Source organism: Pararhodobacter marinus (genome assembly GCF_003122215.1).
Lineage (GTDB): Bacteria > Pseudomonadota > Alphaproteobacteria > Rhodobacterales > Rhodobacteraceae > Pararhodobacter > Pararhodobacter marinus.
The window spans coordinates 282,235-339,408 of sequence record NZ_QEYD01000004.1 but is presented as its reverse complement, the minus strand read 5'-3'; the positions used below and the strand labels follow the sequence as shown (position 1 = coordinate 339,408).

Genomic DNA, 57,174 nt, shown 5'->3' with positions numbered 1-57,174 from the left:
AATCGCGCGGCAGCGTGGTAAAGCGCCGATGGCCCTCGGTTGTGATCACGAAACATTCCTCCACCTGAAACCCGCCAAGCCCGCGCATGTAGAGCGGGGTCTCCAGCGCGATCACCATGCCCGGTTCAAGCGGCCGTGTCTCGACCGGCGACAGATAGGGCCCCTGTTCCCCCATCCCCAGACCCATCGTGTGACCGATATGCCCGCGCGTGTACCAGGGAAGGCCCGCGGCGCGCACCGCATCCTGCCCGGCGCGAAACACGTCGCACATCGGCGTGCCGGGCACCAGCAGCGGAATCGCCGCATCCATCCCCGCGCAGACGGCGTCCATGATACGCCGCGCTTCGGGACCGGGCGGGCCGAAGGTCAGCGTGCGCCCGGTATCCGAGCCATAGCCATGGATCGACACCGCGCAATCGAAGAAGACCAGTTCTTCGCCCGTGACGCGCGGCCCGCCCGAGATGACGGGTGACACCGCGCCGCCGATCGAGGCCGTGACGCGCGTGCCGTTGAAGCCGCTGTCGGGATCGCCCGCCAGCGCATCGGTGACGGCGGCGTCATAGATCTGCTTCAGCCCGACGGTATCGAGCCCCTGTAGCGGCGCGTCGGCCACCGCCAGCAGCCCGGTCTCGGCCAGTTGCGTGGCCTTGACCATGCAGGCGATTTCCCAGTCGGTCTTGCATAGGCGCAGGTCGGTGAAAACGCCCGCCGCCTCGGCGAACCGGGCCCGGGGCAGGGCTTCGGTCAGAAGCTGGAACGCCTGTGCGCTGACGCTGTTCATCTCGATCCCGATGCGCCCGGCCTCGAGTCCTCGTTCGGCCAGCGCCTGCGCGAGGCTGCGCATGTTCGCGCCCAGATCGAAACGCGGGCTGGGTTTGGGCGTTTCCTTGGCCGTACCCGCGCGAACCTGTTCCACGTCCCCGATCTCGATCCAGAGCGGATAGGTCCGGATGGTGCCCAGCCGGTTATCGGCGCGCGCCGCGTCCTCGACCCAGCTTGCCACCAGGATCACAGGCTCCAGCGCCGGGTCGGCCGGGATCAGCGCGACCGAGCCGCCGGGATTGTCGAAGTAATTCGCGAAACCCGTGACATAGCGAAAGTTCGCCCCGCCCCAGGCCAGGATCGCATCCATCCCGGCGGCCTGCATCAGTGCGCGCAGACGGTCCATGTCGCAGGGGTATTGGGCGGGGGAAACCTTGGTCATGGCGGGCCTCAGAACAGCGTGTCGATCAGCGCGTCGATGCGCGCGCGGTCGGGCGGATTGCCCGCGCGGGTCTCGGTCAGGATCGCCGCTTCCAGCGGGCCGCGCAGCATGTCGCGCTGGGGTGCGGGCCGGTCCAGAAGCGCCGCGATCATGGCCGCCTGCACCTCTTCGGGCCAGTCCCGCTCGAACGCGGCGCGCTTGGCGCCCCTGTCCGTGCCGGTGGCGGGTTCGTGGCCGCGGCGAAGCTTTTCGGTCGCGGCCTCGTCCACGGCTGCGCCGTCGATCACGACGCCATAAAGCGCCTGCGCCGCCCCGGGCGAGACATAGCCATGCACGACATCCGCCAGCACCTGAGCGGGCGGGCGCTGGAACGGATCGCCGTAGCCGCCGCCGGTGGGCGAGACAAACTCGACCCGGTCGCCGCGCTTGAGTTCCACAAGATCGATCTGGCCCAGATCGCGCGCGCTGTCGGTGCCGGGGTTCAGCACCACCTGCGTGTTCGCGCCCGCCTTGCCGCCATGACTGCCCCAAGCATTGAACTGGAACCGCTCGAGCCCGCGCGCGGTCAGGGCGGTGCCGTCCTGCAGGTTGCGCATCCGGAACCGGATCCCGGCCCCGCCCCGCAGCCGCCCGGCGGCGGCGCTGTCGGTGGCGTATCCGTATTCTTCGACGATGAGCGGCATCTCGGCTTCGAGCACCTCGTTGGGCACGTTGCGCAGCCAGCCGCCGGTAAAGGATGTGCCATCGACGCCGTCCTGCGCCGGGCGCCCGCCCGATCCGCCGGTCAAAGGCTGGGCCACGGTGATCCGCCGCTTGCCGGTTTCCATGTCCATGTTCGACACCAGAACGATGGCGATCGCCCCCGCCGAGGCTGCAGGCGTCGCGTCGGGCAAAGCCTGTGCAAGACAGGCCATGATGCAATCCATCACCCGGATGAAGGTCGCCGCGCGCACGCCATAGGCGCGCCCCGGATCGGGGTTCAGGATCGTGCCCTGCGGGATGGTCATTTTCATCGGGCGGGTCAGGCCCGAATTATAGGGGATCTCGGGGTCGAGCGTGCGGAAATAGTTCAGCATCGCCAACGACATCATGTAATGCCCCGGCTGCCCATAGGTGGGCAGGTTGAAGGCCGCGCGCACCTGCAGGTCCGAGCCGGTGAAGTCGAGCAGGATCTCGTCGCCGCGGACCTCCATCGTCAGGGCGATGCGGATCGGACGGTCGACGCCGACTTCGATCTCCATGTAATCGGAGGCCGAATAGCGCCCGTCGGGGATCGTCGCGATGATCTTGCGCGCGCGTTCCTCGGCGCTGGACAGAAGGTCGGCGATACCGTCGCGCACCGCGTCGCGGCCATAGCGGACGGCCAATTCCTTGACCCGCCGTTCGGCAGTGGTGAGCGAGGCCAGCTCGGCCTTGATGTCGCCCCAGTTCTGATCCGGGATGCGGCAGTTCAGCAAGATCAGCCTGACCACATCGTCATTCATCACACCCGCCTTGATCAGCTTCAAGGGCGGGATGCGCAGCCCCTCTTCCCAGACATCGCGCGCGACGGGCGTGATCGACCCCAGAACGCGCCCGCCTACGTCCGAGGAATGGATGAAGTTGAAGGCAAAGGCGATGATCTCGCCCTCGACGAAGATCGGTCGCCAGACCCAGATATCGGGCAGGTGCGTGGACAGGCCGCGCGTGGTGTCGGGATCGTTGGCGATGCAGACATCGCCTTCCTCGTAGTGCTCGAAGGCGCCGATCGCTTCCCAGCCGGGCAGGCCCACCATCAGGCTGACGGCGGCCTCGGTCGGTGCGGCCAGAACCTCGCCCGTGGGCGCGACGAGGCAGGCGCCGAAATCGCCGGTCTCCTTGACGAAGACGGTGAAGCCGGTGCGCAGGGTGACGCTGGCCATTTCCTCGACAATTGCCTGAAAGCGGTTGCGGAAGATTTCCAGCTGGACGGGGCTGGTCTTGATCGGGCTCATGCGCTGGCCTCCGCGATGCTGTGTTCTGCCGCGCCGGTAACGCCACGCAAGCGCCCGACGAGATTGCCGAACGCGTCCACCTCGGCGGTGAAATCGCCGGGCAGGTAGATCGTGGTATCGGGCGCCTCGATCACGGCGGGACCGTCGATGACATGGCCGGCCTTCAACGTGGCGCGGTCGTAGAACGCGGCATCGACCTCAGCGCCATCCTCGATCAGCGGGGCTGTCAGGCGCGGTTGCGGGCGCTCGCCGGGCGTCGCTTCGGCGATCTTCGGCACCGCATCGACGCGCGGGATCAGGCCCAGCACGGTGACGCGGGCATTGGTGATCTCGACCAGCGCCTCGGGATCGGAAAAACCGTAGATCCGCTCGTAAGCGGTATGGAAGGCGGTGAGTAGCGTGTCGATGGACACCGCCTCGCCCTCGGGCAGCGGCACGGTCAGGTCGAAGCTCTGGCCGTGATAGCGCATATCCGCTGAGCGCTGCCGCTCGATGCCGGTGATCCGCTCGGGCTGGCCATCGAGCCAGGCATCGCCCTCGGCCATCAGCGCGTCCCAGGCTTCGGTCAGCGAGGCGGCGCCGGCATGGGCGGGCAAAGTGCGGATGAAGTCCTGCCGCAGATCGGCGCCCAGACTGCCCTGCGCGCAGAGTGTCCCCGGCGAGGCAGGCACCAGCACCGCGTCGACACCCACTTCGCGCGCCAGAAGAAACGCATGCTGCGCCCCGGCGCCGCCATAGGCCAGCAGCTTGAAGTCGCGCGGGTCAAGCCCCTTGCGCGCCATGAGCGGCATGAACTGCGCGAACATGTTGGCAGTCGTCACGTCGAGGATCCCCTGCGCGACCTCGGCGGTGCTGAGCCCCATCGGGGCGGCGATGGTCTGCAACGCGGCTTCGGCCTTGGCGCGATCCAGCCGCAGCCCGCCGCCCAGCACGCGGTCGGGGGCATAGAGACCGATGCGGACATAGGCGTCGGTCACGGTGGGCTGCTCGCCCCCATGGCCATAGGCGGCGGGGCCGGGCATCGCGCCCGCGCTGTGAGGGCCGACCTTCAGAATGCCCGAGGCATCGAGCCACGCGATCGACCCGCCACCCGCGCCGATGGACGAGATATCGACGGCGGGCATGATCAGCGGGAAATCCCCGATCCGGCTTTCGGTGGAATAGAGCACGTCGCCGTCGATGATCGCCACATCGACCGAGGTGCCGCCCATGTCGAAGCCGATGAGCTTGTCGTAACCGCCCGAGCGCCCGACCATCAGCGCGCCCATCGCCCCCGAGGCGGGCCCCGACAGCAGCGTTTCGACAGGCGCCTCGGCGGCGCTGGCGGCGGCCATGATGCCGCCATTCGACTTGGTGGTCATCAGCCGCGCGGTCAGCCCGGCCTCGGCCATGTCGTCGTGCAAACGGGCGTAATAGTGCTTCATGCGATCGCCGATATGGGCGTTGATCGCCGTCACCAGCCCGCGTTCGTATTCGCGCTGCTGGGGCCAGACCTCGTGGCTGGCGCAGACATAGGTGCCGGGGAAGACGCGGCGCAGATGGGCCGCAAGTGCGGCCTCATGCACGGAATTGCGATAGGAATGCAGGAAAACGATGGCCAGCGTCTTTGCGCCCGCCTCCAGCAGGTCGCGCGCAGCGGCCTCGGCCGCGTCCAGATCGAGCGGGGTGATGACCCGGCCATCGACGCCCAGCCGCTCGTCGATCTCGCGCACATCGTCGCGGGCGATCAAGGGCTTGATACGCTCGACATAGTAATTTGTCGGATCGGGCAGCCGCAGGCGGCCGATCTCCAGCACGTCGCGAAAACCCTTGGTGACCAGAAGCCCCGCGCGGTCGCCGTTGCGCTGCAACAGCGTATTCAGGCCCAGCGTGGTGCCATGCACGAAGTAGCCGATCTGCGCGGCGGGAATGCCGTGTTCTTCCTCAAGGATCCGCACGCCATTGCGCACCGCCTGCGCCGGGTCCGACGGGACCGAGGGCGTCTTGAAGGACAGCGTTGCACCTGAAACCTCGTCGACCACGAACAGGTCGGTGAAGGTGCCGCCGATATCGATGCCCAGGCGGTAGCGTTTGTCGCTCATCAGATTATCTCCCCGACCCCATCATTTTCAGCAGCGCATTGCCCCGGACCACGAAGGGCACGATCAGGATCACCGCGAAGGTGAAGACGATCAGCAGCGTGGACAGGGCGGCCAGCGTGGGGTCCTGGTATTGTTCAAGGAACAGGTACATCTCGACCGGCAGCGTGTTCACATCGGGCCGGACGATGAAGATCGTGGTTTCCACCTCGTCGAACGAGGTGATGAAAGCGAAGATCCCCGAGACCAGCAGCGCGCCCTTGATCTGCGGCAGAACCGCAAGGCGGAAGGCCTGAAGGGGACTTGCGCCCAGATCGCGGGCGGCTTCCTCGACGATGGGATCGACCTCGCCGAAACTGGCGGTCAGGATCGCCACGACGAAGGGCAGCATCAGGATGGAATGCGCCAGCACGACGCCCGCGAAACTGCCGTAGAGCGGCCGCGCCAGCACGATGAACAGCACGAACAGCGCGAAACCGATGGCCACGCGCGGCACGACCAGCGGCGCGAACAGCACCGCGCGGAAAGCGGCAAGACCGCGCATCCGGATACGGGCCAGCGCATAGGCGATGGGGGTGCCAAGGATCAGCACCAGCAGCGTCGACAGCACGCCCACCTGCAACGAATTCCACGCGCCGCGCCGGAAAGCGGGGTTATCCAGCACCCGGCGATACCAGTCCAGCGTGAAGCCCTCGGGCGGCCAGGCGCTGAATTGCGAGGCGTTGAAGCTGTTGATCACGACGATCAGGATCGGCGACAGCATGAAGACGATGACAAGGATCAGCACCGCCCGCAGCGTCCAGAATTTCAACCGGGATTCGGGCATCTCAGCTCTCCCTCGCGGCATGGGTGGCGCGGTTGACACGTTCAAGCACGAACAGCACCGCCAGAGCCGTGACCAGCAGCACGATGGCCTGAACGGCGGCCATGCCCCATTCGATCATGCCGATATTCTCGTAGACCAGCTGCGACAGCGTCAGCACGCGTCCGCCGCCCAGCAGGCTGGGCGTGACGAAGGCCGACGCGGACAGCGCGAAGATGATCTCGGCGGCGACGATGACGCCGGGCAGCGTGAGCGGCAGGGTCACGCGGCGGAACACCGTCCAGCCCGAGGCGCCCAGATCCAGCGCGGCCTCGCGGTAGACGGGCGGCACCTGCGTCATGGTGTTCAGGATCGGCAGCACCGCATAGGGCAGCACGACATGGACGATGGCGATGATCACGCCGGTTTCGTTGAACACCAGCCGGATCGGGTCGATGCCGAACAGCAAGCCCAGCGTCTGATTGACGAAGCCGTTATCGGACAGCAACAGCAGCCAGCCATAGGCGCGGCTGACCATGCTCATCAACAAGGGCGAGAACAGCGCGATATAGGCAAAGGCCAGAAAGGCGCGGCTTCTGACCCGCAACAGCGCTGCGGCTACCGGATAGGCCAGCGCCACCGACAGGATCGTGGAAATGCCCGCGATGCGCACGCTGTTCCACAGAACCGACCAGTTGAAACCGTCGGAGGCGAAATCCATCCACAGCGACAAGCCCATCCCCATCCCGTTGGCGTCGCGCAGGTTCAGCGAATAGGTGCCCAGCATCACCATCGCGCCGAAAAAGGGCAGCACGATCAGGAAGAAGCCGGGCCCGATCAGCAGCGCCAGACGCACCCAGCGCGGCAGGACGCGACCGGGCGCGGCAAGCGGCGCGGCAAGCGGCGTGGCAGTGGCCCCGCTCATTCGATATCCTCCGCGACCGAGGTCTGACGGATCTGCACGGCGGCGTCCGGAGCCCAGCCGATCCGGGCGCTCTCTCCATCGCGCAGCGGCGCCCGGTCGGCCAGCGTCTGCACGATCAGCGTCCGGTCCGAGGCGGTCTTCATGCGGTAGAGCACGGTCGAGCCCATGAACTCGGCTTCGGTCACGGTGGCGTCGATGCCCTCGGCGCCGGGCGCACGGATCTCGATCCGTTCGGGACGCAGCGACAGCATCACTGTCTCGCCCGCGCCCAGTTCCTCGGCCGGAACGGAAAGCGGCAGGCCCTCATGGCTCAGATGCGCCGCGCCCGAGGTGACGTTGTCAATCCGCGCCTCGATCAGGTTGGTGCGGCCGATGAAGGATGCCACGAAACTGGTCGCGGGTCTGAGATACATCTCGGCAGGCGTGCCGATCTGCTCGATCTTGCCGCCATTCATCACCGCCAGCCGGTCGGACATCGACAGAGCCTCGGCCTGGTTATGGGTAACGTAGATGAAGGTCGTCCCGGTGGCCTTCTGGATGCGCCGCAATTCGCGCTGCAGGTGAAGCTGCAGCTTCAGGTCCAAGGCGCCGAGCGGTTCGTCCAGCAGCAGCACGGCGGGTTCGTTCACCAGCGCGCGGGCAATCGCCACCCGCTGTTGCTGGCCGCCCGAAAGCTGCGACACCGCGCGTTTCTCGAACCCGGTCAGGCTGACCACGTCAAGGATATCGCCCACCTTGCGCTTGATCTCGGCCCCCGGCAACCGTTTCAGGCGCAGGCCGAAGGCCACGTTCTCGAACACGTCGAGATGCGGGAACAGCGCCATTTTCTGAAACACGAGATTCGTCGGCCGCTTGTTGATCGGCACGTCGTTCATGCGCTGGCCGCGGATCGTCACATCGCCCGATGTCGGCGTCTCAAGCCCCGCGATCATCCGCAGGGTGGTGGTCTTGCCGCAACCCGACGGGCCCAGAAGCGAGAAGAACTCGCCATTCTCGACGGTGAGATCGACATTGCTGACGACGCGGTCGGATCCGAAGATCTTGTCGACGGCGGAAAGGACGATATCGGCCATGAGCCATCCCGTGTTTGGGGCCCGCTTCCGGGGCGGCGGCGAAACAGTGCGCCCCGGAAAACGGGACACGCGACCCGGATCTGGTACAGGGAGAGGGTGAAGACCAGCCCGGGCCGCGTATCGGTTGCGGTCAGATCAGAGATTCGCCTTCACGCGGCGGTTCCACATCCGGGACCATTCCGGGCCATTGGCGGCGATCTTCGCGTAATCCAGCTTCTGCGCATTGGCGATGGCCTCGGGCGAGATCGCCGGGTCGGCAGCCATGTCCTCGGGCAGGTCGACATTGTCCATCAGCGGCACGACATAGGCGGTCTGGCAGTAATCCAGCACGTTCTGCGGCTCAAGCGATTTGCTGACGAGATCGTAGCACACATCGAGCTGCGCCTCGGTCGAGCCGTTGACGACCTGGAAGCCTTCGGGGAAGGCGACCTGCCCCTCTTTCGGCACCGCGTAATCGACGGGCGCGCCGCCATTGCGCCACGGCAGCGCGACACCGCGGAAATGCGGCATCACCACGACTTCGCCCGAAACCAGAAGCTGCTGCGCCTGGCTGTTCGAGGTGAAGAGCGAATGGATCTGCCCGTCGCGCGCAGCCTGTTCATAGATCGCCATCGCCGGCTCGATATCGTCTTCCGACCCGCCATTGATCAGCGCGGTCGAGACCAGCCCGTTGCCCGGCCAGAAACCGTCGAACATCGCTACCTTGCCGCGCAAGGCCGGGTCGAACAGGATTTCCCAGCTATCGGGGGCCTCGTCGAAATAGTCGGTGTTATAGACCAGCCCGCAGACATCCATGCAGAAGAACGCGCCAAGATCATTTTCCTGCCGGTAATCGGGCAGGATATTCGCCACCGCCGGCACGTTGTCGGGCGTGATCGGCAGCCACATGTCCACGAGCTTGCCGCGCTCGGTCGCGTCCATGTTGAAGAAGCCCAGATTCAGCAGCGGGTCTTCGGGGTCGATATCGCGGCTGGCCTGAAGCTGCGGGAAGGTCGCGCCGTTCGTCCCGGCAATCATGTCGATGGTGACATGCGGATTGGCGGCGACGTATTCCTCGGCGATCCGGCGCGGGACGGGTTCCTGCGCGCCGGTCCAGATGAACTGGGTGACCGAAACGTTTTCCTGCGCGCGGGCCAGGCCCGGCAGGGTGCTGGCCAGGCCCAGCCCGGCGGTTCCGGCCAGGAAATGCCGGCGGTTCAGGTGAAACTTCGATTGGGACATCCCTGTCACTCCTTGATCGGGGGCCTTGATCGGGGGCGAGGCCCAAGGGTTGGATCGGACCGGGGTTGGTCCCGGCCAGCGTGTTCAGGCCCCGGATTCTGTGTCCGGGTGCCACCGCCCCGGCGCGCGGCTTGCTACGCGCGCCGGGGCGGGTCGTCCCTCAGCCCATCCACTGGCTCACGGGGGCGGCCGTGTCCTGCAGCGGCTGGCTGATCACATCGATCAGCGCCGGGCCATCATGCGCCAGGGCGGCGCGGATCGTCTCGTCAAGCTTGGCCGGGTCATCGACCGTCCAGGCCTCGACGCCATAGGCCCGCGCGACGGCGGCGTGATCGGTGCGGTTGAAATCGACCGAGAAATAGCGCTCTTCGTAGCCGGCCTTCTGGCTGGCCTTGATCCAGCCGAAGACCGAGTTCGAGAAGACGATCATCTTCAGCGGCACGTTGAAGCGGCGGATGGTTTCCAGCTCGCCCACCGTGAAGCCGAAGCTCCCATCGCCCATCAGCGACAGCACCGTCGCGTCGGGGCGCCCGAACCACGCGCCGACAGCGGCCGACATCGAATAGCCCAGCGCACCCTGCGCGCGGTTGGTGATGACCTGACGGCCTGCCCGCTTCTGGCGGTAATGGGCCGAGACATAGGGGCATGGCGTCCCGGGATCGGCGACCAGGACGGCATTGTCGGGCAAAAGCCGGTTGAGCGCGTCGATCACCGCCTCGGGCTTGACCGGGCTATCGGTCGACGCGGCCAGCGCGGCGAAATCGGCGCGTTTGCCGTCGCGCGCGGTTTTCGCCAGCGCCGCGCCGTCGCCGGCGCCGTCGAAGCGGCCGTCCAGCCCCGCGCCAACCGCTTCGCCCAGCGCTTCGAGCGCAAGGCGGGCATCGGCGACGATGCCGACCTCGGTCTGGTAGTTGCAGGAAATCACCATCGGGTCGATATCGATATGCACGATCGGCACGCCCGGGCCGGGCACCGTGCGGTGCTCGGTCGAGGTCGAGCCCGCGCGGCAACCGATGAAGACCACCAGATCGGCCTTCGACAGCACCTCGCGCGTCTGCACCACGCCGCCATTCGCGCCGACCACGCCGACCATCAGCGGATGGTCATCCGACAGCGAACCCTGCCCGCTGATCGTGGTGCAGACCGGGGCATTCAGGCTTTCGGCCAGCGCGGCCAGCGCGCTCTCGGCGCCCGAAATCACCACGCCGCCGCCGCAGACGAAGACGGGCAGCTTCGCCGACAGGATCGCCTGCGCCGCGCGCCCGATCTCGGCGGGGTTCGCCCCCGGGCGCCAGGCGGGATAGCGGCCATGCTCGGGCTGGGCCCAGATCTTCGCGTCGGGCGCGGGCTGTTTCTGCACGTCATAGGGCAGACCGATATGCGCCGTGCCAGGCTTGCCCGTCGTCATCGCGCGAAAGGCGGTGCGCATCGTCTGCGGGATCTCGCCCACCGTGTCGATCACCTTGTTCCACTTGGTCAGCGGGCGATAGAGCGTCGTCTGGTCCAGTTCGGTCAGCGGAAAATGGCCCCGCGCGCTGACCGGCACATCGGTGGTGATTGCCAGAACCGGGACCGAGCTTTCGTTGCTTTCCACCAGCCCCGGCAGGATATAGGTCGCACCCCCGCCCGACGGCCCCTCGCACACGCCGACCTTCCCGGTCACGCGGGCATAGCCATCGGCCATGTAAGCGGCGCTGCGCTCGTCGCGGGTCAGGACATGGGTAATGCCGTGATCGAGCCGCGCCAGCGCGTCGTAGAGCGGCAGCGAGGTATCACCGCACAGCCCGAAGACATGCGTCACGCCGTGCGCTTCAAGCATGCGCACCACCGCTTCCGCGCCATTGAGCTGGTTATGAGTCCTGTCCATGCTGCCCTCATACAGTGCTGTATACAGATAGTAATACAGAAATCGCGGGATGACGGAAGAGCGAAAAAATCGTTTATTTAACTGGAGATTGGCAAATCCGGTCGAAACACGCGCACTCTGGCGGTCCCTGTCGCCCCCTTTTCCACGTTGCAGACCGGCAAGGGTTTTGCGCCTGCCGTGGCTGCGCTATCGTGCCGGTGATCGAAGGGCGCGGCAGTCGGGCAGGCAAGTCATGGGCATCGAACGGGATCTGATGGGCGGGCTTGCCAAGGGTCTGCGGGTGATCGAGACCTTCACCGCCGACCGCCCCCGCCAGTCGATCAGCGAGGCTGCGGCGGCCTGCGGGCTGGACCGCGCGACCACCCGGCGCTGCCTGCTGACGCTCGCGCATGAGGGCTATGCCGATTACGACGGCAAGTTCTTCACCCTGAAGCCCCGCGTGCTGAGGCTGGGCACCGCCTGCCTTGCGACCATGCCCTTGCCGCAGATCGTGCAGCCGCATCTGGACGCCTTGTCGGACCGGATCGGCGAAAGCACCTCGGTCTCGATCCTCGACGGGGACGAGATCGTCTATGTCGCCCGCGCCGCGCAGCGCAAGGTGATGTCCATCGCGCTGATGCCCGGCTCGCGACTGCCCGCCTATTGCACCAGCATGGGCCGCGTGCTGCTGGCCGCGCTGGCACGGGATACGGCGGCGGAGATCCTGGGCACCGCCCCCCTGCCCGCCCGGACACCGCATACCATGACGGATCCCCGGCAGATCCTTGAAGAGCTGGGCCGGATCCGCGCGCAGGGCTTCGCGGTGATCGACGAAGAGGTCGAAATCGGCCTGCGGTCGCTCGCCGTGCCGCTTTTCGACAGCCACGGGCGGGTGACGGCGGCGTTGAATGTCGGGCTTGCGGCCTCGACCCATGCCGCCGCTGCGCTCACCGACACGTTCCTGCCTGCGCTTGTGGACATGCAAGACAACCTGCGCGGCCTTCTGCGCTGAGACCCATCGCCCCGACGGGGCCCCAAAGAACGGAGACATCATGACCGCCATCACCCTTACCGCCAGCGACGGGCACGACCTGGGGGGCTATCTGGCCCTGCCGCAGGGAACGCCGCGCGGCGGCATCGTCGTCATCCAGGAAATCTTCGGTGTGAACGTCCATATCCGCGACATGTGCGACCGGTTCGCCGCAGCAGGATATGCGGCGCTGGCACCCGCGATTTTCGACCGGATCGAGCGGGACTTCGAATGCGGCTACGAGCCCGACGACATCGCCATGGCCCGCGCCTTCATCCCCAAGCTGGACTGGAACGGCGTGATGCTGGACACCGAGGCCGCGCGCGCCGAGTTGGCGCAATACGGCAAGGTCGGGATCGTGGGTTATTGCCTGGGCGGTTCGGTCGCCTTCCTTGCCGCTGCCGAGATGGACGGGATCGCCGCTGCCTCGTGCTATTACGGCGGCAAGATCAAGGACTTCGCCGACAAGAAACCGCGCTGCCCGGTGCAGTTGCATTACGGCGCGCTGGACAAGGGCATTCCGCCCGAGAACTACGAGGCGGTGCGCGCGGCGCGGCCCGATTGCGAGTTCTATTTGTACGAAGAGGCCGATCACGGCTTCAATTGCGACCGCCGCGCCAGCTTCCATCCCGAAGCCGCCGCGATGGCCCAGAAACGCACCGAAAAACTGTTTGCCGAACACGTCGGCTGACCGCGTCGCCCCGCGCGCAGACATCCCCGTCTGCGTCGCGGGGGCGTTCGTCGGGGCGGGGCGTCAGGTGTCGAGCTTCATCAGCGTCATGCCCGCAACGATCAGCACGGCGGCGGCGATGCGCGTGGCATTCAGCGCCTCGCCGTGCAGGATCACGCCGGCGATGAAGGTGCCGACCGCGCCGATCCCGGTCCAGACCATATAGGACGGCCCGGCGGGCAGCTCCTTCATCGCCACGGCCAGCAGGCTGAGCGAGGCGACGATGCCCACCACGGTGACGATGCTGGGCACCAGCACGGTGAAGCCGTTCGAGGCCTTCATCGTCGTCGCCCAGACGATTTCTAGCAGTCCGGCGATTGCCAGCAGGATCCAGGACATGGTCGGGGCCTTTCGTGTCGTGACGCGGCGGATGCGCGGCGTGCGGGGGCAAAAAACCGACGGCGCCGGGGCGCCGCCGGAAGGGCCGGGCCTATTGCCCGGCCGGACCGAGGTTGTCAGACGTTACTTCTTCAGCGCCTTGTAGGCGTGGTGCTCGTGGCGCCAGCCGAAGATGATGGCGACGACGACCAGCGCGAGGCTGGCGGCGACCCACATCCCCTCGACCGAGCCGTGGCCCGCATAGATCGCGCCGGTGATGCCATCCCAGGAGGTCGCGGTGAACGGAGCTTCCATGATGTTTTCCTTCCCTGTGTTGATTATTCAGCCGGGCTGACCGAGATGTTGAGCCCTTCGGGATAGGCCGAGGCCGGAACCTTGACCGCGTCGAGACCCCGGATCTCGGCCTCTTCGGGAACCCGCAGCTGGCCCGTGGCCTTCAGGATGAAGGACACGACGTAACCCGGCACGAAGCCCAGAAGCCCCATCACCACGGCGCCGATGAGCTGGCCGGTGAACGAGATCTGGATCACGTCCTCGCCGAACAGCGCGGGATAGCCTTGCGCGGCGATGCCGACCGCGATCACGCCCCACATGCCGAGGAACCCGTGCACCGCGAAGGCGCCGACCGCGTCGTCGATCTTGCGGCGCTCGATGAACGACGCGACGAAGGGCATCATCGCGGCACCGAGGAAGCCGATCACGAAAGCCATCGGCGGGTACCACAGATCAAGCCCCGCCGCGCACGAGATGATCCCGCCCAGCGCGCCCGACATCATCCAGAACGGATCGCGGGTCACCATCCAGGCGCCGATGATGCCGCCGGCAAAGCCCATGAGCGTGTTGAAGGTCATGCCCGAGATCGTCATCGGCGTGCCATAGATCGTGGCCTCGATCGCGTTGCCCCACGACCAGGCCTCGCCCGGGACGATGACGCAGCCCATCAGGAAGCCCCAGAACCCGGCGATGATCAGCATCAGCCCGATCAGCGTCATCGGCATGGAGTGACCGGCGATGTGGTTGGCGCTGCCATCGGCGTTGAACTTGCCGATTCGCGGCCCGAGATTGATCAGCACGCCCAGCGTGAAGAAGCCCGCGATCATGTGCACGACACCCGCCGCGCCGAAATCGTGATAGCCGAATTGCGTGACCAGCCAGCCATCCGCGTGCCAGCCCCAGGCGCCGCCAAGGATCCACACGAAAGAGCCCAGCACGATCGCCAGCACGACGAAGCCCGTCAGCTTGATACGCTCGATCACGCCGCCCGACATGATCGACGCGGTGGTCGCCGCGAAGAGCACGAAGGCGCCCCAGAACACGCCCGACGAGCGATCGTCAAGGTTGGGGCCCATATAGTCGCTCCAGGGCAGGGCGATGTCATTGGCATAGGCCAGCCCCGAAATGCCCATCGCGCCCTCGGACAGCGTCAGCCCTGTGGGGAAGGCCCAGTAGATCCACCAGCCGATGAAATAGAAGAACGGCACGATCATCGCGAAGGCGAGGATGTTCTTGATGCCCGAGGCCAGCGCGTTCTTCGACCGCGAGGCGCCCATCTCGTAGGCGAGGAACCCGGCATGGATCAGCACCATGAGGGGGATCGTCAGATAATAGAAGGTCTCCGAAAACGTGCCGTTGGTGGCGGCAAGGTTCGCCTGTATCTCGGCGATCGAGGCCGTCAGGGATGCGAGTTCCTGTTCCACGTCAGTCTCCCGTTATGCGTTGTCGTTTGTCCCGAGCCGGTTTGGCCTGAACCAATTTCTTGCTGTGGCTCACTCAGTGACGACAATCAGAGCGGAATGAATCACTTTCAGTCAAAATTTTTTCTTCTTAAGAATTTTATAGCGCATGAATTTGGGTCAGGAAAGCGACTGGCAGGCCCGGAAAGATGAAAATATGCGCGCAACGTGCACGTCTTCCGGTCTTGAAAAAAAGGCGTCCCGCGTTCGATCCGCTGCAGGAAGAATGAGGTCGGGCGCCAAAGATTCGCCCAATTGGTCAGGTCGTGCGACCGGACTGGCGGCACTGGTTGTCCCGACCCGCCTGCCCGGCCTGAACAGGATCCGTTTTCCGTCCGGGGCCGGGCCGGTTGCTTTCCTTTTCCGGTCATCCTATTGCGAAATCCGGACTGACCGGAAAAGCTGCCATGAGACGCATCGCCTTTCTGCTGATCGACGGACACGCGCTGTTGTCGACCGCCTCGGCGCTGGAACCGTTGCGGGCGGCAAACCTGTTTTCGGACGGTCAGGCGTTCGAGGTGACGCTGCTGTCACGCAACGGCGGCGCGGCCCTGTCGTCGGTGGGCGCCAGCTTTCCGACCCGCCCCTATCGCGAGGTGGCGCTCGATTTCGACCTGATCTTCGTGGCGGCGGGCGGCGATCCCGCGCGGGTCTCCGACCCCGCGCTGTTCGCGTGGCTCAGGCAGGCGGACCGTCAGGGCATCGCTCTGGGCGGCATTTCCGGCGGGGCGGTGATCCTGGCCAAGGCCGGGCTTCTGGACCAGCGCCGCTTCACCGTCCACTGGCACCATTACGAAGATTTCGAGGCGCTGGGCGGCGCCTGGCTGCTGGAGCGCCGGCTCTTCGTCATCGACCGCGACCGCTATACCTGCGCGGGCGGCGCGGCGCCCCTGGACATGATGCACGCGATCATCGCCCGCACGCATGGCACGGCTTTCGCCCAGCGCATTTCCGACTGGTTCATCCAGACCGAGATCCGCAGCCCCGAGGCGCCGCAGACCGCCTCGATCGCGGCGCGTTACGGCGCCCTGCCCGGGCCGGTGACAGCGGCTCTGGAGCTGATGGAATCGCATATCGCCGACCCGTTGTCGCACGACCAGCTTGCCGCGCTGGCCGGGCTTTCGGCGCGGCAATTGCAGCGGCAGTTCAATGCCAGCCTCGGCCGTTCGGTGATGGCCGAGTATCGCCGCATCAGGCTGGAAACCGCGCGCGACCTGATCGTCTCGACCCGTCTGCCGTTGTCCGAAATCGCGCTGATGACGGGCTTTGCGCGTCAGGCCAACTTCACGGAAGCCTTTCGCGCGCAGTTCGGCGCGCCGCCGTCGTCGCTGCGCGCCCGGAAGGAAGCGGATTGAGGCGCCGACCACACGAGGACGGTCGCCCTTTGCGCCGCCCTGCGCTATGGAGCGCCCACACTGGGGCACGGATCCGGGCTTGCGGCAGCAGGGCCGGCTTGCGGAAGAGAGACACACGGCATGACCAAGGGCGCGGCGACCGAAACGGGGTCCAGGCTGACACAGGATCCGCACAGCCTGCGCGACGCGCGCGAAAAGATCCTCGAAGTCGCCATCGGTCGCGAGGTCCGCGCGTATCGCAAGCAGCAGAACATCACCGTGGCCGAGCTGTCCCGGCTGACCGACCTGTCGATCGGCATGCTGTCAAAGATCGAGAACGGCAACACCTCGCCCTCGCTGACCACCTTGCAAACACTGGCCGATGCCCTGTCGGTGCCCCTGACCGCGTTTTTCAAGGGATACGAGGAGCGGCGGCAGGCAGTGCATACGAAATCGGGGCGCGGGGTCGAGATCGAGCGGGCGGGCACCCGCGCGGGGCATCAATACAAGCTTCTGGGCCATATCGGCTCGAATGCCAGCGGGGTCATCGTCGAGCCTTACCTGATCCAGCTCGATTCCGAATCGGACGTGTTCAAGACGTTTCAGCACGACGGGATTGAGATGATCTACATGCTGGAGGGCAAGGTCGATTACCGCCACGGGGCCGAAATGTATCCGCTGGAACCCGGTGACACGCTGTTCTTCGATGCCGACGCGCCGCACGGGCCCGAACGGCTGGTGCAACTCCCCGCGCGCTACCTGTCGATCATCAGCTACCCGCGCGAAAAGTGAAAAGCCCCCCGGATTGCGGGGGGCCGGATCTCATTTCTGCAGCGGCGGCTCGGTGTCCAGATCGGGCCAGACGCCGGGCGAGGTGGGCAACCCGTCATCGTATCGGCTCAGGTAATCCAGCATGAGGGGCCGGTTGGCGATGAAACCCTTGTAGGTCGCCAGTTCGTCCGGCAGATCGCGGATCACCCGGTGCAGGCGGCGGCCCCATTTGGGCACCGTGACCAGATCCTGAAACGCGATCAGGTAGCAGCGGATCGGAAACACCAGCGCGTTCGAGCGCGGCAGCCGGTAGAAGGTCTGCAGCTCGACCCGCAGATGCTGCTTGGCGCCGATATTCTCTGGCGTGAGTTCTGTCTTCTGGATGCCCCATTTGTGGTAATTCTCGGGGCTGGTATCCAGCAGCGGGTTGACCGTCATCGTCCAGTTCAGCCGCCGCGCCGGCGCGCCTTGCTGCACGTTCATCAGGAATTTCAGCGCGCGCTTGAAGATCCCCATCTCATGCGCCAGCGGCACCGGAGCGTGCCATTCGAAGAAATTCATGCCGATATCGAAATCCAGCGACCAGTCCGCCTGCGTCGTCACCATCCCGGCATCCATCCACAGATTGTCGTCGCGCTGATCCAGCACGGCGAAATCGCCCTGCGTCTGGCGGGTGATGTATTCCATCGGGCCGTAAGGCAGCGTGGTTTCGTCCATGAAGGTGAAGGTATCGTCGATTCCCATAGGCCTGTTCACCCAGCGCCAGCGTTCGCCGTCGCGGTGCAGCTCGAACAGGTCCGGATAATCCTCGGATTTCGAGACCATGATGAGCTCCAGCAGGTCCCAGCCCGCCAGCGTCATATGCGGCAGCGACTGGCAGCGCAGCGGATCCTCGGCCAGCACGATCGCGCGGTCGCGCATCTCGGAGACGTAATGCTCGTCGACATCGAAGCGCTTTTCATAGACCGATCCCGCCGGACCGCCGCGATGCTGCTCCATGTTCACGGAGTACATGTAACTGTCTTCGTGGAACGGAAACGGGAAGCGCCTGATGGCCCAGGGCGAGTTGCGGAAGGAGTAATCGCCGCGAAAGGTCTCGTCGTTGAACTGGATGGTCATTCGATGCTCCCTATCGGTCCAGAACCAGCGTCGGGCCGACAAAGCGGCTGACGCAGGGCATGATCTTGGTGCCGCTCGCCTGCTGATCGTCTTCCAGCCAGTGGTCGCGGTGGATGAACTCGCCGTCATGCTCGACGACATCGGTTTCGCATTGTCCGCAGGCGCCGCCCCGGCACAGGAAGGGCGCGTCGACACCGCAACGCTCCATGGCTTCCAGCAGGCTTTCATTCTCGCCCACGGTGATCGTCATGTCGGATTTGCACAGCCGCACCTCGAAGGGCTGGCCGGGCTGCGGGGCGAGAAATTCCTCGGAATGCACGTTGTCGTCGGGCCAGCCATGTTCGGTGGCGGTGCGGTGCACCCATTCGATCATGCCCTTGGGGCCACAGACATAGACATGCGTGCCCAGCGGCTGTCCGTCGAGCAGATCGCCCAGCGGAATCGCCTGTTTGCGGTCGTCGTAATAGATCCGGACCTTGCCGGGATGGCGGGCGGTCAGAACGTCGGCATAGGAGGCGAGCGCCTCGTTGCGGCAGGCGTAATGCAGCTCCCACCGCGCGCCGAGCTTCTCAAGCTGCGCGATCATGGCAAGAAAGGGCGTGATGCCGATCCCGCCGGCCAGAAACACATGCTTGCGCCCGCGCAGATCGATCGGGAACAGGTTGACCGGATAGGACAGCGTCATCCGGTCGCCGGGCTTCACGTTGCGATGCAGGAACAGCGACCCGCCCCGCCCCTGATCGTCGCGGCGGACCGAGATGGCGTAGGTGCCGGAATCGGCGGGGTCCGACATCAGCGAATAGGGGTTCAGGCGCGTACGGCCCGCGTCGTTCATCTCGACGACCGTATGCGCCCCGGCCGAGAACGGCGGGAAGGGCGCGCCGTCGGGGCGCCGGAACTCGAAGCGGGTGACCAGGTCGTTGACCGGGACGACGGCGCTGACGATCACCTCGATCTTCTCGGCGCCGGCCTTGGCTTTCTGGGGGGCGGCGCTCATTTGTACAGCTCCACGGGTTCGGGGACGTTGCCGGGATCCTCGGCATCGATGCACACGCCCTGAAAGGCGGCAAGGCGGCGCGAGTAATGGTCGCGCACGAACAGGTTCAGCCCGCAATGCGAACAGGTGAAGGGGTCGGTGGTGACGTCCTCGGTGATGCCCTTGCAATGGACGCATTGCATCCGCCGCGCGACCGAGCCGCGATGCTCTGTCTGCACCGCGCCAAGGGGGATGCCCGCGGCCGTGACCTCGGCCGCCGCGCGCCCCATCAGGCCCTCGGTTCCCGCCAGATAGACCTGCAGGCCCATATGCGCGTCCGACAGCACCCGGCGCAGGCGCGGCAAAGCCGCGTCAAAGCTGGGGCCCACATAAAGTTGCGCGGGCTCCAGCGCGCGCAGCCGGTCGGTATAGGTCTGGCCGGTATCGCGCGGGATATAAAGGATATGCGCCTTGCCCATCAGGCCCGCATCCTGCGCGGCCAGATCGAGCAGCGCCTCGGCGCCCTCGGCATCGGCCATCATCAGATGCGCCTTGCCCGGTCGCGGCGCGAGGGTGCCATAGACCGGGCGGCTCGCAATGCTCTTGGGGAACTGGAATTTCGACATCGCGGCGGTCACTCCCGTTGTCCTGTTGCCTGTTGCGACACAGGCGCCCCCGTTCCCGGCGGCGCCTGTCAAAGGGGTCAGCCCTTGGCGGTGCGGATCGACTTGTCCTTGTCGTAGAAGGGCATCTCTTCGGTCACGCAGGGGATCTCGGTGCCGTCCGCGTTCACCACCACCATCTTCACCCCCGGCACGGCGCAATCGACGGGCATCCGGGCGATGCCGACATTGTGGTTGTTCAGCCCCGAATGCATCCCGAAGGTCACAAGGCCCACTTCCTTGCCGTCCTTGACCAGCTTGGCGCCGATATCGGCCTTGGTGGTGCCCTCAAGCTTCACGCCGTAGATCTTGAACCGCTCCTTGCCCTTGAGCGCATAGTGGTTCTCGGCCCCGCGGAAACCGGTCTTGCCCGGCGAGACGGTGAAATCGAGGCCCAGCTCCCACAGCGTGTCGCCGGCAGGCTCATCGGCGAAGGGGAAGGTTTCGGAATTGTCGCCGGGGAAGAACAGCAGATAGCTTTCCGTGCGCAGCAGATCGAGGGTCGAGAACTGCACGGGCCGGATGCCCATATCCTTGCCCTCGGACAGGATCGTGTCCCACAGCTCGATCGCGTGGCGGCCTTCGCAGAAGATCTCGTAGCCGCGCTCGCCCGTATAGCCGGTGCGCGAGATCATCACCGGCTTGCCGAACAGCTTGGTCTGCATGATGCCGAAATACGCGAGATCGCGGATGCCGGGCACATGCCTGGCCAGGAAATCGACGGCCACCGGCCCCTGCAGCGACATGTCGTGCAGCGCGTCGTCGAAGATCATCGCGACATTCTTGCCGAAAGCGGCCATGGCCATGGATTCGTGGCCCGTGCCTGCGCCGTGGACGACCATCCAGTGATTGACCGACAGCCGGTAGATCACGCAATCGTCGATGAACTTGCCGTCGTCGTTGAGCATCGAGGCATAGATCGCGCGGCCCGGCATGATCTTGTCGACATTGCGGGTGGTCACGCGGTCGATGACGGCAGCGGCATGAGGTCCAACCAGATGAACCTTTTTCAGACCAGAGACATCCATCAGGCCCGCTTTGGTCCGCACGGCAAGGTAATCCGCCTCGGCACGCTCGTCGCTGTGGTCGTAGAACCAGGCGGTGCCCATGCCGTTCCAATCTTCCAGCTCGCCGCCGATTTCGGCATGGCGCTGCGCAAGCGCCGAGGTTCTGTAGATAATCGCCATGAACTGACCTCCCAAGGCATGTGGTTTCACCGCATTCAGCCGCAGTGACCGGTGAAAATCAACACTTTAGTTCACATTTATTTCCTGCCGGGAAATTTCCGGGCAGCAAGCATCCAAGCGCCGAAACGCTGTGCAAAACATTGACCCGGCTTTGAAAACTGAGGCTCGACGAAATTTGTCCCGCTGGCCCCGGCGCTCTCCCTGCGGAAAGCATAGCGGTCAAAAAATGCATTGGTCCATACCAATGTTTAAAATCCGGGCAGATTGGACCCCTGGGAACACGGCATTTCCGGTCGCCGGAACCAGAGGTCCGAGAATCACCCTGCCCCATCCCGCCAGTCGGGCACGTCGTTGACCAGCTTGTGCGCCGCACGCCGCAAGGTGGCGCGCAGGCGCTCGACCACCGGCCCGGTCATCGCGCAATCCTGCAGCGCCGCATCGAAGGTCCGCAGCCACAGATCGGCATCGACGCTGCGGATCGGCACATGGGCGTGAATCTCGCGCAGGTTCATGTGGCCATGCCGCTCGCGGTAATGGGCGCGCCCGCCCAGAAACCCGCACAGGAACTCGAACTGGGCCTGCCGGGTATGCGACAGGCCATGCCCGCGAAAATGCAGCCGGTGCAGGGCATGCACCGCCGGATCGGTTTCCATCCGGTCGTAGAACCGGGTGACAAGCCGGAGCAGAGCCGCCTCGCCGCCCAGCGCGTCGAGCGGGGTCGTACTCACGAGCGCGGGCGCGTCTTCTGTGGGTCGTAATGCGCGAAGGGCACGATTCGCGCGGGCAGGCGCTTCTGGTGACCGTCCAGCTTGCCGATCTCGACCTCGGTGCCCTCGGCGTGATGGGCCACGTCGACGCGGGCCAGCGCGATGTTCTTGCCCAGAAGCGGCGAGCGCATGGAGGACGTCACCTCGCCGATCTGTGCCCGCCCGATATGGACGCAATCGCCGTGATGCACCGCGACATTGCTGTCGATATCCAGCCCCACCAGCTTGCGCGCGGGATGCTCCTTGCGCCGGATCAGCGCGTCGCGACCGATGAAATCGTCGGGCTTAGACTTAAGCGGCACGGTGAAGCCGATACCGGCCTCGAACGGGTCGGTCTGATCGCTGAAATCGTAACCGGCAAAGATGAGCCCGGCCTCGATCCGCAGCATGTCCAGCGCTTCCAGCCCCATCGGCGTCAGCCCGTGCGGCTGCCCCGCCTCCCACACCGCGTCGAAAACCGCGCCGGCGTGTTTGGGATGGCAGAAGATCTCGTAGCCCAGCTCGCCGGTATAGCCGGTGCGCGAGACGACCACCGGGATCCCCTCGGCATCGCCGATCCGCGCGGGCGTGAAGCGGAACCAGTCCAGCGCGTCGAAGCGAGGCTGGTGCGGTGCGGTCCAGATCACCTTTTTCAGGATCTCGCGGCTTTCGGGCCCCTGCACCGCGATGTTGTGCTGCATGTCGGTCGAGGCGCGCACCAGCACCTTCAGCCCCAGCTCGGCCGCCTTCTCGCGCAGCCATTCGCCGCCGTAATCCGACCCGCCGATCCAGCGGAAATTGTCGCGGCCCAGACGGAACGCGGTGCCGTCGTCGATCATGCCGCCATGCGGATAGCACATCGCGGTATAGACCACGCCGCCCACCGGCAGGGTCTTCATGTTGCGGGTAAAGACATACTGGCACAGAGCCTCGCTGTCCGGCCCCGTAATCTCGAATTTCCTCAGCGCGCTGAGGTCCATCACCACCGCCTTCTGGCGGCAGGCGTGGTATTCCTCGATCGGCCCGGCCGTCGCGATGCTGCTGGCCAGCCAATAGCCGTTATACTCGACGAAATTCTGGGTGAAGCGGGCGAAACTGTCGTGAAAGCCAGTCTGTTTGGTCATTTTCGGCTCCGAGTCGGGCGTCGGGCGATAGGCAATGGCCCGCTGAAAGGTTTCCTTGCCGCTATAGGTGCGGACATGGATGTCGGTCGGGTTCCAGCCATTCGCGGCCGAGGTATCGTCGGGGCAGGCAGAGCTTACGCAGACCAGATCGGTCAGCGCGCGCAACAGGACATAATCGCCGGGGCGTGACCACGGCTCGTCGGAATACATCACGCCGTGCTCGTCGAGCCCTGTATTGAAGAAGAAGTTGATCGCCATCCAGCCGCGCCGCGCGGTCACGCCATGGGGCGCGAGGGCTGCGTTGAAGTTGTCCGAGCAATTGACGTGGCCCGGATAGCCGATGTCGTCGTAATATTTGGCCGAACAGGCCAGTGCGAAGGCGTCATGGCGCCCGCAGGTATCCTGCACCACTTCGACCAGCGGCAGCATGTCGTGGTCGTAGTATTTCGCGTGCAGCCCCGGCATCGGATAGGCGTGTTCCATCAGCGTCCGCGTGGTCGTCACGTCCAGCGCGTGGATCACGCCCTTGTCCAGCTTGCGCGCGGCGAAGCATTGGAAATCCGTGCATTGCCGCCCGTCGACATCGAGGATCTGGATGTAATCCCCCGCCTTGACGAAATAGGCCTCGGCGGTGGCGGAATGGACGCGGATGTCGCTGACCGGATCGGCCAGCGGGTCGGGCAGCTCGAAACGCGGGGCGTGTTTGATGACCGCGCGGCGCACCATCACCGTCAGCGGCGTGGCCGTGTCCTGCGCGTCGAAATCCATGATGCCGCCCGGCGCGGCGATGATCGCCACGCCCTCGCGGCTGGCGGTGAAGCTTTCCGAGGTGCCGGCAGGGGTCCGGCTGTCGAAGAGCGTGATGGCGCGCGCCGTCGAAAGGTCGATGCCGCGCGCCTCGAGTCCCAGCCGCAGGCTGCGCAGCGAGGCATCGCCGCTTGTGACAAGCGCTCTCAACCCTTTGGGCTCATCCGTCGCGGGAACGCCCAGGATGCCGGGATCGGTGGCGCCTTTGGGATCGGCGCAGACGATTTCGCAGGGCTGGCCGCCCTCGGTATTCTGCACCTCGATCCGGTCGCCCGGTTCGACCCGGATCAGGATCGCGCCCGCGCCCTCGACGACGTAGCGCTCGGTTCCCGGCGGCATCGAGAAGACGCGCGGCTGGATAAGGCCGCTGGGACGCGGCGGGCCGGCTTTGACCGGGGGGTACTTGTCGTCCAGCATGGGATCACCCTTTCGCTAATCCGGGGGGCGGTTCAGGCGGGCGCCCGGGGCCTCACCGGGAACCGCCCGCGCCGGTTTCAGAACAGGCCTTCGATCTGGCCGTCGTCATTCAGCCGGATGCTCAGCGCGCTGGGTTGGCGCGGCAGGCCCGGCATGGTCATGATCTCGCCGCAGACCACGACGACGAAGCCCGCCCCGGCGCTGAGCCGCACCTCGCGCACCGGCACCGAATGCCCGGTCGGCGCGCCGCGCAGGTTGGGATCGGTCGAGAACGAATACTGCGTCTTCGCCATGCAGACCGGCAGGTGGCCATAGCCCTGCTCTTCCCACAGCTTGAGCTGATCGCGGATCTTCTTGTCCATCAGCGCCTCGTCGGCGCGGTAGATGCGCTTGCAGATGGTCTGGATCTTGTCGGCAAGCGACATCTCGTCGGGATAGATCGGCGCGAAATTGGCCTGCCCTGCCTCGGCGATCTCGGCCACCTTGCGGGCCAGCTCTTCGGACCCTTCCGAACCCAGTTCCCAGTGGCGCGACAGCACCGCGACGGCGCCCTGCCCGGCGACGTAATCCTTCACCGCCTGGATCTCGGCCTCGGTATCGGTCACGAAATGGTTGATCGCCACCACGACCGGCACGCCGAAGCTTTTCAGGTTCTCGATATGGCGGCCCAGATTGGGGCAGCCCTTTTTCACAGCCTCGACGCTCTCCGCGCCCAGATCGGCCTTGGCCACGCCGCCATTCATCTTCATCGCGCGCACCGTGGCCACGCAGACCACGACTGAGGGCGCCAGCCCCGCCTTGCGGCACTTGATGTTCATGAATTTCTCGGCGCCCAGATCGGCGCCGAAACCGGCCTCGGTGACCACGTAATCCGCCAGCTTCAGCGCGGTGGTCGTGGCAATGACCGAGTTGCAGCCATGGGCGATATTGGCGAAGGGGCCGCCATGCACGAAGGCCGGGTTGTTTTCCAGCGTCTGCACGAGGTTGGGCTGCATCGCGTCCTTCAGCAGCACCGTCATCGCGCCCTCGGCACCGATATCGCGGCAATAGACCGGGCTGCGGTCGCGGCGATAGGCCACGATCATGTCGCCCAGCCGCTTTTCCAGATCCTTCAGGTCATTGGCCAGACACAGGATCGCCATCACTTCGGACGCGACGGTGATGTCGAAGCCCGCCTCGCGCGGGAAACCGTTGGCGACCCCGCCCAGCGAACAGGTGATCTGCCGCAGCGCGCGGTCGTTCATGTCGACCACACGGCGCCAGACGACGCGGCGGATGTCGATATCCTGCTCGTTGCCCCAGTAGATATGGTTGTCGATCATCGCCGAGAGCAGCGAATGCGCGCTGGTGATCGCGTGGAAATCGCCGGTGAAGTGCAGGTTCATCTCTTCCATCGGCACGATCTGCGCATAACCGCCGCCCGCAGCCCCGCCCTTCATGCCGAAATTCGGGCCGAGGCTGGCCTCGCGGATGCAGATCATCGCCTTCTTGCCGATCCGGTTCAGACCGTCACCCAGCCCTACCGTGGTGGTGGTCTTGCCTTCGCCCGCGGGCGTGGGGTTGATGGCCGTGACAAGGATCAGCTTGCCGTCGGGCCGGTCCTTGACCGAGTTGATGAACTTCTGGCTGACCTTGGCCTTGTCGTGGCCATAGGGCAGCAGATCCTCGGCCGGGATCCCCAGCGCGTTGCCGATCTGCATGATCGGCTGTTTCTTCGCTTCGCGGGCGATCTGGATGTCACTCTTGTAGCTCATGATCCGGGCGTCCTGTCGGTTTGCAGGGCAAAGGCGCCGGCCGGGCCGGCTTTTGCTGGGCTTCGGTATGGTCTCGGTCCTCCCGGGGCACGTTTGCCGGACGGAAAGGGCGCGGGGCGTATCGTCCGTCCCGCCCGAGAGCGGGCGCCTTCGGGCAGGACGGAGGGGCCGGTCAGTTGCGCAGATAGGCCGTCATGCTGTCGTCCAGCGCATCCTTCCACGGCGTGTGGTGCACGGGCGCCATGGTGCCGGTGATGACCGACTTGTAGGAATTGTTGCGGAAACCCATGATGTCTTTCATCTTGTGCTTCTTCCACTCGAAGAAGGCCTGGCAGGCACCGTCGATGTCGAAGCTGGGATAATCCGTCTCGGCCACCAGCTCCTTGACGTAATCCGCCTGATACTGGATCGCGTATTTCGTGTCGTCGTCGGCTTCCTCGCGCTCTTCGCGCTCTTTCACATCGGCCAGCATCTGCTCCTTGGTCACCGCCGACAGGTCGATCTTGCCCATGATCGCATCGCGGACCCACCAGGCCTGCGCGTCGAACATGTTGAAGGTGAACCACTGGTCCTGCATGCCCAGATAGAACAGCTGCGGGTTATGCACCCAGACCACGCCCTTGTAGAGATCGGCGGTCGCCAGCCGGTTGGCGGTCTTCAGCCGCAGGTCGTCCGGCAGGAAGTTGAAGAAATGCTTGTAGCCGGTGCACAGGATGATCGCATCGACTTCCTTGCTCGAGCCGTCCTTGAAATGCGCGGTGTTGCCCTCGACCCGGACCAGAGCGGGCTTTTCTTCCCAGTTGTCGGGCCAGGCAAAGCCCATCGGTGCCGAGCGGTAGCAGCTGGTGATCGAGTTGGCGCCGTATTTCCAGCATTGCGAGCCGATATCCTCGGCCGAATAGGACGAGCCCATGACCAGGATGTCCTTGCCCGCGAATTCGCGCGCGTCGCGGAAGTCGTGGGCGTGCAGAAGGCGGCCGTTGAAGCTTTCGAAGCCTTCGTAATACGGGATGTTCGGCGTCGAGAAATGGCCCGAGGCGACGATGACGTTGTCGAATTCCTCGGTATAGACATAGTCCTTCTGGTGGTCGTGCAGCGTCATGGTGAACTTGCCGCTGTCATTGTCGTATTCGACCCAGCGCACCACGGTCGAGAAGCGGATCCAGTCGCGGACATTGGCCTTCTTCACGCGGCCTTCGATGTAGTCGAACAGCACGGCGCGCGGCGGGTACGAGGCGATCTGCTTGCCGAAATGCTCTTCAAAGGAATAGTCGGCGAATTCCAGGCCCTCCTTGGGGCCGTTCGACCACAGGTAGCGATACATCGAGCAATGAACCGGCTCGCCGTTCTCATCGAGCCCGGTGCGCCAGGTGTAGTTCCACAGCCCGCCCCAGTTGTCCTGCTTTTCGAAGCAGACGATCTCGGGGATGTCTTCCCCCTTGGCGGCGGCGGACTGGAAGGCGCGAAGCTGCGCCAGACCCGATGGCCCGGCCCCGATGACGGCGACGCGTTTCTTGCTCATATGGATGCTCCCTTGTCGGTCCTAATTGGTTCTTCTTGGTCCGGACCAAAGTACGCCAACGGCAGACCAAAATGTCAACATTAATTCACGACAGGCATATGTTTTTATTCCTGGGAACATCATTTCCCTTTTGACATCAAAGGGTCCGGTGCTACGAATTGGCATGATCAACTCCAGTTTCGCGCACCGCATGGCGGTGACTTCGCTGTTTCCCCAAAGCCGAGTCGGCATGAACGATCCGGTCAAGATCGGCTTTCTGGCGCCGCTGACCGGCCCGGTCAGTTCCTGGGGCCTGCCGGGGCTGCACGGGTGCCGGTTATGGGAAGACTGGCTCAACCGCGCCGGCGGCATGCTGATCGGCGGGCGGCGCTACCCGGTCTCGATCATTCCCTTCGATTGCGGCTACGACCCCGAGCAGGCGACAGAGGGCGCGCGCCACCTGGTGCGCCACGAACAGGTGCAGCTGCTGATGATGCTGGGCGGCGACACCTTCACGCCATTGCGTCAATTCCTGAATGAAAACAAGGTTCTGGCTTCGACCTTGCTGCCTTCGGACCTGTCCCCCGATACCCGCTACCTGATCGCCCCGGCCGAGGTGCATCCGCTCTACAACGTCACCGCCGTCGACTGGCTGTCGCGTGCGCGTCCCGGTTTGCGGAAGGTGGCGCTTTGCAGTCAGAAGGACGCGCTGGGGCTGCCGTCGGTCGCGACCTACCGCGCCGCGTTCGAGGCCGCGCGAATCGATGTGGTCAAGGATATCCTCTACGATCCGGCGGATAGCGACGTCGCCGGGATCGTGCAGCCGATGCTCGATTCCGAACCGGATCTGCTGTGCTGGTGTACCAGTTACACACCAATGGTCCACTCGATGACCGAGTATGCCCATAAAATGGGCTACAAAGGTGAAATCCTGTCCTGCACGATGGACAACTACCAGCGACTGGTTGCGCGCACCTCGCTGGATTTCATGGACGGCGCGATCTTCCAGTTTCCCGATTTCGACGATCCGAAGCTGGCCAAGAAGGCCTTCTTCTTCAACCGCCCCAGCACCTTCTTCAAGGAGTACAACGCCCGCTACCCGGACAGCTGGAGCGCGGTCAGCTGGGAATATGTCGCGATCCTTGATCTGTGGCACTCGGCGGTGGAAAAGGTGGGATCGGTCAACCCGGTCTCGGTGCTGAACACTATGAAGCACATGGACACCACCACCCATGCTTTCGGGGCCGCCCGCTGGTGGGGCGAAAGCATCTTCGGCATCGACAACGCGCTCATTGGCGACTGGCCGGTGGTCACGCTTCAGGAAGGCCGCGCGCGGATCGTCGAATTCGGCTCGATCCCCGACTGGCTGGAGAAACACGAGGCGCTCTTGCAGCGTCATCTCAGCGCCGTCGGCCAGCTGTGGCAGCAACGCCTGGAAACGGGCGACCAGAAGACCGGCCTGACCTCGCGCATCGTCGAAAGCTGAACCCGGCGCTCAGCCGTCGTGCAGGAACAGCCGCTGTTCTTCGACCAGATGCAGCTTGGTGATCTCGACCGCGGCTTCGACATCGCGCGTGGCGATGGCGTTGAACAGCGAGTTGAACCGCGTCTGGTATTCCTGGATCCGGTCGGGCGTCAGGTGCTTGCGCATCAGCGCCGTGCGGAACGACTGGCGGCAGACCTCGATCGTCAGCTCATAGCAGGATTCCAGCAACGGGTTGCGGGTGGCCTGCGCGATGCGGCGATAGAAATCCTCTTCGCAGCGGATGAACTCGTTCAGATCGGTGCGCACCGCTTCGATCCGCGCGACCGTCTGCGCCAGCGCATCCAGCTCGCGCGGGGTCATGTTCATCACCGCCAGCCGCGTCATCTCGGGCTCGATGATCGAGCGGACGATCAGATGATCGAGCGGGCTGGTGCGCTCACCGATGGAATCGGGCGAGGGGGCCTCGGGGCGTTCGGACTGGTAGATCACGAAACTGCCGCTGCCCTGCCGCCGCCGGATCAGCTTGCGCGTTTCCAGCACGTCGAGCGCCTCGCGCACGGTGTTGCGCGACACGCCCAGCTCGGCCGCCAGCGCGCGTTCGCTGGGCAGGCGGGAATCGGGGGGATACTCGCCCGAGCGGATCCGCGCATAAAGCGTGTCGATCACGATGCGGACGGTTTCGCCGACGGTTTGTCCGATGGCCAGTTCCGCTGTGGGCAAAGAGTTCATGGGGATCTACTTCGAAACGATAGGGACCAGAGCAACCCCAAGCATAGAGCAGGGGCCGCACAGGCCACAAGCACGACCCGGTGAAACGTGAAGGCCCCGGCGCGAACCGGGGCCCTTGGTACAACGCGGGCGATCACGCGCGCGAGGGTGTGTCGGCATGGGTCACGACATCGGGCTCAAGCCCCCAGCGCACCACATCGAGCCCCTGGATCTGGTCGGCCTCGGACACTTTCAGGCCCGTCGTCGCGCGCAGCAGCACCGACAGGATCAGCCCTGTCACGACACCCGCGCCGATGCAGACGACGATCCCCGCGACCTGCATCAGAAGCGAAATCTCGCCATGCTGGAACGCATAGGCGCCCTCTTCGATGCCCAGATAGCCGCCACGCGGCGTTCCCGCCTTGAAGATCCCGACCAGCAGCATCCCCAGCGTGCCGCTGCCCAGAAACAGCGGGAACAGCTTGTGCTCGTCGATGCCGCGCTTGAGCGTGAACTCGTAGACGGCATAGGCGGCCAGCGGTCCGGCAAGCCCGACGATGAAGGCCTGCCACGGCAGCCAGACATCGAAGCCCGACGCCCCGGCCACGTAGCCCGCAAGCGGCCCCAGCAGCGTATAGGCATAGTTGCCCGTCCGGTAAGCCAGCAGGATGCCGGTGATGGCCCCGCCTGCCCAGACCAGCGCGTAATTGTTCAGCGCGATGCCGACGCTGGTATCGGCCATGGTCACGCTGACGGCATGGGCCTCGGGGTCGAAGAAGAACAGGCAGGACATGATCACCATCGGCAGCCCGGCGAAGATGATCAGCAGCCCCGGCGCGCAAAGCCCGATGCTGGGCGCCAGATAGGCGCGCACCTCGGGATGCGGCGCCATCATGCCCGGCCGCTTGCCCATCTGCGCGTTCAGGACCAGCGCGATGCCGGCGGGGAACATGTAGACGAAGCCCACGCCGAAGAAGTCATGAAAGCCCAGATTTGTGAGCGGCCCGACCGAGCCCCAGGTCACCCAGCTCAGCACCGACGAGCCCAGCGTCGCCACGATGCAGGTGACGTAATAGGCCGAGGGCTTCATCCGCTCGGAGACCGAGAAATGCAGCAGGATGTTGATGATCCCGGCAAACACCGCCAGGAAGAAGATGAAGATCTGGAACGTGTTCAGACCGGGAAAGACCGCCGGATCGACATGCTGCGCCATGGCGTTTGTCAGGGTGCCGCCCAGCCACCAGTCGCGGATGGAATCCATCAGCGTGCCATCGACCATGATGTAGTATTGCGCGGCCCAGAAGCCGAAGCCGATCGCGTAATAGGTCGCGAAGCCCAGAAAGAAGCCCAGCACCTTCTCGATGGTCGAGTTGAACAGGCTGCGGCGGCGTGCCGTGCCTGCGTCGATCAGCAAAAGCCCGACCACCACCAGCAGCGCCCCCACGGTGCCGGATGCGTACAGGATGTTCTGTACCAGTGAATTCAATGTCACCTGTTCCGCGTAGAACGCGGTTGTATCGACGGACATAAGCTCCTCCCTCTTGTGTCCCTGCGTCGTTCCGCCGGCTTTTCATTGCGGCTTGTGGGGCTGCAGAAGGACAAACGTCGGATGGCGCCTGCCGCCGATCGGCACGGGAACCAATTCAGACCTGTTCAGGTGCGCCTTGGCCCAACAGGATCATGTCCGAGAATTGGTTCCTTTCAAAGACATTTTTGCAGTGCTATTTTTCCTTTTAATATCAACGTTATTTGCGCAAAGGTTGAAAAGTTTTCTTAGTGAGAAAGAACCACTTTCCGTCCGCTTCGTGAATCAGCGACAGAATCGCAGGGCCACTTCCGGCCCTTTCCGCCCCCCGCCCCCGCGCCCTATCCCACCAAAACGAACCGCCCCGCACGGCGGCGGGGCGGTCCTGTTCCCGAGGCATGCGGGCAGGTCAGAGCGGGGCGAGACGGTGAAAGCGCGATTGCTCGTAAAGCAGCGCGGCGCCATCGGCCTCGCTGATATCGGTGATCTGGCCGATGAAGATCTGATGCGTCCCGGCCGTCAGGCTTTCGGCCACCTCACAGGAAAAGGCCACCCGCGCATCGGCCAGAACCGGCAGGCCCGCCGCGTCTTCACGCCAGTCACCCAGCGCGAACTTGTCCTCGCCCGTGGCGCCGCCCGCCCCGGCAAAGCGCATCGCCACGTCGCCCGACGGATCGGGCAACAGGTTCACCGCGAAGCGCCCGCTTTCAAGGATGCCCTGGCAGGTGCCGGTGGCGCGGTTGACGCAGACCAGCAGGCTGGGCGGATCCGCCGTCACCGAACAGACCGCCGTCGCGGTGATCCCGCGCCGTCCCTGCGGAGTCAGCGTGGTGATGATCGTCACCGCGCCGGGAAACCGCGCCATGGCGGACCGGAACTGACCGGGATCGACGGACATGCCCATGATCTCTCCTCCTCTGGCTCAGGCCGCTTTCAGCTCGGACAGATAGGCCGAAGCCGCATCGGGATCGGCGAACCACGGGAAGAAATCGCGCGGATCGTCGAAGGCGTTGGCGATGCGGTGGGCCAGACGCGGCTCGACGCAGGCGGTGCCCATGATTTCCAGGATGAAGGGCGGCGGCGGGGCCAGCATCATGTTGGTCCAGTTGACCACCCATTGCGCATAATCCCAATAGGCGTCGAACGTGCCCTGCATCCATGCCGCGTCGAAGGGGCGGTCGCCATGGTCGAGAATGCGCTTCAGATAGACCCGCGCCGCCTTGGCCGCGTTGTTGGATCCCTGTCCCGTGATGGGGTCATTCAGGCACACGGCATCCCCCAGCCCCAGCACCCGCGCGCCCGAGGGCAGCGTGCCGACGGGCTTGCGAACCGTCGGCGGGAAGCGGCCCGCAAGGAAGCCGTTGTCATCCGTCAGGCTGACATCCTGGCAGCGCTCGGCCTCCCACGGCAGGAAGGTGTTCAGGATGCGTTTCGAGGTTTCCAGATGCTGCTCGGGGCTTTTCACATCGGCCCAGCAATCCATCGGGCCGCCGGGCACGCCTTCGAACACCATGATGTCGCAAGGCCCGGTGGTGGTCAGCGCCGGGAAGACGAAATACTCGCCCACGCCGGGGATCAGGTTGAAGTTGACCGCGGAATACTCCGGCCGCGGTGCCATGCCCTTCACATAGGTCAGCGCCAGCGCGCGCTGCGGCCGGTCATAGGGCGATTTCGAGGCGTCGCGTTCGAACATCTTGCCCACGTCGCCCTTGCCCGAGGCGACGATCACCAGATCGTCCTCGCGCGCGTACATCTCCATATCGGCGATGCCCGCTTCCTTCAGCACCAGCCGCCCGCCCAGTTTCTCGAACTCGGCCATCCAGCGCGGGATCTTCACCCGCTGGTCCACCGAATAGGCATTGCGATCAAGGCGCGAGGCCCAGTCGACCGCCTTCGCGCCCGGCTGCTCGGGATGGGGCACGGTGAAGCTGATGCCTTCGACCGGCGGGCAATGGTCGGTCCAGAAATCGAGGCCCAGCGCGCGCTCGGCCTCGATCGCGTCGCCGAACATGCACTGACTGGACAGGACCTTGCCGGTCGCCATGTCCTGCGCGTCGCGGTTCTGCACGACGCGCACCTGATAGCCCTGTTGCAGAAGGCCGATGGCCAGTTGAAACCCGGACTGGCCGCCGCCGATAATGGTGATCTTTCTCATGGTCATCTCCCTGTTTTTCTTTGTCATTCCATAAGTTTCGGGATCGCCGGGACGGCCTGTTCCGGGCCCATGGCGGTATAGCCGCCATCGACGCGGATATCCGTGCCGGTGATGAAGCTGGCCTCGTCCGAGCACAGGAAGAGCACGGTGCTCGCGACCTCTTCGGGATGCCCGGTGCGGCCCAGCAGGTGGAAGGGCGCGGCGACGGTATCGGTTTTCGCCCGGTCGCCGCCGGTGAGCTGGTCCATGATGTTGGACCATGTCCAGCCGGGGCTGACGGCGTTGACGCGGATGCCGTCTGGCGCAAGATCCATCGCCTGATTGCGGGTAAGCTGCAGGATCGCCGCCTTGCTGACCGGGTAGAGCCAGCGCCCGGTCTGCGCCACGCGGGCCGAGATCGAGCCGAAATTGACGATGGCGCCTTTCGTCGCCGCCAGATCCTTGCGCGCGGCCTGCATCAGCATGACCGAGCCCACGATATTCACGTCGAGCGCTTCCAGCCATTCCGCACGCGGCGACTCCGCCCCGTTATCGAGATATGAGCAGGCGACATTGACCAGAAAATCGATACGCCCATAGGCGTCGCGCGTGGCCTGAACCAAGGACGCGATATCGTCGTCGCTGCGCAGATCACAGCGGGTGAAGCCGACGCCGTCCGCCACCATCGCCGCGCCGCCCTCGGCGTCGATATCGGCCACCATGACCCGCACGCCCGCTTCACGGAACGCGGCCACCACGGCGCGTCCGATCTTTGTCGCGCCGCCCGGAACGATTGCAACCTTGCCGTCCAATCCCCGCATGACTTTCCCCTGTTCTGGCTTGTTTGACAGGCAGTCTGGCAGCGTCGCGGGCCCTGACTATCCGCGCAGCACGCGGACTATCCGAAAAACGAAAAAACCTTCATCCAACCGCAAAAATATGTGCATCCGCATGTATCGGGTGGTAGCCTCAGACGGTCACCGGCAATGGGAGGCCGCCATGGCAAGCCCCGCGTCGGCTCCGCTGGCCGCACACGCGCTGTTCCATACCCACGACCTTGACGAGGCGCGCGAGCGCGTCGCGTCGATCTTCTGCCCGCACCGGCTGGACCGGATCGGGCCGGGCGCGTTCGATGCCAGCCATCACCATCTGCGCGGCGAGCGGCTGTCGCTGAACTATATCTCGTATGGCGCGAAGACACTGATCGCGCCGGGCGAACTCAGGGATTTCTACCTGTTGCAGATGCCGGTAGCGGGCGCGGCCTCGATCCGCAACGGGGCGGATTCCTACGTGTCCGATCAATGGCGGGCGGCAGTGCTGAACCCGCATCACGCGACGACGATGATCTGGGACGAAACCTGCCGCCAGGTGCTGCTGCAGATCGACCGCGCGGCGCTGAACGCGCATCTGGCGGGGCTGATCGCCGGGCGGCCGGACCGCGCGCTGACCTTTACGGGCGCGCTGGATCTTTCCAGCCCGCGCGGCGCGGCGCTGAAAGCCCTGTTGCTTTACCTTGTGGCCGAAGCCGACGCGGGCCGCCCCTCGCTGCAGCCGGGCAGCCTTTTGGGCCGGCAGATCGAAAGCACGCTGATGACCGGCCTGCTGGAAGCGCATCGGCACAATTTTACCGATGCCTTGAGCCATAGCCGGGGTCATGCCCCGCTGCCCCGCATGGTCCGTCAGGCCGAGGATTACATGCTGGCCCATGTCGACCAGCCGATCGCGATCGAGGATGTCGCGCAGGCCGTGGGCGTCAGTGCGCGCACGCTGCAACTGGCCTTCCGGCGGTTTCGCGACACGACGCCGATGGCGTTCCTGCGCGATGCGCGGCTGGACCGGGCGGATGCCGATCTGCGCGCGGCCCTGCCCGGCGACAGCGTGACGGAAATCGCCACGCGCTGGGGCTTTGGCCATTTCGGGCGCTTCGCCGGGATCTATCGCGCGCGGTTCGGCTGCACGCCGCGCCAGACGCTGCAGGACGCGCTGGCCGACAAATTCGTCAGCTAGCGCGCTGGAACCACGGTTTTTTCGGGTCGGGCTCGGGGATCGCGTCGAGCAATTCGCGCGTATAGGCGGCTTTCGGCGCGGCAAACAGCGTTTCGCAATCGGCATCCTCGACGATCTCGCCCTGATGCAGCACCAGAACCCGGTCGCACAGCCGGCGGATCACGCTCAGATCGTGGCTGATGAAGGCCAGCGTCAGGGTCATCTCGCGCACGAGGTCACGCAGGATCGACAGCACCTGCGCCTGGCTCGACACATCAAGGCCCGAGACGATCTCATCCGCCAGGATGAAATCGGGGCGCAGGGCGATGGCCCGCGCGATCCCCACGCGCTGCCGCTGGCCGCCCGACAATTCATGCGGGTAGCGCGCGCCGAAGCTGCGCGGCAGGCCGACGCGCTCCAGCGCCTCAAGCGCGCCGTCGCGCGGGTTCGGACGCCCGTGCAGCGCCAGGGGGGCTGCGATGATGCGCGCGACGTTCATACGGGGGTTGAGTGACGACATCGGATCCTGAAAGATCATCTGGAAGCGATGGCGCAACGGGCGCAGCGCGGGCTCGGAAAGATGCGTCAGGTCGGTGCCGTCGAAAGTCACGCGCCCGCCGGTCGGTTCCAGCAGACGCACCAGCGCCCGGCCCAAGGTGGACTTGCCCGAGCCCGAGCCGCCGACGATGCCCAGCACCTGCCCCTTCGGTATCGTGAAGGACATGCCCTTCAGGATCTCGATCCGGGGGGCCGCGCCGAAAAGCGGCTTGCGGGTCATGTCGGGCAGCGACAGGCGCAGGTCCTCGACGCGGTACAGATCGCTCATGAATGCCACCTCAGATCGGCTTCGGCCACCGCGCGCCGCGCCTCGGCGATCACCGCCTCGGGAACCGGGGTCAGGTCTGCCGTGGGATCGGTGTGCCGGGGGGTCGCGGCCAGCAGGGCGCGGGAATAGGGATGCGCGGGGGCGTCGAAAAAGGCGCCGACCTCGGCCTCTTCCATCACCAGCCCGCCATAGAGAACGGTCAGCCGCTGGCAAATCTTTGACACCACGCCCAGATCATGCGTGACGAACAACAGCGCCGTGCCATGCCGCGCCTGCATCTCGAAGATCAGCTTCAGGATCTGCTTTTGCACCGTGACGTCGAGCGCCGTGGTGGGCTCGTCCGCGACGATCAGCCGGGGTTCGGCGGCGAAGGCCGAGGCGATCAGCACGCGCTGGCGCATGCCCCCTGACAGTTCGTGCGGATAGGCGCGCAGCACGCGCTCGGGCTGCGGGATGTGCACGTCGTGCAGGATCTCGGCGGCACGGGTCCGGGCGCGGGCGCGGTCCCAGCCCAGGATATCGACCAGCCGGTCGGTGATCTGCGGCTCGATCCGCCGCGCGGGGTTCAGCGCGGTCAACGGATCTTGCGGGATGAGCGCGGCCTTCTGCCCGATGACATGCCGCCGTTGCCGGGGCGGGAGCGTCAGCAGGTCCACGCCGTCCAGCTCGATCGAGCCCGAGACGATCTTCGCCGAACGCGGCAGGATGCCCAGCACCGCCTTGCCGATCATCGACTTGCCCGCGCCGGATTCGCCCACAAGGCCCATCACCTCGGTCGCACCGACATCGAGCGAGACACCCCGCAACAGCCGGTGGCGGGTGCCGCGCAGCACGACCGAGAGGTCGCGGATTCGCAGGTAGCTCATGCCCGCCCCCTCAATTCAGCACCGGGTCGAAACGGTCTTTCAGACCTTCGCCCAGTTGCGAAAACGACAGCACCGTCAGGAACAGCGCGACCAGCGGGAAGACCAGCACCCACCACGCCTGATGGATCGACAGCCGCCCTTCGGCGATCATCCCGCCCCATGTGGGATCGTCGGTCGAGACCGAGAGGTTCACGAAGGACAGGATGGCCTCGACGATCACGGCGATGCCCATCTCCAGCGTCAGAAGCACGGCGATGGTGGGCAGCACGTTCGGCAAGATCTCGGTCAGCAGGGTCGACATCCGCCCCCGACCGGCCACCTGCGCCGAGGCGACGTAATCCATCGCGCCCTGCGCCATGGCCTCGGCCCGGACGACGCGGGCGAAGCGGGTCCAGTCGATGACGATGATCGCCACCACGACCGAGGTCAGGCCCGTGCCCATCACCGCGATCAGCAGGATCGCGAACAGGACCGGCGGAAAGGCCATCCAGATATCGACAAGGCGCGAGATGACCATATCGGCCCAGCCGCGGAAATACCCCGCGATAAGACCCAGCGTCGCGCCGATCAGCGCCGTCGCGGTGCCCGCGATCAGCGCCACAACCAGCGCCACCCGACCGCCGTACAGGATGCGGCTCAGCACATCGCGGCCAAGGCTGTCGGTGCCCAGCCAATAGCCCGGCTCGGCGCCGTCCATCCAGAAAGGCGGCAGGCGGCTGGTGAACAGGTCCTGCATCAGCGGATCCTGCGGCGCGATCCACGGCGCGAAGACCGCGCCGATCACCAGCGCCCCGATCCAGCCCGCCGACAGCCAGAGCCGCAGCCCGGCCGTGCGTTTCACAAGCGAGCGGCCGTCAAGCATGGCGCAACCTCGGGTTCAGCACGGCATAGAGCAGGTCGACGACAAGGTTCACCAGCGTGAAGAGCAGCGCGAACAACAGCACGATCCCCTGAATGAGCGGCAGGTCGCGGTTGATGACGGCGTCGATGGCCATGTTGCCCAGCCCTTCATAGGAAAAGAGCCGCTCGATGATGACCGTCCCGCCGATGAGGAAGGTGAACTGCACGCCGATCAGCGTCAGCGTCGGCAGGACCGCGTTGCGCAGGGCCTCGCGCAGGATGACGTGGTTTTCGCTGTAGCCCTTGGTGCGGGCGAGCGTGACATAGTCCAGATGCATGGTTTCCTTGAGGCTCTGCTTGAGCAATTGCCCGATGATCGCCGCCAGCGGGATCGCCAGCGCCAGCGCGGGCATCAGCATGTGCTGCACCAGGTCAAGCCACAGGTCGAATCTCAGCCGCACCACGCTTTCAAACAGGAAGAAGGACGTGGTGAATTCCGGCACCAGATTGGGCGAAACGCGCCCCGAGATGGTGAAAACCGGCCAGAGCACGCCGAACAGCAGGATCAGCACCAGCCCCCACAGGAAATCGGGCACGCTCAGCGCCATGCCGTTGGCCACGTCGATTGCGCCCTCGGTCCGCGTATAGCGCTGCCGGGTGCCGATCAGCGCCATCGTCCCGCCCAGCGCAACGGCGATGACCAGCGCCATCACCGACAGCTCCAGCGTGGCGGGCAGACGTGACAGCACCAGCCCCAGAACCGGCTGGCGGGTGGTGATCGAGGTGCCGAAATCCCCCTGCACGACACCGCCGAGCCAGATAAAGAATTGCTCGGGAATGGATTTGTCGAGACCGTAGAAGGCCTGAAGGCGGGCGATATCGGCTTCGGTCGCGCCCGGGGGCAGCATCATGGCGACGGGATCGCCCGGAACGATACGGATCACGGCAAAGACGATCACCGCCACGCCCAAAAGCGTAACAAGCGTCGTCGCGATCCGCGAGAGGAGTCGGCGCAGGAACATGGGAACCTCGGGCAGCCGGAGGGCGGCGTGGACCGCCCCCCGGGGAATGTTACGCGCGCGTCATCAGATGCGGCAGCAGCGCACCCGAGGCATGGGGGACCACATTGACGCCCGAGGAGTGCAGGATCGGCTGAACGTATTGCAGCAACGGCAGCACATAGGCGTGCTCGGCGATGTAGCGCGAGACGTCCTTCCAGCCCTGGATCCGGGTTTCCTCGTCGGGTTCGGCCCAGAGCGTGGCGATCTTCTCGATCAGGTCGGGGCTGTCCCAGACCGAGTGCGGCGACGGCCCGAACATGGCAAAGCCGGTCGAGGTGGTCGGATCGCCCACCGAGTTGCCCCAGTTGTAGAACGCGGCCGGTGCAAGCTGGTCTGCGGCGCGCAGCTCGAAATGGCGGGCGACCTCGTAGACCTCGATCTCGGCCTCAATCCCGACCCGGCGCCACATCCCGACGATGGCCTGGATCATCTCGTAATCCTTGGGCTTGAAGCCGCGCGTGGTCTGGATGGTGAAGCGCACCGGGTTGTCGGTGGAATAGCCCGACGCAGCCAGCAATTCGCGCGCCAGATCGGGATCATAGGGCACTTCGATCGACGGGTCATAGGCCGCGTATTCCGGCGTCTCGAGCGTGCTGAGCGCCACGCCATAGCCCGAAAGCAGACGGTCGATGATCAGTTGCTTGTCGACCGCGTGAACGGCGGCGCGGCGCACGTTCTCGTCCTCCATCACGTCGATATCGTTGAAGAAGATCATCGCGATATCGCTGACCGGCTCGGCGACGCCGGCAAGCCCCGAGCGGTCGCGCAGACGGTCATATTCCTCGTAGGGGATTTCCAGCGTGACATGGCTGCGGCCCGATTCGACCTCGGCCACGCGGCTGGCGGCATCGGTGACGAAGCGGATCGTGACGGTTTCGAATTCCGGCACCCCGTTCCAGTAATCGGGATTGGCGCGCAGGCGGACGAAGGCGTTGCGCTCGTATTGCTCGACCATGTAGGGGCCAGTGCCGATCGGGGCGGCTTCGAACCCTTCGGCGCCGACACGCTCGTAATAGGCCTTGGGCAGGACATAGCCGGTGAGGAAGTACATCCATTTGAAGATCGTCGGATCGAATTGCTGCACATCGGCGATGACGCGATTGCCCTCGACCCGGTGATTGGCCAGCGTGCCCCAGACGAACTGGATCGGGTTGCCGGTCGCGGGATCGGCGGCGCGGGCCAGCGACCAGGCGACGTCCTCGGCGGTGAAATCCGAGCCGTCATGCCATTTGACACCCTCGCGGACATCCATCCAGACCTGCGTACGGTCCTCGTTCCAGCCCCAGTCGGTCAGAAGGCCCGGCGCGGGCGTCAGGTCCGGCTGCTGCAGGATGAACTGGTCGAAAACCGACTGGTAGAGACCCTGGATGGTCGGGTTCACGGCCGACGGGCCCACGGTCGGGTCCCAGCTGGGCAGGTTGACGTTATAGGCGATCACCAGCTCGTCGATGGCCTGCGCGAAGCTGGGCACCGCGACGCCCAGCGTCACACTGGCGGCGGTCATCTTCAGAAGACTGCGGCGTGAGAAAGTCATGGTTTGGTTCCCTGTTGTTGGTAATTGTTGACGACGGCCCCGTTTGCCGGGGTCTGGTTCATGTCAGGCGCTGCGCAAGCTGATAGCCCGGCCCCGCGCCCGTTCCGCCCCCCGGCCAGACGGCGGCGCCGGTCAGGTGCAGGTTGCGGATCGGCGTGCTGCCATCGGCATGGCCGGGGGCAGGACGGAAGAGGAAATGCTGCGCCAGATGGTGGCTGCCGCAGACCTGATCGCCGCCCACGAGGTTGGGATTGTCGGCCTCCAGTTCGGCGGGGGTGACGATGCGGCGGCCAAGGATCTTGGCCCGCGCGCCCGGCGCATAGCGTTCAAGAATGTCGAGCGCGCGCTCGGCCATGGGTTCGGCGGCCTCGGTCCAGTCGCGGGCGCTTGTCTGCCCGGCCGCGTCGCCCTCGATCCGGCCCGGCACCATGCGGACCTGCATCCACAGGACATGCTTGCCCTCGGGCGCGCGGGAGGGGTCGAAGACCGTGGGCTGGCCCACCACGATCACCGGCTCGTCGGGCAAAAGCCCCGCCTTGGCCTGCTGATAGGTCCGGGCCATCTGATCAAGCGAGGGCGCCAGATGGACATAGGCCACGCCCTTCAGATCCTCGCCCGCCGACCAGTCGGGCAGGCTGTCCATCGCCAGATGGATCATCATCGTCCCCGGCGCATGGGCGTAGCTTTCCATCCGCGCGTCGAAACCGGCATCGCCGGTGCCCCCGGTCAGCCGGATCAGCGCATTCGGCGCCAGATTGGCGATCACCGCCTTGTTCGCCGCGACACGCCGCCCGTCGGCAAGGATCACCGCGCGGGCGATGCCGTTCTCATGCTCGATGCGCGCGACCTCGGTACCGCATTCGACGCGACCGCCCCGGGCCTCGATGGCGCGGACCAGCGCTTTGGTGACGGTATCGGCGCCCCCCTGCCCCAACGCCATGCCGAAAGCCTGCCCCGCCATCCCTTCGAGATAGGGAAACAGCGCGCCGCCCGCGCTGTCGGGCGCGTAATCCAGATGCATTCCCCAGGCGCCCAGCATCGCGCGCAGCTTTTCCGTCTCGAAGGTCTCGGTCAGCCAGGCGCGGGGCGAGGCCAGCAAGAACCGCGCCAGGTCCAGCGCGCCCGAAACCCCGCGGCGGCGCCACAGGCCCCAGAGAAAATATGCTAATGCATGTATCTTCATGCGCGAACCGAGCAGCGCGAAGACGTCTTCGGCGCGGTCGCCGAAACCAGCCGTCAGCGCATCCCAGGTCCGCGCGTCGGCCTCCGACAGGGCCGCGATCCGGGCGCGCGTGATCCCCGCATCCTGATCGACACCCAGCCAGGTCCCATCCGGAAAGGCCGAGGCAAAGGGCCGGTTGACCGGCACGAAAGACAGGCCATGCCCGGCCAGTTCTTCTACGAATTGCTTATGAAACTGGCTTCCGGCGAACAGCGACAGGTTCATCGCCGCCCAGTCGTGCCGAAAGCCCGGCAGGGTGTATTCGCCGCTTTTCACCGCGCCACCCGGCACGTCCGCGCGTTCGAACACGCCGACGCGCCAGCCCTTGGCGGCCAGCATCAGCGCACAGGCGAGAGAATTGTGTCCGGCGCCGATCAGCACCGCGTCAAGATCGTCCAAATCCATGCCCCCTCGAGTCGAAAAGATATTTGCAAATGCATATAACTCTGTCTAGTCTGTTTTTGTGAAGGGCCGAAACAGGCCCGTGACAGGGAGAATCGCCATGAGCGCAGCCAATCTTTTGACGCAACTTGCCGAGCATCTGGCTTCGGGCGGAATCGAGGTGGTGGATTGCACCGGCACGCTGGGTCCGGACACGCCGATCCTGCAGCTGCCCGAAGATTTCGCGCGCAACACGCCGAAGGTCGAAATCCACAAGATCAGCGAATACGACGATGACGGCCCCTTCTTCGCGTGGAACTGGATGGTGCTGGGCGAGCATACCGGCACCCATTTCGACGCGCCGCACCATTGGGTGACGGGCAAGGATTTCGAAGACGGCTATACCGACACGCTGGACATCAAGCGGGTCGTCGCGCCGGTGAACGTGCTGGATTTCAGCGCCGAATGCGCCGAAGACCCCGACTTCCTGCTGACCATCGACCATGTGAAAGCGTGGGAAGCCGAGCATGGCGAGATCAAGGCCGGCGAATGGGTCGTCCTGCGGTCGGACTGGGACAAGCGCGCGCATGACGAGGCGCTGTTTCTCAATGCCAACGAAACCGGCCCGCACACGCCCGGACCGACCGCCGAGGTGATCGAATACCTGATCGGCAAGGGCATCGTCGGCTGGGGCAGCCAATGCATCGGCACCGATGCGGGCCTTGCGGGCGGCATGACGCCCCCCTTCCCCGCGCACAACCTGCTGCACGCCAATAACCGTTTCGGCCTGGCCTCGCTTGCCAATCTGGACAAGCTGCCGGCCAAGGGGGCGATCCTGATCGCGGCGCCGCTGAAGATCGTCAAGGGCACCGGCTCGCCCATCCGCGCGCTGGCGCTGGTGCCGAAGGGCTGACGCGCATGGCGGCCGATCACGTCATCATCGGGTCCGGTATCAACGGGCTCGTCGCCGCGGCGCTGCTGGCGCTGAAGGGCCACAGGGTCACAGTTCTTGAACGCGAGGACCGGCTGGGTGGCTGCCTGATGACCGAAGCGGCGACGCTGCCCGGTTTTCAGCATGACGTGATGGCCGCGACATGGGTCCTGTTCATGACCTCGCCCGCCGGTGCGGCGCTGGGACCGCATCTGGCAAAGCACGGGTTCGAATACTGCCACAGCCCGCATCCGACCGCCGTTCTGCGCCCCGATGGCAGCGCGCTGGTACTCAGCATGGATGCCGCGCAGAACCGCGCGGCGTTCAATGCGCTGGCCGAAGGCGACGGCGATCGACACGCGGCGGATACCGGACAGATCGGGGCCGATGCGCCCTTCCTGTTCGGCCTGCTGGGCGGCGAGCTGTGGTCCTGGAGTACCGCGAAGCTGCTGTTCGGACAGGTGCGCAAGCGGGGGCTGCGGGGGCTGGCCGCGTGGATGGGACAGGCGCTGGCCCCGGCGCGCGGCTGGCTGGAATCGCGGTATCAAAACCCTCTGGTACAGGCCCTGTGGGCGCCCTGGGTGCTGCATTGCGGGCTGACGCCCGAATCCACCTATTCGGCGCAGATGGGCAAGGTCATCGCCTTCGCGCTGGAAGCGGCCGGCGCCCCCGTGGTCAAGGGCGGATCGGGCGCGGCGGTCGCAGCGTTCCGGTCGCTGATCGAAGCCCATGGCGGAACGTTCCGCACCGGCGCCGATGTGGCCCGGATCGAGACAAGCGAAAGCCGCGTGACCGGCGTGACGCTGAGCACGGGCGAAACGATCCCGGCGCGGTCGGTGCTGGCCTCTGTCGCGCCGGGACAATTGTACGACCGTCTTCTGCCCGACCTGCAACTGAGCCAGGAGCGCGAGGCCCTGCCCGCCTTCCGCCACGGACGCGGCGATTTCCAGCTGCATTTCGCGCTGGACCGCGCGCCCGAATGGCACACCGCGGGGCTCGATGACGTCGCGCTCATCCATCTGTCCGACGGCATAGACGCGGTGTCGAAATCCGCCAACGAGGCCGAGCGCGGGCTGTTCCCTGAGGTGCCCACGATCTGCGTGGGCCAGCCCTCGCGTCTTGATCCCACGCGCTGCCCCGAGGGCAAAGCGATCCTGTGGCTGCAAATCCCCGACGCGCCGCGCGTCATCAAGGGCGATGCCGCCGGCCAGATCGCGGGCACGGAATGGGACGAGGCCACGCGCGAAGCCTTCGCGGACCGGATCGAAGCCATCCTTGCCCGCCACATCAAGGATTTCGACCAGATCAAGCTGGCCCGCCGCGCCTATTCGCCGGCGGATCTGGAAGCGCTCAACATCAACCTTGTGGGCGGCGATCCCTATGGCGGGCATTGCGGCATTGACCAATTCTTTATCTGGCGTCCCTTCGCGCATTCCACCAACGGGGTTGGCCCTGTTCGCGGCCTGATCCATATCGGCGCCTCGACGCATCCGGGGCCGGGCCTCGGCGGCGGATCGGGTTACAACGCGGCGAAAAGGCTGGGCGCATGAGCGATCAAGGAAGACGACCGACACGGCTGGGCGAAACGGGGCTGGAAGGCTTCGCGCCTTACCTGATGAACCGCATCATGGGCCGCTACAATGCCGAGGTGCGCGCGGCGCTGGGCCAGAACGGGTTGTCCACGCCGAAGATGCGCGCGCTGGCGGTGCTGTCGGTGGTGCCCGCGCCGCTGATCCGTGAACTGGCGGTCTATGCCGTGACCGAGCAATCGACGCTGAGCCGGGCGCTGGACCAGCTGGAAGCCGAGGGGCTTGTCCGGCGCGAGGCCGATGCGAGCGACAGCCGCGCGACGCGGATCCACATCACCGCGGCCGGGCTCGCCGTGTTCGAGGGCCTCTGGCCCCACATGATCGACGCGCAGGATACCATGTTCCGGGACATCTCGGACGACGAGCGGCAGGCCTTTCTGGGCACGCTGCAGAAGATGCTGCGCAACATCCGCAAGCACGAGTTCTGACCCACACAGCCCCGAAGGGACCCTGCCATGAAGACCCTCGCCGCCACCGCTTGCCTGACCGCTCTTGCTTTGCCTGCCCTTGCCGATCCGCTTCCGGGGATGCGCGGGGTCAACCATATCGGGCTGACGGTGCCCGATCTGGATCAGGCCGAAGGCTTCTTTACCGAGGTCCTGGGCTGCGAGCGGGCGATGGCTTTCGGGCCGTTTCGCGACGACGAGGGGACCTTCATGCAGGACCTGCTGGGCGTCGATCCGCGCGCGGTGGTCAACCAGATCCGGATGCTGCGCTGCGGTTTCGGCAGCAATATCGAGCTGTTCAGCTACGACGCGCCCGATCAGGCCGTGATCGAGCAGCGCAACAGCGATATCGGCGCCTATCACATCGCCTTCTACGTCGACGATATCGACGCTGCCGCGGCCTATCTGCGCGACGCGGGTATCCAGACCAATATGGGCCCCCTTCCGGTCAGCGACGGCCCGGCGGCGGGTCAGAGCATCCTGTATTTCTCGGCGCCCTGGGGGTTGCAGTTCGAAGCGATCTCGTTCCCCGAGGGCATGGCATACGAAAACCAGGGCGGCCCGATCCTGTGGTCGAACACCGCCCCCTCGGAATAAGACGGAACGGATAGAACACCATGGCGGAACGGTCCTTCAAAGCCGAAGTCCAGCATCTGCGGCTGGGCGCGGGTGAGACCTTCACCGGCGAGGGGATCCTGGCGATCACCAAGGCGCTCTTGGAAAACGGGGTCGGCTATGTTGGCGGCTATCAGGGGGCACCGATCAGCCACCTGATGGACGTTCTGGCCGATGCCGAGGAATTGCTGGGCGAGCTGGACGTGCGATTCGAGGCCAATGCCTCGGAAGCGGCCGCGGCGGCGATGCTCGCGGCCTCCGTGCATTACCCGATCCGGGGGGCCGTGACCTTCAAGGGGCCGGTGGGTGTAAATGTCGCCTCGGACGCGCTGGCCAACCTGGCCTCGTCAGGTGTGACCGGCGGCGCCTTGATGATCGTGGGCGAGGATTACGGCGAGGGTTCCAGCATCATGCAGGAACGCAGCCACGCCTTCGCGATGAAGTCGCAGTTCTGGCTGCTGGACCCGCGCCCCAACCTGCCCTCGATCGTCAAGGCAGTGGGCGACGGGTTCGAGCTGTCGGAAGCCTCCAACACCCCCGTCATGCTGATGGTGCGTATCCGCGCCTGCCATGTCACCGGCCAGTTCCAGACCCGCGACAACAGGCGCCCCACGCTCAGCGTGCGCGAGGCCCTGGCCAAGCCGCAGCGCAATGTCTCGCGCATCGTGCTGCCGCCGATGAGCTATGCGCAGGAACACGACAAGATCGACAACCGCTGGCCCGCAGCCGAGCGCTTCATCCGCGAGCACAAGCTGAACGAGGTTTTCGGCCCGGACCGGGCGCCCGTCGGCATCGTCTGTCAGGGTGGCATGTATAACGGCGTGATCCGCGCGCTGCAGCGGATGGGTCTGGCCGATCTCTATGGCCAGACGCAGGTGCCCATCTATTGCCTGAACGTGACCTACCCGTTGCTGCCCGACGAGTTCGCCGAATTCTGCGCGGGCAAGGACGCGGTGCTGGTGGTGGAAGAGGGACAGCCCGAATTCATCGAACAGGCTTTTGCCACGATGATGCTGCGCTCGGGCACGACCACGCGGCTGCATGGCAAGGACATCTTCCCGATGGTCGGCGAATATACCGGCGCGGTGATGAAAGAGGCGTTCGAAACCTTTCTGCGCCGGAACGCGCCCGACCTTCTGCCCGCACAGGTTCTGGCCCCCAATACCGAGGCGCCGGCGATCCCGGACCTGTCCAAGACCGTGCCGATCCGTCCGCCCGGTTTCTGCACCGGCTGCCCCGAACGCCCGATCTTCGCGGCGATGAAGCTGGTGCAGCAGGAGCTGGGCGAACACCAGATCAGCGCCGATATCGGCTGCCACCTGTTCGCCAGCCTACCGCCCTTCAATATCGGCGGCGCGACGATGGGCTACGGGCTGGGCCCGGCCTCGAACGCGGCCTTCGACGGCGGCAAGAAAGGGGGCGCCGAGAAGCGCTCGATCGCGGTGATCGGCGATGGCGGGTTCTGGCATAACGGCCTGACTTCCAGCTTCGGCAACATGGCCTTCAACAGGTCCGACGGCGTCGCGGTGATCGTGGACAATTACTACTCGGCCGCGACCGGCGGGCAGGACATCCCCTCGTCCCGCGCCAAGAACCCGACCAAGGCGACCAACAACCCTATTTCAAAGGCGCTCAGGGGCATCGGCATCGACTGGGTGCGGCAGGTCGACCGGACCTATGACGTGGCCGGGATGCGCGACATCCTGCGCGACGCGCTGACCACCGAGAGCGAAGGGCCGAAAGTCATCGTCGCCTCGTCGGAATGCATGCTGAACAAACAGCGCCGCGAAAAGCCCCTGCGCGCCGCCGCGATGCGAGAAGGCCGCCGGGTCGAAGTGCCGCGTTTCGGTGTCGATGAAAGCGTGTGTACGGGCGATCATGCCTGTATCCGCCTGTCGGGCTGCCCGTCGCTGTCGCTCAAACGGCTGGACGATCCGCTGCGCGACGATCCCGTCGCGTCGATCGACACCTCCTGCGTGGGCTGCGGCAATTGCGGCGAGGTGTCGGAAGCCGCCGTGCTTTGCCCGTCCTTCTACGAGGCGCGCGTGGTCCACAATCCCGGCCCGTGGGAGCGCCGCCTGAACGGCTGGCGTCAGGGCCTGATCGGCTGGCTGGCCCGCCGCCGCCAGTCGCGCCAGCTCGGTTTCAGCGAGGTTCAGCCATGACACTGCCCTTCACCCCCGAACAGCCCCCCGCCCTGGGGGCCGAGGTGATCAAGCTGGCCGTGATGGCGGTCGGCGGACAGGGCGGCGGCGTGCTGACCGGCTGGATCGAGGCGCTGGCCCGCGCGCAGGGCTACGCGGTGCAGGCGACCTCGGTCGCGGGCGTGGCGCAGCGCACCGGCGCGACGATCTATTACATCGAGATGGCGCCCGCCGGGTCGTCCGCCCCGGTCTTTTCGCTGGCCCCGGCGGCGGGCGACGTGGACGTGGTGATCGCCGCCGAGATGATGGAGGCGGGCCGCGCGATCATGCGGGGCTTCGTCACGCCCGACCGCACCACGCTGATCGGCTCGACCCACCGCGCGCTGGCGGTGAGCGAGAAGATGGCGCCGGGGGATGGCATCGCCGACGCAGGCGAGGTGCGCGCGGCCGCCGAGGTCGCGGCGCGCGGGTTGGTGCTGGCCGATTTCGAGGCGGCGGCGCTCGATGTGGGTTCGGTCATCTCGGCCAGCCTGTTCGGCGCGCTGTCGGGCTCGGGCGCCCTGCCCTTCCCGCCCGAGGCCTTCGAAGCCGCGATCCGCGCGGGCGGCAAGGGGGTCGATGCCTCGCTGCGCGCCTTTGCCACCGGACGGCAGGCGGCGTTGGCCGGGGTTCAGCCCGCCACGCATCCGGTGCCACGCCCCGCCGCTGCCGCCGCGACCACGGGCCCGGCACGGCTGCGCAAGGCGTGGGACGACCTGCAGGCGCGCATCGCGGCGATGCCCGCCCCGGTTCAGCCGATGGCGCAGGCCGGTCTGCGCAAGGTGGTGGAATTCCAGCATCCGGCCTACGGCGCCGAGTATCTCGACCACCTGGATCGCGCGCTGGCCCTCGACGGAGCCGAACGCGACTGGACCTTCTCGGTGACGGCGGCGAAATACCTTGCCAATGCGATGGCCTATGACGACGTGATCCGCGTGGCCGATGCCAAGACCCGGCCCGAACGGCTGGAACGCATCCGTGCCGAGATGGGCGGGGCCGAGGTCATGCAGCTGACCGAATACACCCATCCCCGCGCCGAAGAGATCGTGAGCCTGCTGCCGCGTGCGCTGGGTCAGGCGATCACCGACCGGCCCCGGCTGATGGGCTGGATCGACCGGCGCGTGAACAAGGGCCGCCGGCTGCGCACCGACCGGCTGCTGCCGTTCCTGCAATTGCACGCGCTGGCGTCGATGCGGCGCTTTCGTCCGATGAGCCTGCGCCATGCCGAAGAGCGCGCGCATCTGGAACGCTGGTACGCCAGCGCGCTGGCGCGGGCAGGGACGGATTACGATCTGGCCGTCGCCACGCTGCAGGCGCGGCGGCTGATCAAGGGCTATTCCGACACCCATGCGCGCGGTCTGGGCAAGTTCGACCGGGTGATGACCGGGATCGCCATGGTCGAGGGGCGCGAGGATGCCGCCGACTGGGCGCGCCGCCTGATGACCGCCGCCCTGCAGGACGAGGAAGGCAGCGCGCTGGACGGCACGCTGAAAACTATCGAAAGCTTCGCCGCCTGAGCGCCCGGCTCAGCGCCCGCCCCGCACCCGGCCGATGCTCAGCGCGCTCTGGCGCAGGATATCCAGCACCCGGTCCAGCCGCGCGGGATCGTCGAAGGCGTTGACCGAGGCGGTGGTGGCCAGCACGAAAGGCGTCTGTCCCAGCGCGCCCACCGGCACAGCCACCCCCGCCGCGCCCAGCTCGAACTCGTCGCGGGCGATGCAATAGCCTTGCTCGCGCGCGGCCTCAATGGCGGTGCGCAGACGCGCGGGATCGGTATCCGTCGCCTCGCTGTAGCGTCGGGCGGGAAGGGCAAGCGCCGCGTCCAGCACCTCGGGCGCCGAGCGGGCCAGCAGCATCCGCCCCACCGCCGTATGCAGAAGCGGCAGCGTGCTGCCGATCCCGAAACCCAGCGTGACACGCGCCGAGGCAGGGGCCGCCCGGTCGACATAGACCGCCTGCAGCCGGTCGCGGGTGGCCAGCGCCACCTCCATGTCCAGCTCTTCCGCCGCGTGGCGCAGAATGGGCTGCACGACGCGCCCGACCTCCAGCCCGCCCAGATAGCCGCCCGCCAGCGTCAGCACCCGAGGCGCAAGCCGCAGGCCCGTCTCGCCCTCTTCCAGATAGCCGCAGCGCGTCAGCGTCAGGCAGAGCCTGCGCACCACGGCGCGGTCGAGCCCTGTCCGGCGCGTGATCTCGGGCAGGGTCAGGTTCTGCGCGCTCTGCTCGAAACAGGCCAGCACGTCGAGCCCCTTGGCCAAGGTCGCGGCAAAATCGCGATCGCTCATTTGACAGGTCTCCCGCGCTCTGGCAAAGTTCGTATATCGCCCATTATGTGCGATTACCGCACCTTTCGCAAGGGGAGCCTGTGCCCATGCCACCCGCCGACACCGCCACAGACGGCTGGATCCGGATCGCGGCCATTGCCGATCTGGACCGCCCGCGCCCTCTGATCCCCGTAACGCTGCAAGGCCGGCGGCTGGTGCTGTTTCGCGATGAAGAGGGGCAGCTGGGCCTGATCGGCCGTCATTGCCCGCATCGTGGCGCGGACCTGTGCTATGGTCGGCTGGAAGACAATGGCCTGCGCTGCCCCTTCCACGGCTGGCATTTCGACCGCACGGGGCAGTGCGTCGAACAACCGGCTGAACCCGAAGGCTCGCGGATGCACGAACAGATCCGCGTGCCGATGGTGCCGGTCCGGGAAGAGAACGGCGCGATCTGGGCGCAGGTGGGCGTGGAGCTGGAACAGGCGGCAGCATCGGAGCAAGAGGCATGATCAGCCAGCAACTCAACGACCGCATCACCCGCATCGCCCCCGGCACGCCGGCGGGCGCCGTGCTACGCCAGTACTGGCAACCCGCCGCGCTGGTCGATGAACTGGCGCACGGGCCGCTCGTGCCCGTGAACCTGCTGGGCGAACGGCTGGTTCTGCGGCAGGGCGCGCAGGGGCTGGAGCTGGCGACCCGAGTGGCCTCGCCCGACGAAGCGCCGACACATTACCCGGCCTCCGATGCGATCATGATCGACCCCGAAGGCCCGGTCTATCCGACCGAGACCCGCGCGGGCCTGATCTTTGCCTATCTCGGCGCCGGCGACCCGCCGCCCTTCCCCGCTTTCGACTGTTTCCGCGCGCCTGATACCCATGTCTTCGCCTTCAAGGGCCTGTGGGAATGCAACTGGCTGCAGGCGCTGGAAATCGGCATCGACCCGGCGCATGCCTCGTTCCTGCACCGCTTCCTCGAGGATGAGGACCCCGCCGACAGCTACGGCAAGCAGTTCCGCGACAAGGCCGGCGCGACCGACATTCCGATGACCCGGCTGCTGCGCGAGTATCCGCGCCCCGAGATCAAGGTCGATGAAACCGATTACGGCCTGAAGATCACCGCGCTGCGGCATATGGAGAACGGCCATACCCATGTCCGCGTCACCAACCAGATCTTCCCCGAGGCGATCTGCATCCCCATGTCGCGCGAGATGACGATCACCCAGTGGCACGTCCCCGTCGATGACCGCACCTGTTACTGGGTCACCGTCTTTACCAGCTTCGACAAGCCGGTGAACAAGGATCTGATGCGCACGCAGCGGCTGAAGGAACATCGCCTGCCGGATTACGCGCCGCTGAAGAACCGCCGCAACGATTACCATTACGACCCGGCCGAACAGGCCTCGCTGACCTATACGGGCATGGGGCTGGACATCAACGTCCATGACCAATGGGCGGTCGAAGGGATGGGCGCCATCCAGGACCGCACGCAGGAACATCTGGGCCGCTCGGACGTGGCGATCATCCGCTACCGGCGGATGCTGCGGCGGATGATGGATGCGGTGGAACAGGGCGACCTGTCCGCACTGCCCATGCACAATGCCGGGGCGGCCGCGATCAAGGGGCCGCTGTCCAACGATGCCATCGCCGAAACCGCCGACTGGCAGGCCTCGAGCCGTGCCGCCGACCATGCGCGACGCGCGGCCTGTCCCTGGGACGCGACGGTGTGAGCATGGACGGAGCGATCAAGGGCGCGCTGTTCGAGCGCGGATTGCTGAACGAGGATCAGGTGCGCGCGGGCGCGGAACTGGCCGCGCGGGTTGTGGCCGAGGGGTTCGAAACCGTCCGCGTGCTGTTCGCCGACCAGCACGGCATCCTGCGCGGCAAGGCGATCACGGCGCGGACGCTCGGCTCGGCGCTGGCCGCCGGGCTGTCGGTGCCCTCGACGCTGATCCTGAAGGATACCGCGCATCGCACCGTGTTCGACGTGTGGAAAGACGGCCTGACGCTGGACGGCGTGTCGCTGTCGGGTGCGGGCGATCTGCTGCTGGTCCCTGATCCCGCCACCTTCACCCCGCTGCCCTGGTCACCGCATTCCGCCGTCATCCTGTGCGATCTGGCCTATCGTTCGGGCCAGCGCGTCTCGGTCTCGCCGCGCCGTGTGCTGCGGCAGGCTATGGATGGCCTTGGGCGCACCGGGCATGACGCGGTGATGGGGCTTGAGGTCGAATTTCAGGTCTTCGCGGTCAGCGATGACGGGCTTGCCCACGATCAGGCCACCATGCCCCCCGCAGCGCTGGCGACCCGCAACACCACTCAAGGCTGGGCCTTTCTGACCGAAACCCGTTACGGCGCGGTCGAGCCGCTGATGGACGATCTGCGCCGCGCGGCCGAGGCGATGGGTCTTGCCCCCCGGTCGATGGAAATCGAGATGGGTCCGTCGCAATTCGAATTCACCTTCGATGCCTCGGACCCGATGATGCAGGCCGACCGCTTCGTGCTGTTCCGCATGATGGTGAAAGAAATCTGCCAGAGGCAGGGCCTGCATGCCAGCTTCATGCCCAAGCCGCGCGTCGCCAATGCGGTGGCGAATGGCTGGCATATCCATCAATCGCTGGTCTCGCGCGAGACCGGGCGCAATGTCTTCACCCCCGAGGAAGATTGTGTGCCCACGCCGGAAGCCGGGGCATGGATCGCCGGGCTTCTGGACCATGCGCCCGCCACCTGCCTGCTGACCAACCCCACGATCAACGGCTACAAGCGCTTCAGCGCCTTCCAGCTGGCGCCCAACCGCGTGCAATGGGGGACCGACAATCGCGGCGCCATGCTGCGCGCACTGTTCCAGCCGGGCGACCCGGCCGCGCGGATCGAGAACCGCGTCGCCGATACCGCCGCGAACCCGTATTACGCGCTGGCCGGGCAGATCCTGTCGGGGCTCGACGGCCTTGCTCGCGGTGCCACGCCCCCGCCGCCCACGCTGACGCCCTATGCCGAGGATCAGGCGCATCTTCCCGCCACGCTGGAGGCCGCCGTTCAGGCCTTCGAGGCCAGCCCGCTTTATGCGCAGGCCCTGGGCGCGGATTTCGTGCGGTATCTCGCGCATCTCAAACGGGCGGAATGGACGCGCTACCTGTCCACGGTGTCGGAATGGGAACAGGCCGAGTATTTCAACCTGTTCTGAAAGGCCCGCCATGACCCATCGGCACCGCGCAAGCCTTCCCGTCGCGGGGCGGTTTTTCGAGGATATCATAGACGGCTATTTCCCCTTGCGGGAAAGCCTGCGGCAGGGGCTGCAGAGGCACGGCTTCGGCGCGGCGCTGGTGGTGATCTCGCACGCGCCGATCCTGCATCTGCCCGGGGATGACGGGCAGGGTCCGGTACCGACGCGGCTGCAAGCGGCTCGTGCCGGCGTGTTGCGCTCGTTCCTTGGGCTGGCGGTGATCGCGGGCAACGACATGCGGCTGGTGGGCGCGGGCGACTGGGTCTGGCCCGGTGCCGCGCTGGGGATAACACCCGATACACGGCTGGCGGAGCCGGCCTTCCTGCGCGGGATCGGGCTGCTGCGCGGGCCGGAAGACGGCGGCGCGTTCGGACCTGTCTTACGCGACGAGGGCTCGGGCCTGCGCCTGGGAGCGCACGGGGGCGCGTGTTGGGGCTTCACCCGCCAGCCCGACGGGATCGAGGCTCAAGATCGCCTGCTGATCGCGCCGGGCTACCAGTCAGAGGGTGACGGCCCCGTCTTGTCGGTGGATGATGGCATGGCCGGGCATCGCGATGCCTCGGCCCTCATGGCGCAGGACCTGGTGATGGCGCGCTAAGCGCGCCGGTCTATTCCAAGCGCCCGGCAATCGTTTCCAACGTGTGCCATAGGCTTTCCGCCGCCGAGCGCATCCCCCAGATGCCCAGCCGGTCCTCGGCCCGCCGCAGCAGGTAGACGCCCAGATGCTCGACCGTGCTGCGCGTGGCATGGCCGGGCGCGAAGCGCGTCAGGTCGAGGTTGACGGCACGTTCAAGGAACCGCTCGACCGGCGCGGCCCCGGCGGTCGAGGTAATCTCGACCAGAACCCAGCCATCCGTCTGCTCGGTGACGGACGCCCCGGGCGCACGTTCGGCGAGCCGGGCGGCGGCATCGACCTCGGCGCAGCCCGGCATTTCGACCAGCCATTGCCCCGGCCCCGTCCAGAAGGCGGTCACCCCGTCTGTTTCCTGCCACCTCCCCGGTTCCGGCAAGGCCAGCGACGGAGGCGGCGTGTCCCGCCGCAACGCCAGCGAGGCAAGGCCGCAATCGGGCGTTTCGGCCAATGTCAGGGCGCCAAGGGACACGCGGCGCGGCGCAGGGGCACCCAGCGCGCAGAGGGGGGAAAGGTCAGTCACGCAGGCGCCCTCCTTCGGGATCGACGAAATGGCTGGGCACGACGCGCAAGGCGACCTCGCTGCCCTGAAGCGGGTTGGCGGCGGTGATCACCTCGCCCATCCGCTCGGCTCCGTTCCGCAGGAAGCCCAGCCCGATGGACGAGCCGACATGCGGCGAATGGCAGGCCGAGGTGATCCAGCCCTGATCGTGGTCCAGATTGCGCGGCGCGCCCTGTTCGAACAGATGCGAGCCGGGCACGACCACCGCCGAGGCATCGACCGGCTGCAACCCGACAAGGATCCGCGTCTCGGCCGCCAACCCCTCGCGCCGGGACATGACATTGCCGATCGCGTCCTTCTTCTTGGACACCATCCGCCCCAGACCCAGCATCTGCCCGGTGGTCTGGCCGTTCAGCTCGGCCCCGGCCGCATGGCCCTTTTCGATCCGCAGAACGCCCAGCGCCTCGGTCCCGTAGGGCGTGGCGCCCAGATCCGCGCCCGCTTCCATCAGCCGCGCCATCAGCGCATGGCCATAGCGCGCGGGCACCGCCAGTTCGTAGGCCAGCTCGCCCGAGAACGAGATGCGGAACAGCCGCGCCCGCAGCCCGCCGCAGATCGTCAGCGGGGCGCAGGCCATGAACGGAAACACCTCGTTCGACAGGTCGAAATCGTCGACCAGCCGCGTCAGCAGGTCGCGCGATTTCGGCCCCGCCACGGCGATCTGCGCCCAGGCGTCGGTGGTCGAGATCAGTTGCACATCCAGCTCGGGCCACAGGCATTGCCGGGCGAATTCCATGTTGCGATAGACCGGCCCCGCATTCGCGGTGGTGGTGGTGACGACGTAGTGATCCTCGGCCAGCCGGGCGCAGGTCCCGTCGTCATAGGCGATGCCGTCCTCGCGCAGCATGAGACCGTAGCGCACCATGCCGACCTTCAGGCTGGCCATCGCATTGGCGTAGAGCCGGTCCAGAAAGACCCCGGCATCCGTGCCCTGGACATCGACCTTGCCCAAAGTGGTCACGTCGCACAGCCCCACACCCGCGCGCACCGCCAAGACCTCGCGATCGACGGATTGGCGCCAATGCGTTTCGCCCGGGCGGGTGAAGTATTGCGCGCGCATCCACGGCCCGACCTCGACGAAGGTGGCGCCGTTCTCCTTGGCCCAGTGATGCGTGGGGGTCAGGCGGCGAGGGCGGAAATGCGCGCCGGTATCGCCGCCACCCAGCACCCCCAGCGACACGCCGGTATAGGGTGGGCGGAAGATCGTCGTGCCGGTTTCGGGGATCGATTTGCCCGTCAGTTCCGCCATCACGGCCAGCGCGGTGACATTGGCGGTCTTGCCCTGATCGGTCGCCATGCCCAGCGTGGTCCAGCGCTTCAGATGCTCGACCGGGCGCATGTTTTCCTTGTGCGCCAGGGCGATGTCCTTGACCGTCACGTCGTTCTGGAAATCGACCCAGGCGCGGCGCTTGCCGGGCACATGCCAGATCGGCGCGACGTTGTCCTGCCGGGTCCCGGCCTGCGGCAGCGGAACAGTCGGTGCCGAAAGGCCCAGCTGCGCCAGCGCCTCGCCGGCGGCCCGCAAACCGTCGGCCAGTGCCTCGGCGGTGCTGCCCTGTCCGGCGCAGGCGCCTGCAGCGATCAGCCCCTCGGGTCCGCCCGCGCCCGGCACGAAGGCCAGCTTGTCGGCATCCCAGACCGGCCGCCCGCGATGATGCGAGGCCAGATGGACATTCGGGTTCCAGCCGCCCGCGACGCCCAGCGCGCCCACGGAAAGGGTCTCCCGGCCCGCCGGTGTCTCGACGCTAACCGAGTGCAGACCCAGACGCCCCTTGGTGCCGACGACCTGCGCGCCGGCCATCAGCCGGTACTCGCCCTGCGCCTGCGCCCCGGCGCGCGCATCGATGACCGCCGCCACCGGGACGCCCCGCGCGATCAGGTCCGACGCGGTCCGGTGGCCGTCGTCGTTATTGGTGAAGATCGCCACCGGGGCCGCCGTACCCGGCGCCGTGGCCCAGCGATTGGCATAGGCCCGCATCGCGCCCGCCAACATCACGCCGGGGCGGTCGTTGTCGGCGAAGGGGATATGCCGCTCGGTCGCGCCGGCGGCAAGGATCGCGCGCTTGGCGGTGATCCGCCACAGGGTCTGGCGCACGGCACCGCCCGGCGTGGCAAGGTGATCCGACACCCGCTCGACCGCGCCGAAGATACCGTGATCGTAGACGCCGAAGACGACCGTGCGCGGCAGGATGCGGACATTCGGCAGGCTTTCCAGCTCGGCCCGGACCGTGTCGACCCATTCCATCGCCGGGGCGCCGTCGATCCGGTCGCTTTCGGCCAGCAGCCGCCCGCCCAAGCGAAAATCCTCGTCGGCAAGGATCACCCGCGCCCCGGCCCGGCCTGCCGCCAATGCCGCCATCAACCCGGCGGGACCCGCGCCGATGACCAACAGATCCGCGTGAAGATAGCCGCGATCATAGGCATCGGGATCGGAAAGTTCGGACAGTTCGCCCAGCCCCGCCGCGCGGCGAATGGCCGGCTCGTAAAGCTTTTCCCAGAAGGCGCGCGGCCACATGAAGGTCTTGTAATAGAACCCCGCCGCGAAGAAGGGCGACAGCAGGTCGTTGACCGCCAGCAGGTCGAAATTCAGCGGCCCCACATGGTTTTGCGAGCGCGCAACAAGGCCGTCGTAAAGCTCGGCGACCGTGGCGCGGGTGTTGGGTTCGGCCCGCGCGCCCTCGCGCAGGGTGACCAGCGCGTTGGGTTCCTCGGACCCCGCCGCGACGATCCCGCGCGGGCGGTGGTACTTGAAACTGCGCCCGACCAGCCGCACGCCATTGGCCAGAAGCGCGGAAGCGAGCGTGTCGCCGGGATGA

49 protein-coding genes (2 of these 49 cut by a window edge) are annotated in these 57,174 nt (G+C 66.1%); 16 read left to right on the top strand and 33 right to left on the bottom strand.

Annotated elements, in window-relative coordinates; all coding sequences use genetic code 11:
- The 8 genes from C4N9_RS08415 to C4N9_RS08380 all read right to left on the bottom strand — a co-directional run.
- Window positions 1-1,204: the 5' portion of a M24 family metallopeptidase gene (locus C4N9_RS08415; RefSeq protein WP_109532868.1), read on the bottom strand. 20 nt of this gene lie to the left of the window's left edge; the window shows 1,204 of its 1,224 coding nt (coding positions 1-1,204); the start codon lies at window positions 1,202-1,204; its stop codon lies beyond the left edge, outside the window.
- Between the two features lie 8 nt (window positions 1,205-1,212).
- Window positions 1,213-3,177 (bottom strand): hydantoinase B/oxoprolinase family protein, encoded by a 1,965-nt coding sequence (locus C4N9_RS08410; RefSeq protein ID WP_109532867.1) that lies wholly within the window; start codon window positions 3,175-3,177, stop codon window positions 1,213-1,215.
- On the bottom strand, window positions 3,174-5,258 hold the full coding sequence (locus C4N9_RS08405) for a hydantoinase/oxoprolinase family protein (protein ID WP_109532866.1): 2,085 nt from the start codon (window positions 5,256-5,258) through the stop codon (window positions 3,174-3,176). Before C4N9_RS08405 ends, C4N9_RS08410 begins: the two co-directional genes overlap by 4 nt.
- A 4-nt stretch (window positions 5,259-5,262) precedes the next feature.
- Entirely contained in the window at window positions 5,263-6,081 is an 819-nt protein-coding gene (locus C4N9_RS08400) for an ABC transporter permease (protein ID WP_168192170.1), read from the bottom strand.
- Between the two features lies 1 nt (window position 6,082).
- Entirely contained in the window at window positions 6,083-6,982 is a 900-nt protein-coding gene (locus C4N9_RS08395) for an ABC transporter permease (RefSeq protein WP_109532864.1), read from the bottom strand.
- Window positions 6,979-8,055 carry an ABC transporter ATP-binding protein gene (locus C4N9_RS08390; RefSeq protein ID WP_109532863.1) on the bottom strand — a complete coding sequence of 359 codons (1,077 nt, stop codon included), beginning with the start codon at window positions 8,053-8,055 and terminating at the stop codon, window positions 6,979-6,981. The genes C4N9_RS08395 and C4N9_RS08390 overlap by 4 nt, the downstream gene beginning before the upstream one ends.
- Before the next feature lie 135 nt (window positions 8,056-8,190).
- Window positions 8,191-9,276 carry an ABC transporter substrate-binding protein gene (locus C4N9_RS08385; RefSeq protein ID WP_109532862.1) on the bottom strand — a complete coding sequence of 362 codons (1,086 nt, stop codon included), beginning with the start codon at window positions 9,274-9,276 and terminating at the stop codon, window positions 8,191-8,193.
- 160 nt (window positions 9,277-9,436) lie between these two features.
- Window positions 9,437-11,143 (bottom strand): thiamine pyrophosphate-binding protein, encoded by a 1,707-nt coding sequence (locus C4N9_RS08380; protein ID WP_109532861.1) that lies wholly within the window; start codon window positions 11,141-11,143, stop codon window positions 9,437-9,439.
- Window positions 11,144-11,375: 232 nt separating this feature from the next.
- Between C4N9_RS08380 and C4N9_RS08375 the strand changes: the two genes are divergently transcribed.
- Both C4N9_RS08375 and C4N9_RS08370 read left to right on the top strand, forming a co-directional pair.
- Window positions 11,376-12,134, top strand: coding sequence for an IclR family transcriptional regulator domain-containing protein (locus C4N9_RS08375; protein ID WP_109532860.1), 759 nt, complete (start codon window positions 11,376-11,378; stop codon window positions 12,132-12,134).
- 40 nt (window positions 12,135-12,174) lie between these two features.
- The gene (locus C4N9_RS08370; protein ID WP_210403998.1) at window positions 12,175-12,843 is read left to right on the top strand and encodes a dienelactone hydrolase family protein; all 669 of its coding nucleotides are present in this window, start codon (window positions 12,175-12,177) and stop codon (window positions 12,841-12,843) included.
- A gap of 63 nt (window positions 12,844-12,906) precedes the next feature.
- Here the strand turns inward: C4N9_RS08370 and C4N9_RS08365 are convergent, their stop codons facing one another.
- The 3 genes from C4N9_RS08365 to C4N9_RS08360 all read right to left on the bottom strand — a co-directional run bounded on the left by C4N9_RS08365 (window position 12,907) and on the right by C4N9_RS08360 (window position 14,918).
- Entirely contained in the window at window positions 12,907-13,221 is a 315-nt protein-coding gene (locus tag C4N9_RS08365; protein WP_109532859.1) for a DMT family transporter, read from the bottom strand.
- A 123-nt stretch (window positions 13,222-13,344) separates the two neighbouring features.
- A complete protein-coding gene (locus tag C4N9_RS21860) occupies window positions 13,345-13,515 on the bottom strand; it encodes a hypothetical protein (protein ID WP_168192169.1) in 171 nt (56 codons plus the stop codon).
- Between the two features lie 23 nt (window positions 13,516-13,538).
- A complete protein-coding gene (locus tag C4N9_RS08360) occupies window positions 13,539-14,918 on the bottom strand; it encodes an ammonium transporter (protein ID WP_109532858.1) in 1,380 nt (459 codons plus the stop codon).
- A 443-nt stretch (window positions 14,919-15,361) separates the two neighbouring features.
- On the opposite strand from C4N9_RS08360, the gene C4N9_RS08355 reads away from it, so the two are divergent.
- Both C4N9_RS08355 and C4N9_RS08350 read left to right on the top strand, forming a co-directional pair.
- On the top strand, window positions 15,362-16,309 hold the full coding sequence (locus tag C4N9_RS08355; RefSeq protein ID WP_109532857.1) for a GlxA family transcriptional regulator: 948 nt from the start codon (window positions 15,362-15,364) through the stop codon (window positions 16,307-16,309).
- Between the two features lie 120 nt (window positions 16,310-16,429).
- Window positions 16,430-17,080 (top strand): helix-turn-helix domain-containing protein, encoded by a 651-nt coding sequence (locus C4N9_RS08350; RefSeq protein WP_109532856.1) that lies wholly within the window; start codon window positions 16,430-16,432, stop codon window positions 17,078-17,080.
- A gap of 30 nt (window positions 17,081-17,110) precedes the next feature.
- Here C4N9_RS08350 and C4N9_RS08345 read toward each other — a convergent pair whose 3' ends face one another.
- The 8 genes from C4N9_RS08345 to C4N9_RS08310 all read right to left on the bottom strand — a co-directional run bounded on the left by C4N9_RS08345 (window position 17,111) and on the right by C4N9_RS08310 (window position 27,373).
- Entirely contained in the window at window positions 17,111-18,178 is a 1,068-nt protein-coding gene (locus tag C4N9_RS08345; protein ID WP_109532855.1) for a heme-dependent oxidative N-demethylase family protein, read from the bottom strand.
- 10 nt (window positions 18,179-18,188) lie between these two features.
- Entirely contained in the window at window positions 18,189-19,175 is a 987-nt protein-coding gene (locus C4N9_RS08340; protein ID WP_109532854.1) for a PDR/VanB family oxidoreductase, read from the bottom strand.
- Complete coding sequence (gene dmmA, locus C4N9_RS08335; RefSeq protein WP_109532946.1) at window positions 19,172-19,780, bottom strand: dimethylamine monooxygenase subunit DmmA; 609 nt, start codon at window positions 19,778-19,780, stop codon at window positions 19,172-19,174. The genes C4N9_RS08340 and dmmA overlap by 4 nt, the downstream gene beginning before the upstream one ends.
- Before the next feature lie 77 nt (window positions 19,781-19,857).
- The gene (locus C4N9_RS08330; protein ID WP_109532853.1) at window positions 19,858-21,003 is read right to left on the bottom strand and encodes an aminomethyl transferase family protein; all 1,146 of its coding nucleotides are present in this window, start codon (window positions 21,001-21,003) and stop codon (window positions 19,858-19,860) included.
- 317 nt (window positions 21,004-21,320) lie between these two features.
- Entirely contained in the window at window positions 21,321-21,731 is a 411-nt protein-coding gene (locus C4N9_RS08325; RefSeq protein WP_109532852.1) for a group II truncated hemoglobin, read from the bottom strand.
- A complete protein-coding gene (locus tag C4N9_RS08320; protein ID WP_109532851.1) occupies window positions 21,728-24,097 on the bottom strand; it encodes a trimethylamine N-oxide demethylase in 2,370 nt (789 codons plus the stop codon). Before C4N9_RS08320 ends, C4N9_RS08325 begins: the two co-directional genes overlap by 4 nt.
- Window positions 24,098-24,174: 77 nt before the next feature.
- Window positions 24,175-25,851 (bottom strand): formate--tetrahydrofolate ligase, encoded by a 1,677-nt coding sequence (locus tag C4N9_RS08315; RefSeq protein ID WP_109532850.1) that lies wholly within the window; start codon window positions 25,849-25,851, stop codon window positions 24,175-24,177.
- 172 nt (window positions 25,852-26,023) lie between these two features.
- A complete protein-coding gene (locus C4N9_RS08310; protein WP_109532849.1) occupies window positions 26,024-27,373 on the bottom strand; it encodes an NAD(P)-binding domain-containing protein in 1,350 nt (449 codons plus the stop codon).
- A gap of 163 nt (window positions 27,374-27,536) precedes the next feature.
- Here C4N9_RS08310 and C4N9_RS08305 point away from each other — a divergent pair, with 163 nt between their 5' ends.
- Window positions 27,537-28,838, top strand: a complete 1,302-nt coding sequence (locus tag C4N9_RS08305; RefSeq protein ID WP_109532848.1) for an ABC transporter substrate-binding protein — start codon at window positions 27,537-27,539, stop codon at window positions 28,836-28,838.
- 9 nt (window positions 28,839-28,847) lie between these two features.
- Here the strand turns inward: C4N9_RS08305 and C4N9_RS08300 are convergent, their stop codons facing one another.
- From C4N9_RS08300 to C4N9_RS08280, 5 genes are all read right to left on the bottom strand, one after another.
- Window positions 28,848-29,567 carry a FadR/GntR family transcriptional regulator gene (locus C4N9_RS08300; protein ID WP_109532847.1) on the bottom strand — a complete coding sequence of 240 codons (720 nt, stop codon included), beginning with the start codon at window positions 29,565-29,567 and terminating at the stop codon, window positions 28,848-28,850.
- A 133-nt stretch (window positions 29,568-29,700) separates the two neighbouring features.
- Window positions 29,701-31,074, bottom strand: a complete 1,374-nt coding sequence (locus C4N9_RS08295) for an ammonium transporter family protein (RefSeq protein WP_109532846.1) — start codon at window positions 31,072-31,074, stop codon at window positions 29,701-29,703.
- Between the two features lie 406 nt (window positions 31,075-31,480).
- Window positions 31,481-31,975, bottom strand: coding sequence for a flavin reductase family protein (locus C4N9_RS08290; protein ID WP_109532845.1), 495 nt, complete (start codon window positions 31,973-31,975; stop codon window positions 31,481-31,483).
- Between the two features lie 18 nt (window positions 31,976-31,993).
- Window positions 31,994-33,226 (bottom strand): styrene monooxygenase/indole monooxygenase family protein, encoded by a 1,233-nt coding sequence (locus tag C4N9_RS08285; RefSeq protein WP_109532945.1) that lies wholly within the window; start codon window positions 33,224-33,226, stop codon window positions 31,994-31,996.
- Window positions 33,227-33,249: 23 nt separating this feature from the next.
- The gene (locus C4N9_RS08280) at window positions 33,250-34,026 is read right to left on the bottom strand and encodes an SDR family oxidoreductase (RefSeq protein ID WP_109532844.1); all 777 of its coding nucleotides are present in this window, start codon (window positions 34,024-34,026) and stop codon (window positions 33,250-33,252) included.
- Window positions 34,027-34,204: 178 nt separating this feature from the next.
- On the opposite strand from C4N9_RS08280, the gene C4N9_RS08275 reads away from it, so the two are divergent.
- Complete coding sequence (locus tag C4N9_RS08275) at window positions 34,205-35,212, top strand: AraC family transcriptional regulator (RefSeq protein WP_168192168.1); 1,008 nt, start codon at window positions 34,205-34,207, stop codon at window positions 35,210-35,212.
- On the opposite strand, the gene C4N9_RS08270 is transcribed toward C4N9_RS08275, so the two are convergent.
- From C4N9_RS08270 to C4N9_RS08245, 6 genes are read right to left on the bottom strand one after another with little or no spacing between them, the layout of a single operon-like run.
- Window positions 35,205-36,017, bottom strand: a complete 813-nt coding sequence (locus tag C4N9_RS08270) for an ATP-binding cassette domain-containing protein (RefSeq protein WP_109532842.1) — start codon at window positions 36,015-36,017, stop codon at window positions 35,205-35,207. The genes C4N9_RS08275 and C4N9_RS08270 overlap by 8 nt on opposite strands.
- Window positions 36,014-36,883 carry an ABC transporter ATP-binding protein gene (locus C4N9_RS08265; RefSeq protein ID WP_109532841.1) on the bottom strand — a complete coding sequence of 290 codons (870 nt, stop codon included), beginning with the start codon at window positions 36,881-36,883 and terminating at the stop codon, window positions 36,014-36,016. Before C4N9_RS08265 ends, C4N9_RS08270 begins: the two co-directional genes overlap by 4 nt.
- Before the next feature lie 10 nt (window positions 36,884-36,893).
- On the bottom strand, window positions 36,894-37,745 hold the full coding sequence (locus C4N9_RS08260; protein WP_109532840.1) for an ABC transporter permease: 852 nt from the start codon (window positions 37,743-37,745) through the stop codon (window positions 36,894-36,896).
- A complete protein-coding gene (locus tag C4N9_RS08255; protein WP_109532839.1) occupies window positions 37,738-38,745 on the bottom strand; it encodes an ABC transporter permease in 1,008 nt (335 codons plus the stop codon). The genes C4N9_RS08260 and C4N9_RS08255 overlap by 8 nt, the downstream gene beginning before the upstream one ends.
- A 49-nt stretch (window positions 38,746-38,794) precedes the next feature.
- Window positions 38,795-40,318, bottom strand: coding sequence for an ABC transporter substrate-binding protein (locus C4N9_RS08250; protein ID WP_109532838.1), 1,524 nt, complete (start codon window positions 40,316-40,318; stop codon window positions 38,795-38,797).
- A 58-nt stretch (window positions 40,319-40,376) separates the two neighbouring features.
- Window positions 40,377-41,945 (bottom strand): phytoene desaturase family protein, encoded by a 1,569-nt coding sequence (locus C4N9_RS08245; RefSeq protein ID WP_109532837.1) that lies wholly within the window; start codon window positions 41,943-41,945, stop codon window positions 40,377-40,379.
- Window positions 41,946-42,042: 97 nt separating this feature from the next.
- Here C4N9_RS08245 and C4N9_RS08240 point away from each other — a divergent pair, with 97 nt between their 5' ends.
- The 6 genes from C4N9_RS08240 to C4N9_RS08215 are packed head-to-tail and all read left to right on the top strand — an operon-like array spanning window position 42,043 to window position 49,202.
- Complete coding sequence (locus tag C4N9_RS08240; protein ID WP_109532836.1) at window positions 42,043-42,834, top strand: cyclase family protein; 792 nt, start codon at window positions 42,043-42,045, stop codon at window positions 42,832-42,834.
- A 5-nt stretch (window positions 42,835-42,839) separates the two neighbouring features.
- Window positions 42,840-44,402 (top strand): phytoene desaturase family protein, encoded by a 1,563-nt coding sequence (locus C4N9_RS08235; protein ID WP_109532835.1) that lies wholly within the window; start codon window positions 42,840-42,842, stop codon window positions 44,400-44,402.
- A complete protein-coding gene (locus tag C4N9_RS08230) occupies window positions 44,399-44,869 on the top strand; it encodes a MarR family winged helix-turn-helix transcriptional regulator (protein WP_109532834.1) in 471 nt (156 codons plus the stop codon). Before C4N9_RS08235 ends, C4N9_RS08230 begins: the two co-directional genes overlap by 4 nt.
- A 27-nt stretch (window positions 44,870-44,896) precedes the next feature.
- Window positions 44,897-45,484, top strand: coding sequence for a VOC family protein (locus tag C4N9_RS08225; RefSeq protein ID WP_109532833.1), 588 nt, complete (start codon window positions 44,897-44,899; stop codon window positions 45,482-45,484).
- 20 nt (window positions 45,485-45,504) lie between these two features.
- On the top strand, window positions 45,505-47,667 hold the full coding sequence (locus C4N9_RS08220) for a thiamine pyrophosphate-dependent enzyme (RefSeq protein ID WP_109532832.1): 2,163 nt from the start codon (window positions 45,505-45,507) through the stop codon (window positions 47,665-47,667).
- Window positions 47,664-49,202 carry an indolepyruvate oxidoreductase subunit beta family protein gene (locus C4N9_RS08215; protein WP_109532831.1) on the top strand — a complete coding sequence of 513 codons (1,539 nt, stop codon included), beginning with the start codon at window positions 47,664-47,666 and terminating at the stop codon, window positions 49,200-49,202. The genes C4N9_RS08220 and C4N9_RS08215 overlap by 4 nt, the downstream gene beginning before the upstream one ends.
- A 9-nt stretch (window positions 49,203-49,211) precedes the next feature.
- Here the strand turns inward: C4N9_RS08215 and C4N9_RS08210 are convergent, their stop codons facing one another.
- Window positions 49,212-49,970, bottom strand: coding sequence for an IclR family transcriptional regulator (locus tag C4N9_RS08210; protein ID WP_109532830.1), 759 nt, complete (start codon window positions 49,968-49,970; stop codon window positions 49,212-49,214).
- An 86-nt stretch (window positions 49,971-50,056) separates the two neighbouring features.
- On the opposite strand from C4N9_RS08210, the gene C4N9_RS08205 reads away from it, so the two are divergent.
- Genes C4N9_RS08205 through C4N9_RS08190 form a run of 4 tightly spaced genes read left to right on the top strand, consistent with a single transcriptional unit; the run spans window position 50,057 to window position 53,763 of the window.
- A complete protein-coding gene (locus C4N9_RS08205) occupies window positions 50,057-50,458 on the top strand; it encodes a Rieske 2Fe-2S domain-containing protein (RefSeq protein ID WP_109532829.1) in 402 nt (133 codons plus the stop codon).
- Window positions 50,455-51,675, top strand: coding sequence for an aromatic ring-hydroxylating oxygenase subunit alpha (locus C4N9_RS08200; RefSeq protein ID WP_109532828.1), 1,221 nt, complete (start codon window positions 50,455-50,457; stop codon window positions 51,673-51,675). The genes C4N9_RS08205 and C4N9_RS08200 overlap by 4 nt, the downstream gene beginning before the upstream one ends.
- A gap of 2 nt (window positions 51,676-51,677) precedes the next feature.
- Window positions 51,678-53,126 (top strand): glutamine synthetase family protein, encoded by a 1,449-nt coding sequence (locus C4N9_RS08195; RefSeq protein ID WP_109532827.1) that lies wholly within the window; start codon window positions 51,678-51,680, stop codon window positions 53,124-53,126.
- Between the two features lie 10 nt (window positions 53,127-53,136).
- Window positions 53,137-53,763, top strand: a complete 627-nt coding sequence (locus C4N9_RS08190) for a hypothetical protein (RefSeq protein ID WP_109532826.1) — start codon at window positions 53,137-53,139, stop codon at window positions 53,761-53,763.
- Between the two features lie 10 nt (window positions 53,764-53,773).
- Here C4N9_RS08190 and C4N9_RS08185 read toward each other — a convergent pair whose 3' ends face one another.
- Window positions 53,774-54,319 carry a sarcosine oxidase subunit gamma gene (locus C4N9_RS08185; protein ID WP_109532825.1) on the bottom strand — a complete coding sequence of 182 codons (546 nt, stop codon included), beginning with the start codon at window positions 54,317-54,319 and terminating at the stop codon, window positions 53,774-53,776.
- Window positions 54,312-57,174: the 3' portion of a sarcosine oxidase subunit alpha family protein gene (locus C4N9_RS08180; protein ID WP_109532824.1), read on the bottom strand. Its footprint extends 77 nt past the window's final position; the window shows 2,863 of its 2,940 coding nt (coding positions 78-2,940); its start codon lies off the right edge, out of view — the gene reads right to left on this strand; it ends in the stop codon at window positions 54,312-54,314. The genes C4N9_RS08185 and C4N9_RS08180 overlap by 8 nt, the downstream gene beginning before the upstream one ends.

Excerpts from the sequence above, each read along its gene's own strand:
- C4N9_RS08410 (WP_109532867.1), bottom strand. The coding sequence starts at position 3,177 with ATGAGCCCGATCAAGACCAGCCCCGTCCAGCTGGAAATCTTCCGCAAC.
- C4N9_RS08405 (WP_109532866.1), bottom strand. The coding sequence starts at position 5,258 with ATGAGCGACAAACGCTACCGCCTGGGCATCGATATCGGCGGCACCTTC.
- C4N9_RS08400 (WP_168192170.1), bottom strand. The coding sequence starts at position 6,081 with ATGCCCGAATCCCGGTTGAAATTCTGGACGCTGCGGGCGGTGCTGATC.
- C4N9_RS08395 (WP_109532864.1), bottom strand. The coding sequence starts at position 6,982 with ATGAGCGGGGCCACTGCCACGCCGCTTGCCGCGCCGCTTGCCGCGCCC.
- C4N9_RS08390 (WP_109532863.1), bottom strand. The coding sequence starts at position 8,055 with ATGGCCGATATCGTCCTTTCCGCCGTCGACAAGATCTTCGGATCCGAC.
- C4N9_RS08385 (WP_109532862.1), bottom strand. The coding sequence starts at position 9,276 with ATGTCCCAATCGAAGTTTCACCTGAACCGCCGGCATTTCCTGGCCGGA.
- C4N9_RS08380 (WP_109532861.1), bottom strand. The coding sequence starts at position 11,143 with ATGGACAGGACTCATAACCAGCTCAATGGCGCGGAAGCGGTGGTGCGC.
- C4N9_RS08375 (WP_109532860.1), top strand. The coding sequence starts at position 11,376 with ATGGGCATCGAACGGGATCTGATGGGCGGGCTTGCCAAGGGTCTGCGG.
- C4N9_RS08370 (WP_210403998.1), top strand. The coding sequence starts at position 12,175 with ATGACCGCCATCACCCTTACCGCCAGCGACGGGCACGACCTGGGGGGC.
- C4N9_RS08365 (WP_109532859.1), bottom strand. The coding sequence starts at position 13,221 with ATGTCCTGGATCCTGCTGGCAATCGCCGGACTGCTAGAAATCGTCTGG.
- C4N9_RS21860 (WP_168192169.1), bottom strand. The coding sequence starts at position 13,515 with ATGGAAGCTCCGTTCACCGCGACCTCCTGGGATGGCATCACCGGCGCG.
- C4N9_RS08355 (WP_109532857.1), top strand. The coding sequence starts at position 15,362 with ATGAGACGCATCGCCTTTCTGCTGATCGACGGACACGCGCTGTTGTCG.
- C4N9_RS08350 (WP_109532856.1), top strand. The coding sequence starts at position 16,430 with ATGACCAAGGGCGCGGCGACCGAAACGGGGTCCAGGCTGACACAGGAT.
- C4N9_RS08345 (WP_109532855.1), bottom strand. The coding sequence starts at position 18,178 with ATGACCATCCAGTTCAACGACGAGACCTTTCGCGGCGATTACTCCTTC.
- C4N9_RS08340 (WP_109532854.1), bottom strand. The coding sequence starts at position 19,175 with ATGAGCGCCGCCCCCCAGAAAGCCAAGGCCGGCGCCGAGAAGATCGAG.
- dmmA (WP_109532946.1), bottom strand. The coding sequence starts at position 19,780 with ATGTCGAAATTCCAGTTCCCCAAGAGCATTGCGAGCCGCCCGGTCTAT.
- C4N9_RS08330 (WP_109532853.1), bottom strand. The coding sequence starts at position 21,003 with ATGGCGATTATCTACAGAACCTCGGCGCTTGCGCAGCGCCATGCCGAA.
- C4N9_RS08320 (WP_109532851.1), bottom strand. The coding sequence starts at position 24,097 with ATGCTGGACGACAAGTACCCCCCGGTCAAAGCCGGCCCGCCGCGTCCC.
- C4N9_RS08315 (WP_109532850.1), bottom strand. The coding sequence starts at position 25,851 with ATGAGCTACAAGAGTGACATCCAGATCGCCCGCGAAGCGAAGAAACAG.
- C4N9_RS08310 (WP_109532849.1), bottom strand. The coding sequence starts at position 27,373 with ATGAGCAAGAAACGCGTCGCCGTCATCGGGGCCGGGCCATCGGGTCTG.
- C4N9_RS08305 (WP_109532848.1), top strand. The coding sequence starts at position 27,537 with ATGATCAACTCCAGTTTCGCGCACCGCATGGCGGTGACTTCGCTGTTT.
- C4N9_RS08300 (WP_109532847.1), bottom strand. The coding sequence starts at position 29,567 with ATGAACTCTTTGCCCACAGCGGAACTGGCCATCGGACAAACCGTCGGC.
- C4N9_RS08295 (WP_109532846.1), bottom strand. The coding sequence starts at position 31,074 with ATGTCCGTCGATACAACCGCGTTCTACGCGGAACAGGTGACATTGAAT.
- C4N9_RS08290 (WP_109532845.1), bottom strand. The coding sequence starts at position 31,975 with ATGGGCATGTCCGTCGATCCCGGTCAGTTCCGGTCCGCCATGGCGCGG.
- C4N9_RS08285 (WP_109532945.1), bottom strand. The coding sequence starts at position 33,226 with ATGAGAAAGATCACCATTATCGGCGGCGGCCAGTCCGGGTTTCAACTG.
- C4N9_RS08280 (WP_109532844.1), bottom strand. The coding sequence starts at position 34,026 with ATGCGGGGATTGGACGGCAAGGTTGCAATCGTTCCGGGCGGCGCGACA.
- C4N9_RS08275 (WP_168192168.1), top strand. The coding sequence starts at position 34,205 with ATGGCAAGCCCCGCGTCGGCTCCGCTGGCCGCACACGCGCTGTTCCAT.
- C4N9_RS08270 (WP_109532842.1), bottom strand. The coding sequence starts at position 36,017 with ATGAGCGATCTGTACCGCGTCGAGGACCTGCGCCTGTCGCTGCCCGAC.
- C4N9_RS08265 (WP_109532841.1), bottom strand. The coding sequence starts at position 36,883 with ATGAGCTACCTGCGAATCCGCGACCTCTCGGTCGTGCTGCGCGGCACC.
- C4N9_RS08260 (WP_109532840.1), bottom strand. The coding sequence starts at position 37,745 with ATGCTTGACGGCCGCTCGCTTGTGAAACGCACGGCCGGGCTGCGGCTC.
- C4N9_RS08255 (WP_109532839.1), bottom strand. The coding sequence starts at position 38,745 with ATGTTCCTGCGCCGACTCCTCTCGCGGATCGCGACGACGCTTGTTACG.
- C4N9_RS08250 (WP_109532838.1), bottom strand. The coding sequence starts at position 40,318 with ATGACTTTCTCACGCCGCAGTCTTCTGAAGATGACCGCCGCCAGTGTG.
- C4N9_RS08245 (WP_109532837.1), bottom strand. The coding sequence starts at position 41,945 with ATGGATTTGGACGATCTTGACGCGGTGCTGATCGGCGCCGGACACAAT.
- C4N9_RS08240 (WP_109532836.1), top strand. The coding sequence starts at position 42,043 with ATGAGCGCAGCCAATCTTTTGACGCAACTTGCCGAGCATCTGGCTTCG.
- C4N9_RS08235 (WP_109532835.1), top strand. The coding sequence starts at position 42,840 with ATGGCGGCCGATCACGTCATCATCGGGTCCGGTATCAACGGGCTCGTC.
- C4N9_RS08230 (WP_109532834.1), top strand. The coding sequence starts at position 44,399 with ATGAGCGATCAAGGAAGACGACCGACACGGCTGGGCGAAACGGGGCTG.
- C4N9_RS08225 (WP_109532833.1), top strand. The coding sequence starts at position 44,897 with ATGAAGACCCTCGCCGCCACCGCTTGCCTGACCGCTCTTGCTTTGCCT.
- C4N9_RS08220 (WP_109532832.1), top strand. The coding sequence starts at position 45,505 with ATGGCGGAACGGTCCTTCAAAGCCGAAGTCCAGCATCTGCGGCTGGGC.
- C4N9_RS08215 (WP_109532831.1), top strand. The coding sequence starts at position 47,664 with ATGACACTGCCCTTCACCCCCGAACAGCCCCCCGCCCTGGGGGCCGAG.
- C4N9_RS08210 (WP_109532830.1), bottom strand. The coding sequence starts at position 49,970 with ATGAGCGATCGCGATTTTGCCGCGACCTTGGCCAAGGGGCTCGACGTG.
- C4N9_RS08205 (WP_109532829.1), top strand. The coding sequence starts at position 50,057 with ATGCCACCCGCCGACACCGCCACAGACGGCTGGATCCGGATCGCGGCC.
- C4N9_RS08200 (WP_109532828.1), top strand. The coding sequence starts at position 50,455 with ATGATCAGCCAGCAACTCAACGACCGCATCACCCGCATCGCCCCCGGC.
- C4N9_RS08195 (WP_109532827.1), top strand. The coding sequence starts at position 51,678 with ATGGACGGAGCGATCAAGGGCGCGCTGTTCGAGCGCGGATTGCTGAAC.
- C4N9_RS08190 (WP_109532826.1), top strand. The coding sequence starts at position 53,137 with ATGACCCATCGGCACCGCGCAAGCCTTCCCGTCGCGGGGCGGTTTTTC.